We start from the raw sequence: 57,671 nt of genomic DNA on the forward strand, positions 1-57,671 counted from the left end.
CCCTGTCCCCGCCTCTTTTTCCTTCTCCAGATACTCGGAAAACTTAGAGGATTCTCTCGCCTTTTTACTCTCAGCAATGTTATCCAGAACTCGAAGGCGTTGATCTTGAATTCCATTAAAGCCACCTGATAACTGCCCTGTACCAGGCGGACGATTGAATGAATTAATCTTCGCGCCGCCTCCCGACGAAGTCAGAAGATTATGCGGCTTGATCATCGTGGAGGCATAACCCCCTCCTACCATTAGACCTCCCAACCCAATCATATTCGCCCAGTGATCACTGGACCAGGCATTGGTCGGAAAGGTGGCTTCCTGTATCGTCCCATGGATACCAAACGTGAGCCAGTTGGCAGCATCATTCGGGGAGTTGAATGCTTTATCCGCCCTGTCTACATACCCCTGAACAAGACCACTTGGAATACCAAATGTCCAATAATCCAGAAAACCACCTACACTATCATAACGCTTTTGATATCGATCATCCGCAGATTGCATAAAGGCTTGTCCCAATTCGACTAAACTATCAGCAGACTTCTGAAAAGCATGACGGGTGTCGGTTGCTGGTGCCCTGCATTCATCTGGCGGTGGTGGTACGCAACTCGCATCATAGGATTGTACAGCTTGCTGATCAGCAAGTCTGAATTTCTCCGCATGCCCTTCAAGCTCTTTGGCAATGGATAAAGATAGTGAGACAAAGTCATCCATCACCCGCTGCGCAACTATAAAATCAACATAAAACCTTTCCTTCGTACTACCATCCCACTGTCTTTCGATTTCGAATAAATGTTGTTTCAAGATGTTATTCATCTAAAAAACCTGATTCTGGGCTGTTGTAAATTGTTTCGAAACAGATATCAACTGTTCAGGAAAATATAACAAAAACAGATATTCCAGTTCCGAAATATAATCGTTCCCTTAGTGCATACAAAAAAAACACCCCGGCGCAAGCGCCGAGATGTCATGTTGTTCTAAATTTGCATACTACCCATTCATACTAAACTGTTCGTCCATTCGTCCTTCTGAATCGAATCAGGGACCAGATAATCAGCAACGCGAGCACGGCAAGACAGATGCTAATACTGAACCGATTACCTTCATCGAATACAAACATCACCGCAATCACACTAAGACATAGTACCACGACTCCGGTTATGTAAGGGAATCCCCAAACTTTGAAGGTCGGTTGCACCGGATATCTCTTCCGCAATTTCAACTGTGATGAAGCAATACAGATCCACACAAGGATTACAACAAACCCCGGAACTGCGAGCAATACGCGGAACAGTTGATCCTGCGCGAACAGGCCTAGCAAGGAACCTCCGAGCAAAACCACTGAGCACACCAGAAGTGTGTTAACAGGGCTACCGTTGCGATTCGTCTGTGACAATGCCTTTGGAGCTTCCCCGCCCACTGCCATGGAGTGCATCATCCGGGATGCACCGTAGATCCCAGAATTCGCAGCAGACAGAACCGCCGTCACCAAAATAAAGTTCATAATATGTGCCGCCCCCGGTAGTCCCGTGGAGGCGAGCACCTGTACAAATGGACTGCTCTCTGGCCCGATTTCATTCCAGGGAATGAGACCACAGATGATGAGAATCGGCAAGGTGAAGAACAGAATAATTCTGAGCATAAAATTGCCCACGATTTTGGGCATCACTTTTTCTGCATTTTCCGTCTCGGTCAGGGTCAGACCAATTAACTCTGATCCCCCATAAGAGAACATGACCACAAGCAGTGCCGAGAAAATTGATGACCATCCGTTCGGGAAGAACCCGCCTGCTTGTGTGTAATTTTGCAGATAAGGGGTGTTATCACTTGGAATAATGCCAAAGATCAATCCTGCGCCCAGGAAGATAAAAATAATGATCATGGCGATTTTGATTCCAGCTAACCAAAACTCAAATTCCCCGAACACACCTACACTTAACAGATTAACCAGTATGATGAACGCCGCACATGCCAGACTCAGCATCCACAGCGGTACTTCACTGAACCAATACTGCAAAAAGCTCCCGGCGGCAATCACCTCAATGACACACACCGATAACCATAGAAAGCAGTACATCCATCCCATAACAAAGGATACTCTGCTACCAAATGCCTCCTGCACGAAGTCTTTCATATTTTTGTTCTTATACACCGTAGCCATCTCCGCCATCGCGGCCATAACAACCAGCAGCAATAATCCGGCAAAAATGTACGTGACAATCACGCCCGGACCTGCGAGTCCAATCGTCTCTGCGCTGCCTTTGAAAATTCCCGTTCCAATGACACCACCCATAGCCATAAAACTGATGTGTCTTGGTTTAAGCTTCTTCTGTAGTGTTCCTTCTGTCTGAGCCAATTCAAGTCCTCCTGATGTAAAAAACGTCTGTAATGCTGTCTTGTTTCATAGACATAATGTCCAGTATACCCTATTGTCCATCAATCAGCCCAGAAGTTCCTTATGGCCAATTCATCCCAAACATATGGACATAACCTATGTTTTATACCCCACAATCGCATGAAGCAATCTATGTACAATCCAGCTGAGCAAACTGTACACTGCCCCATAGACGAACCAAGCGCCTATGTTACTCCCCCATGTTGAAAGATCACTCGCAATATACAACAAAGGCAGCATAAAAGAAATAATCAGCGCTACCCAGAGTCTAAACCATTTGGCAAAATAACTGCATACTCCAAGCACCACAGCAATGATGGGACATAACACCAAGACAGCGAACAGCGGATTCATATCATCGAACCACCAATATATCATGGACAACTCCCTCCTCTTCGTCACAAGACCACGTTGCTTTAATGCTGTATTATTGAGTTTATTCTACTCTTTTTCCAACTTTTAAAATGTACAATATGTTGCAAAATAAAAAAACCAGCATCCTGTAAAAAAACAGAATACTGGTTTCTCATGTCAATCCATTTAAATTGTTTTGGTCATAAACGTGCTGTTCGGGTCCAATGTATAATCCGCGAATGGTTCGCAGTATTCGAATCCGAAGTCTTCGTACAACTTCCGTGCCGGGATAAATGAATCCATTGAACCCGTCTCCAGACTGATTCGCTTATAACCACGTTCTACTGCAACGTCCATAATATGAGCCAACATTTTTCTCGCTACGCCTTTTCTCAGATGAGCCGAAGCGGTACGCATCGATTTCAACTCTGCATGCTCCGGATTCAGTTCTTTCATTGCCCCACAGCCCATCAGGTCTCCCGCTTCCCATGCGCACCAGAATGTAATTTCAGGCTTCTTCAGCCCATCCAGATTTAACGCATGAATACTCTCTGGAGGGGAATCCCCTACCATCCCTTGCAAGTGCTCTGCAATTAAAACCTTAACTTGGACTCCACTCAAATCATCCACTTTGATCTCCATAACGTACCACTCCCGCCGACATTTTTATTGGTTTTATCACTGAATGTATATCAATCATTTCATCTTACTACCGTGTTAGGTTTTATGACAAGAGGTTGCTTATATCCACTGAAATACGCTATTGTGATTCACCTGTAATTTCCAGTATGATGAGGCTATCAGATGCCAAAGGGGCGAGGTCTATTGCGAACTATACATAGAGTTAAACGGGGAACTAAGGTAAAGCAAGCTTAACCTATTTTAAAGGAGACCCCTATGACATTAACTACGAACAACCTGTTTTATAGCAAACGATTAAAGATGACGCCCCCACGTCCTGAAGACGTGCAGACCATGCTGCAATGGAACGAAGACCCGGAGTACCTTCGAAATGTGGATACTGATCTAGCCATTCCCTATTCGGAGAAACAGTTGGAGGATGAGGGCGAAACAAAGAACAAGGAAGTGTACTTCAGACTGCGCACGCATGAAGAGGATATGCTGATTGGTTTTGTCGTCGTTCATAGCATTGAATGGAACAATCGCTGCGGACAGCTTGCCATTGGTATCGGACTTGCCAAACATCGCAACAAGGGATATGGCAAGGAAGCATTGAATCTTATTTTACGATATGCGTTCCATGAGATGAATCTGGACAGGGTTGGCCTCGATGTCATCGCCTACAATGCCAAAGCAATCCGTTCCTATGAGAAGGTTGGTTTTCAGTTGGAAGGTCGGGCACGCTCAGCTGTATATCGTGATGGTAAGCGTTATGACCGCTTGATGATGGGAATCCTAAGACCAGAATGGGAAACACACAATCAGATCCATACGGAGGGTGAATAAGTATGACCAAGAATGCAGAAGTTACTGCGTTTATTGAACAAATTCAGATCCCCTGGCAAGTACAAGTCGCTGAACAATTGCGCCAGTTAGTGCATGATACCATCCCTGACGTACAAGAACGCGTGCAATACAAGAAACCTCATTTTTTGAAAAACGGAAAGTATGCTGCGGTCATCTCGCCATCCAAACAGGCCGTGTCTTTCACCATCTTCCATGCAACCGGACTTGATCTACCCGATGGGATCTTCGAAGGCCCGGAAGAACGCAAAACGATCAAGCTCAAGGAAAAAGATACACCCGATTATGAATGGTTGGCTGGTTTGTTAAAGCAGGCATCTGCGGACTTGTAGACGGATGTAGTGAAGAGGCCCATACGAAGCATTAGTAACTCAGGTGGTAATATGTGGGCCGTAATGTTCGGGTGGTATGTATAAGGTGAGTTTGGGTTTGGGGCAAGCGCTAACGAATCGGACACACCTTATGTCACAGTTTTACAAACATATGAAATTCTAACGAATCTCAGCAGTCTTATTACAGACCAAACCTCTGATTTGCTTCAAAAAAACCTGTCGATAGAAACAATAACGTGGCTACGATTCGTTAGAATTCTATACTGCTTCAAAATTGCCCAATAAGACGTGCCAGGTTCGTTAGACTGTGTGAGTACGGCAAGCCGCCTCTGCACGTAGAAAAAAACACCCCATTGTCTCTCTTGTGACAAAATAACATAACCGGCTAACTGTAGCAGATAGCTCCCATCCATCCTGCGCAGGGCAAAGGGGCATCCCATGAAGTTCCAAGAACTTCGGGATGCCCCTTTGTTATAGTCAGTCTACTACTGTCATTCCAACCTTAACAGCGGTCTAATATTATAATAAAATGACTGCTTATAATGTTTTATACTCGCTTCCACCATCAAGATTGCTGGTATGATACGGCGGTCATCTTACACGGCTCACATATGAACATGTAATACATACCCTCACCATATTCCTCTACCTCACCCCAATCCATTTGTGCGACAGCCTTCATTCTCGTGGAGCAGCGTGGACATGTTGGGTACTCCGCATCCTGAACCCATCCTGGATGGCCGCCGACCTGAGATAGCGAGGGTTCCATCGCCCACTCACTGGCATGGAATGCATGACGCGATGCATTCACAATTCGAAACTGCCGGCCAACATCCGGTGCAAGTTTACCATAGTCGTCCAGGTCAATCTCGTCCATTCCCGCAGGCAGGACATTATGTGAACTCCATAACGGTTCCCCTGCCGCGTCCATCTCCATGTAAACCACACCGTAACTGCTGCATATCACGCAAGTCTGTATCTGAAGTTGCTGGGCATGCCAAGACACGTTCTTCAGAGCGGGATGCTTAACATCCAGATTAATTAAGCTGGTTAACGCATTGCCACACCATGGACAGCAATTGTTGCTAGGGTTCAGCATCAAGAGTGAATCTCCGGTTAACTCCTTGTTAGGTCCTTCATTCTCTTTTACTTTATAGAGTGAATAACTTGGGGTGATGAATAATTCCCTGCGCTGCCCGTCTTTTGCAAGCTCCCAACCAGCTTCAGTGGTGTAATGCTCTGGCGCCACGTACAATTCGCTCGCCCAAGATGGCGGAGACTGTCTCCACTGCTGGAACTGTTGCACGACAACATCATCCCCGATATGGGCCAGCATGAGCAATATGTGGTTCCGATTTACATCATCGGTCTTCACCTGCTGCAAGAGACGATCACGAACCTCACCCGAGGCACTTTTATACAAAATGGCAGGATAATAGATCTCCTGTTCCAGCAGCTCAGGAATTTCGGCAGTCAACGATATATCATGGTAGCAGACCAGATATACCAGAATGTCTTTGCCCGTATCTTCATCACCTGTACAAATCCGTTGCATCGCGTAATCCTTCATCTGATCTTGTTGCTCTACAGACAAAGACAGATATACCTGTTCCTCGGATTGTTCATAGGGCGTATAACGAATTAGTGGATCGCGAACCTGAGGTTTGTGCATGATTTTCAAAATTTCGACCGGGTCTGTGATACCTGCATACAAGTTCACTTCACGTCGATTCGCTTCAATGTATCTCTGGCGCTCCTCGCGTTCTATCTTCTGTTTGCAAGGCATGCAATAACCACACGTTTTCGCCGCTGTTGCTGGTAAAACGGTATTTGCACACCCTTCCCGTATACACGGAATTCGTTCTGTCATATTCCAACCTCCTTCAACTATTGGCAATGGAAAACACGCCACAATGTGACGTGCTTGTCCCTTACTCATATTTCAATACTGCCTGTCTCATAAAGGAAATGCGAATCAGTGATGTCCCAACTGGTCCTTGGTGAATTCGTAAAAGGCAAGCGCATCTTCACTGCTGGAAAAGCCTGCCTGAGCCATCTTTTCACTGCCCCCACCTTTGCCTTGATATGCTCCAAGATTGCCTTTGAAGAAAGGTCCACAAGCCCATTCGGGCGGCTGTCCGTTCTGTGCCAGAACTACTTTGGCCTCCGAGATGCTCACAAAGAGTACAAGCCCCTCATGGTCTGCCGTCAGCTTGGTGGCCAGGCTCTGCATATCCTTGAGCGATTTGTCTTCAAATACCTGAGCAATCACCAGCCCTTGCCGAGCGGCCAGAAGTTCCTCCGCATAATAGGCATCGTTTGTTGTTTTCAATGCATTCAGCTCCGTTTGCAGCTGCTTTTGCTCCAGTTCCATTTTCTCAATGCGCTCCAATAACTCGTCCTTACTGGTCTTTAATTTAACCATGATGCTGTTGAGCACGTTTTGTGTAGCTGTGAATTCATTCAGCGCCCTTGTTCCACATTTGAAATAAATGCGGGTGCCACCCTTCACTTTTTCAGTTTTCAACAGTTTGATGATGCCAATCTCACCTGTCGCGGACACATGGGTTCCACCGCAGGCGTTATACTCCACACCCTCGATCTCGACGATGCGAATGTCCTCCGTTACCGTAGGCTGCTTCACCAGTGGCAATTGTGTGGCCTCTTCTGCTGTAACCCAGGACGTGTTGATGCGAGCGTTACGATAGATCTGAAGATTCACTTCTTGTTCAATGGCAGTCAATTGATTCGCTCCCAGTTCAGCCGCAGCCACATCAATCGTGTCATACTCCGTTCCAAGATGGAAACTGAGTGTCATCGCTTCAGTCAGCTTTAGAGTGATTGCCGATAACAAATGCTGACCCGTATGCTGTTGCATATGATCGAATCTGCGCTCCCAGTCAATCTCACAATGTACCTCAGTCTGTTCAGGGGCGCGTTCCAGCTTATGCCACACCTCTCCGTCTTCGATGTTCACATCCAGAACAGCGATGCCGCCAATTTGCCCCAGATCACAAGGTTGTCCGCCCCCATGCGGGTAAAAAGCAGTCTCCGCCAGCGTGATATATACGCCATCTTCCTTGTCCACTCTACCTGTAATCGTTGTATGCCACTCTCTTGTATAAGCAGAGTCATAATAGATTTTTTGCGTCATTGAATCATCCCGATCCCTTCTCGTTCAAATGGGTTTTCATAATCTCCAGATTACACTATCTGGAACCTTCAAGCCAATTTATGGCATAGAGTATCCCCTTTTCATATCCAAAAGACTACTCTGTGAGCGAAAATAGCTATTAATCGAGAAAGGAACGTTTGCAGGAAGATGCTTCTGGTAAAGGCTTATCGTTCTATGATGTTTTTAAGATAAACTTTCAAACTGTCTTGTTCGACTTTAATAAAAAAAAGCAGAGTGATTAATCACTCTACTTTCTGAAATTTGTTTTCAACCGACCTTTTATTAAACTTATAGCTAATAGATCGCTATCGGTCCATACGGACCATCGATAATTTCAATTTTCGTTTCGAAAATATCTGTTAAAATTTCGGGGTCCATCACTTCTTCTACGGTTCCAAAAGCGGCAATTTGTCCATCTTTCATCGCACATATTCGATCCGAATATTTGGCGGCAAAATTGATATCATGCATAACCGTCAGAATGGTTCTTCCAAATTCATTAGCAGCATATCTCAAATGCTCCATCATCCGAACAGAACGCGCAACATCCAGATTGTTCAGAGGCTCGTCCAAAAGTACATATTCCGTCTCCTGACACAAAACCATTGCGACATAAGCTCTTTGCCTCTGACCACCAGAAAGCTCATCTAAGTATCTATTTTCCAGATCAGTTAAGTCTAGAAAATCAATATATTTAGAGATAATAGCTTCATCCTCATCTGTTAATCTTCCCTTAGAATAAGGAAACCGTCCGAATCCGGCAAGTTGTCTGACGGTAAGCCTTGTGACAAAATGATTTTCTTGTCGTAAAACCGTTATAATCTTGGCCAGATCCCTTGATTTGGATGTGGAAACATCCATATTGGCAACCTTGATCTGACCTTCGTCCAAATCCAAAAGTCTTCCGATCATCAGAAGTGTCGTCGACTTCCCCGCACCATTGGGTCCAATTAAAGAAGTAAGACCGGCTTTGGGTATATGAATATTCAAAGGGCCTATCTCTACCTCGGCTGCATAGGTTTTTTTGACATTATTGATCTGTATCATAAAGAACCCTTCCTTAAAATCACAATTAAAAATGTTAGTCCGCCAACCAATTCTATAATGATGGAAACAACACCTTGGGCATTGAAAACATGATTCATAATAAAGTATGCACCGGTTAAGATCACAAACCCTATTGCCAGTGCCATTGGGAAAACATATCTGTGATCATAGGTTTGCGCGGCCTGATAACTCAAAATCGCAACTAAAAATCCATAGAATGTTAGTGGTCCAACCAAAGCCGTCGAAATGGCCATCAAAATGGAAACCAGGACCAGCGTATAAATCACACTACTTTGATGTTTAGTTCCCAAGGAAGTCGAGACATCCTTACCCAGCGACAATACATTTAACCTCTTGGCATTAGCAAGCAGCAGAATTGCTATAATGATGACGATAGGAATCGCAATTGGGAAATAGGCAGAATCCGCATTATTCACGGAAGCAAACATTCTTGCCTGTAAAATATCAAACTCGGACGGTGCAAGAAGTCTTCTCATAAACGAGGATACGGACCTCAGCCCGGTGCCAATGATAATGCCGACTAGAAGCAGAAGTTGTAAATTGCCGTATTTTCCGGAAAGCAGCCATCCATAAAGGATTAAACACATGATGACCATTGCAGCGACTTGATATAAGAAGGAATCCACACCGCTAAAATTCACAAATACCGTAGCACCAAGGAAAAATATAGTACTCGTATGAATGGTTGAATAAATAGCATCAAAACCTAAAAGGGACGGAGTTATAATTCTGTTATTCGTAATCGATTGAAAAGCAACCGTGGATAAACTTTGGCAAATTGCAGCGATCAGCATTGAAACCAGAGCAACTACCCTTCTTGTAACAACAGGTATGAAAGAAGGCGAAGACACCGGGACTGGATTGTTATAAATCAGTAGCCCAACTGATGCAAAAACGCCCAGAACAATTAATGTTATCAGCAAAATCCAATAGCGCTTTTCTTCTTTCTTGGTACGGAAGGCTCTAGCTGATCTTTTTTTAGGACGATGGCTAGAATCGATTTCGATATTTAGTGGATTTCTACTTGCTAAGTCGCTCATCTTACCCTCCTTGTTGACCGCCTTTGTCTTAACAAAATGACAATGAATACGACGGCTCCCACTGTTCCAAGGATCATCGAGACAGGTATTTCAAAAGGCATGATGATGACACGAGACAGGATATCACAAACAATGATACTGCCCATCCCTAATAAGCACACCCATGGCAAATTGCTCCTGAGATCGTCACCCCTAAACATGGAAACAATATTGGGGACAATTAACCCTAGAAAAGGCAAGTTCCCAATGACCGCTGCAACGATTCCAACGGCTAGTGAAATAAGCGCAGTACCCAAAAGAATGATCCTGTCATAATTTACGCCAAGACTGGTAGCGACATCTTCCCCTAGTCCGGCTAATGTCAGCCGATCAGCAAAAACAAAAATAAGAATAGTCACCAATACGATGAGCCATAAATATTCATACCTGCCAATTTGAACAGATGAAAAGGAGCCTGCAAACCAGCTTTCGATATTTTGAGTTATTTGGAACACAAGCCCAACAAAAGTTGAAAATGCAGAAATGACTGCTCCAAGCATCATCCCAATAATGGGGACAACCAAAGACGAACGGAGCTTAACTTTCTTTAGAAACATAAAAAAAATCATCGTTCCTATAAAAGAAAAAATGATTGCACCAGTCATTCTTAGCGTTAAGCTCGGAGCAGGAAAGACCAGATAAATAAACATGATCCCCAGACCTGACCATTCCATTGTTCCTGTTGTCGTAGGTTCCACCAAGCGATTCTGTGTAATAAGCTGCATGACCAGTCCTGCCATTGCCATGGCGGCACCGGTAAGCATTAATGCAATAGTTCTTGGGACACGAGTAATGAAGAACATCTCCATTCCATCCGCTTGTCCTCGTATGTCATAGACTCCAATAAGCAGTGATGTAATGCCTAAAATAATAGTGGCTATAATCGCAATGATAAAAGGTATGGTCCATAGCTTTTTCGGATTATGACGCTGGGGTTGAGAATTCTCAACCCCAGCTAATTTTGGTATTAAATTTTTCTGCACTGCAGCATACTCCTTTTTACTGTTTAGCTAAAGCTTTCGTAAGGTTGTTAATCAACTCCAAGAATGTTTCGATAGATTCATTGGTGTACGTATCGTTTGGAGCATAAACGATTTGTTTTTGAGTAATAGCAGTGGTGTTTTTCAGAGCAGGTGAGTTATCAATAACGTCCTGAGCCGGAACGGCACCTTCTTCAGCAGATACAGCTGCATCCCGATCCAGTACGAAAATCCAATCCGGATTGCTTTGGGCAATCGCTTCAACAGAAATATCATCACCTTGATGATCAGAAGAAGATTTGTCCACTTCTAGGGCCGGAACCCAGCCGAAAATGTCATACAACGGTCCCCACACACGTCCAGTAAGAGGAGCTGAGAAACCGATGTTTCCACCAGAAACGACAACACTCATAATTTTATCTTCACCGTTATAAGCGGCCTTAGCTTCTTCAATAGCTTTATCAAAATCAGCAATCAGTTGGGCAGCTTCTTCTTGCTTCTCGAAAACTTTTCCCAAATTGGTTGTTGCATCTTTAAGTCCATTAACAAAGTTTTCTCCAGGTGATGCTGTTTCTTCAAGCTCAATATTAAGGTCGATCACTGCTGCATTAGGTACTAATTTTTTGATGTCTTCATAGAAGCCAGCAAATCGTTGACCAACAATGACAAGGTCAGGCTGTATCGATGCCAAAAGTTCAAGATTTGGTTCGCGATGATTCCCAATATTTTGTACCGATTCATCAGCCACATATGGTGAATCCGCAGGCATTACATCCTTCGGCGCTGCTGCTAATTTGACACCCCAAGTGGACAGAGTCTCAAATGTTCTGTTATCCAGAGCAACAACCTTCGTTGGATTTACAGGCACAGTTACCGTTCCATGAGCATCCGTAATTTCAACTGTTGTGGCTGTAGCTGTAGTAGCAGCATCGGAAGTTGCAGCCTCTGTATTCGCAGTATCCGTCGTAGCAGGTTCATTACTTGAACAAGCTGCTAACACCAAAGTTAAAGCTGCAACCATGATAAACATTAATTTTGAAGAAATAGACTTTCTCATTTAATTTATATCCCCCTAGATTTAGAAAATTTGGATTCCCACGCAGCGTACTGTGTTGGATAAACTCAGTATCATATACCTCCTCCGACGTAAATTTAGAGAATAAACTTAACCCCTTTTCACTGTAGTGCTGAGTAACAAAACAACAAATGATAGTGATTATCAATATCAATAGGTTATATTATAACAAGTTAGAAGGCATTTTCAACAACCTAATTGTTTTAATTCATGGCGAAATTATGAACCAAATATTCCATTGTATGCATTTATATGCATACAAATCGACATTTCAATACAAAAAAAGAAGCATCACTGTGTGATACTTCTTTTGCGGTAAGAACTCTTTATACATTTATATTTCTCATCGAAATGTGTTAATTTTTCACCAACATTCTTATTTCATCGACTCAGATAATTCTGTGAAAATAACACCCAGCGCATACGCGCCAGCATCTGGGTAGCCCAGACTGCGATCACCGACGGTACCTGCACGGCCCATACGTGCCACGATATCTTCTGTTTTCTTCGCACCTTCAACGGCTGCTGCTGCACCTTTGGCAAATGCTGTTTTGAAGTCATCTCCAGACTCCGCACTTTGTGTCCAGGAATCAGCACATGGAACGAGTGCATCAATCAAAGTTTTGTCGCCTACAACGGCACCACGTCCGAAGGAACGTTCTCCTGTGGACTGAATTCCTTGTACGGCTGCATGGATCATCTCAGCAAATTCAGCAACGTTTAATTGCTGTTTATCCCCTACAGCTTTGCCAGCCGCACGGAATGCCGAACCCCAGATCGGGCCGGATGCGCCGCCACAATATTCCATGATGACCAAGGAACACGCATCGAGGAATGAACCGATATCTTTTTTATCTTCGTTAATGATATGATTCCATTCGCGTTTCAACTGGCGGAAGCCTTTTGCCACACTCATACCGAAATCGCCATCACCGGCATGGGAATCCAGTTCACAGAATGGCACTTCGTTCTTGATGATGATCTCACCCATCTTATCGATCAGATAGACGACATTGTCCAGTGAAAATTGATTGCCTTTGATGACCGCAGCTGATGCATCCGTCTCCACTTCGTAAGATACAGGAGCGTCTTCACCCACAACAGCTTCCAGCGCTTCGGAATACGCCACTTGTGCTGCTGGAGGGCCGGATACTTTAAATGCAGGTGTATCACTTTCCTTGAACAACAGCGTTTTTAGTTCCTCATCCAGTTTCAGGATCGTCACCGATGCACCCGCCATATCGATACTTGTCATGTAATTGCCCACAAACGTAGTAGCGACTTTCAGACCTGCATGTCCTGCAAGCTCACGCTGAACGGAATTGTTGAGCAAGTACAGTTCTTGCAGTGGCGTTGCACCAAAACCATTCACGAGCACCGCAATCTCAGCAGATGCATCCTTATCAAGCTTCATATCTGCGAGCAATGCTTCGATCATACGCCCTGCCAATTCATCAGCCGAAACAATTTTCTCCCGGCGAATCCCTGGCTCACCATGAATCCCTACACCGAATTCCATTTCATCTTCAGCAATTTCGAATGTAGGCGTACCTTTAGCTGGTACGGTACAGGATGTGAATCCAAAACCAATACTGCGCACGTTCTGAGCTGCTTTATCGGCAACGGATTTCACATCTGCCAGACTGCGACCTTCTTCGGCTGCTGCTCCGGCAATCTTGTGAACCAGTACAGTTCCGGCAACACCGCGACGTCCTACCGTGTACAAGCTGTCTTGTACAGCGATGTCATCCTCAACACGTACATATTGTACGTCGATGCCATCTTCTTCAGCCAGATGCGCTGCATTTTTGAAGTTCATCATATCACCACTGTAATTCTTGATGATCAGGAGTGTACCCTTGTTGCTGGCTGTTGCCTTGATCGCTTGATACACCTGGATTTGGGAAGGAGATGCGAATACATCTCCACACACCGCTGCATCCAGCATACCTTTACCCACATAACCAGCGTGAGCCGGTTCATGTCCGCTGCCGCCACCACTGATCAGGCTGACTTTATCGGCCTGAATCTCTCTGCGTTTAATGACTTTATATTTTTTCAGAAATTCAAGTTCCGGGTGTGCAAGCGCAATTCCGTTGCACATTTCCATAACAACATTTTCTGCTTGGTTAATAATTTTCTTCATTATTTTGCCTCCCGGCGAGCTGCTTTGTACTCACGACCCATGCGGTCAGCCGCTGCAATGGCAGCAGCCACTTCAGGAACGGTGATCGGGAACGGCATCGCGTGAATGGATTCTTCCGGAATACAAGCGATCTCTGCCACTTTCAACAGTTCTTCCTGACTAATCGTATCTACACCGATATCCGCCAAGCTGATCGGCAGTCCCACTTCGAGACAGAAGTCCATGACTTCATGCAGCTCTTCAGTTGGTGCATTTTCAAGGACAAGCTGTGCGATTGTACCGAAGGATACTTTTTCACCGTGGAAGAAATGATGTGTGCCTTCCAGAACAGTCAAACCGTTGTGAATCGCATGTGCTGCGGCCAGTCCGCCACTTTCGAATCCAAGACCAGATAACAGAATGTTGGTCTCAACGATATTTTCCAGCGCCTGAGTCACGACGTTGCTGTCACTGGCTACTTTTGCTTTTGCACCGTCAGTCAGCAGCATTTCATAACACAATTTTGCCAGTGCAAGTGCCGCATTGGTACCTACTGCAGAGGGTGTGTATCCTTCGCGGGAACCCATTGGCAGACTTGCGTTTACACGGGAATAAGATTTCGCTGTTGCTCTTGCTTCGAAGTATGTAGAGAGCGCATCTCCCATACCGGATACGAGGAAACGTGTTGGTGCATTAGCAATTACCGTTGTATCAACGAGTACCACACTTGGGCTTTGTTTGAAGTAAGCATAGTCATCGAAAGAACCGTCCGGTGTGTACAATACAGCGGAGTGACTTGTTGGTGCGTCTGTTGCCGCAATCGTTGGGCAGATGATCAGTGCTTCGCCTTCAGCTACACATTTAGCCGCATCAATGGCTTTACCACCGCCAAGACCGATGGTAGAGTCACATCCTTTTTCCTTTGCGATCGCTTGCAGACGAGCAACTTCCTCACGGGAACATTCCCCTTTAAAACCGCTTTCAACAAACGTAATATTAAATTTCTCGGCTGTTGCATCCAGCTTAGCTTTGACACGCTGTACATCATCGGGATGTGCAATCAGCAAAGCAGATTCTCCGAAGGATTTAACAAAGTACCCCAGGTTCAACAACTCGTCTTCGCCTTGTACATATTTGGTTGGGCTGATAAATGCTTTTCTCATAATATTATATGCCTCCTAAGGATATGAAATAGTGTAGTGATTACATCAAATTTTAATTTCTTACAATTGACCTTAATATAACGCATGAGCAGCAGGTTTACAGTGGACTTTGATAACAAATTATTATAATTTACAATCGTAATTTTTTGCTTTTTGGCACAATCATGGTATCTTATTGTCATGAGATGGTTGAATTTTGACCTCCCATTATACATTACCCGTCATCATTACATCTTAATATGTACAACTTGCTAACTTTTAACGGCCTAAATTATGAATCTGGTTAGCCTATGGAGGTTGCACCAATGATCAAAGAATATCTGCATATCAATAAAATTCTCGACCTTAATAAATGGAAGCGTCTACAAGATTCTCTCGCAACAGTAACCAAACTGGCGATCCTCACCGTTGATTATAAAGGTATTCCCGTAACCAGTCACAGCAGCTGTCAGGCTTTCTGCCAGAATGTCCGTAAAGACCCGGAGCTTCTCCCCTACTGTCAAAAATGTGATTCACGCGGTGGTCTGGAAGCGGTTCGATTGAATGAACCTTATGTGTATTTATGCCATTTCAATATTATAGATATCGCGATTCCAATCACGATTGATGGCAAATATATCGGCGCCGTCATGGCAGGACAAGTGAAACTCGCCGATCCGGAAAAGGGTAGCGACTTGGAACAAATTGTCACGTCCAAAAACGTACCCATGCATGCAGCCAAGCTGGAGGAATTAAAGGATGATTACGCCCAGCTGCCTGTGATGACCTATGAAGAGATTGTGAAAATCTCTAACATGTTATCCCTGCTCTGCAACTACATTGTGGAAGAAGCGCTAAACAAAAATCTGTTAGTTGAAATGTTCGAGAAAGCTTCAGGCAATCAGGAGACTCTAAACCTCTCCACCATTCTGCCGGGTTACTCCATTCGTAATATCGAGTCGATCAAAAAAGAGATGACCAATGCGATAGCGGATGCTTATCTCAAAAATAGCCCAAGTGACACGGAAAGCTCCAGTCCGGTGCTCCAGCCTGCTTTTGAATACATTCACAGTCACAAGAGTGAACAAGTTTCACTCAAACAAATGGCCGATCTATGCCACCTGAGTCCGAGTTATTTCAGCAGACTATTTGCCAAGGAAACGGGTGAGAACTTTACTACCTACCTGGCTAAACTCAAGATTAAGTGGGCCAAACAATTGCTGGAGGTCACCGACATGCCTGTCTCACAGATCAGTGATGAGCTGGGATTTAATGAATCGGGATATTTTATCAAAATATTCAAAAAGTTCGAGGAAATTACGCCTGCTCTCTATCGCAAATACCTCCAAGAGAAAATATAGGTTCACTGATACTTTTTTCGTATCAAAGATGAGGTTAAAAGATATTTCACCTATTAATCTGCCATTGTTACAATGGAGTCCAGATGACTTAGGGAGGCGACATGAATGGAATATCGCAAATTAGGAAACAGTGGATTAACCGTCAGTGAGATTTCACTCGGCAACTGGATTACGCATGGAGCGCAAGTCGAGGATGGAATAGCAGAAGCTTGTGTTCAAGCCGCATTGGATGCAGGTATTACCACATTTGATACCGCAGACGTGTACTCCAATACCAAGGCAGAAACCGTACTGGGACAGGCTCTTAAGGATGTAAGAAGAGAAAGTATTGAACTGTGCACCAAAGTCTGTCACCCAACCGGCACAGGTCATAATGACCGCGGACTTTCACGTAAACACATCATGGAAGGCTGCAATGGTTCATTACGGCGGCTACAGACGGATTATATCGATGTCTATTATGCTCACCGTTATGATTACAACACTCCGCTGGAAGAGACGTTTCTGGCATTCTCCGATCTGGTGCGTCAGGGCAAAGTTCATTACATTGGCGTAAGTGAATGGAACGCAGATCAGATTGCACGAGCAGCCGCTTTGGCGAAGGAACTTCATGTCCCCTTCATTGCAAGTCAGCCCCAATATTCGATGTTGTGGCGTGTGATTGAGCAAGAAGTCGTACCTGCAAGCGATCAAGCAGGACTGGGACAGATTACATGGTCTCCTCTGGCTCAGGGTATACTATCAGGCAAATATGCCCCTAACGCAGCATTGCCCACCGGATCACGTGCAGCTGCTGAGGCAGGAGCACCCTTTTTCAATAAACTGGCTGGTCAGTGGTTACGTGAAGATGTTCTTACCGCTGTGCAACAGCTTGTTCCACTCGCTAAAGAGATTGGTCTAACGCTCCCCCAACTCGCTGTGGCGTGGGTTCTACAACATTCGTATGTGAGTTCCGTTATTATCGGTGCATCCCGGCCAGAGCAGGTATTGGAAAATGTAAAAGCTTCTGGTGTGAAACTGGACTCTGAGATCATGACTCGTATTGATGAAATATTGAATCTATGGATTGAGCGTGATCCAGCCAAGACGGGTTAAACACATTCATCAACAATGCCCATAAAACGGGATACCACTTCCTGATTCATATCCGTCCGCCATGCCGTGTACAACGGTACGGAGGGCGGATTTTCTTGTAATGGAAGAAAGACTACACCCTTTCGCTGGAACACATCCACCGATGAAGGAACAATAGAAATGCCCATGCCTGCCGCAACGAGATTCACAATCGTATACATCTGGATCGCTTCCTGCGTAATTCGAGGGTCTACGCCATGCTCCCCGCAATAATCCAGAACGAGACGATGGAACGGAGAACCCAGATGCCTTGGGAATAAAATAAAATCTTCGTCCGCCAGTTCTCGAATTGAAACTTGAGTCTGAGAAGCCATCGGGTGATGATCTGGCAATACAGCAATCAACGTTTCCATCTGGCAGGGGCGGAACGAGACATGACGAGTATCTTCCTGATATCTCAAAAATCCAATATGGATCTGTCCGTCTTCCAGTGCCTGCAATTGTTGGGATGAGGTCATCTCACGCAGCGTCAATTCAATCTGAGGATACGCAGCGCGAAATTTCCTAAGGACATCCACCATAATGCTCCCCGAAGCCGAATCCACAAAGGCCACGGTTATATGCCCGATGATGCCCTGATCTGCCTTTTGTGTAAGCTGAATAGATCGATCAAGTTGGGCCAAGATGAGTCTGGCCTGTTCCAGAAATACGGCACCTGCCGGGGTAAGACGAACCATTTTCCTCGTGCGCTCCAACAGCTTCACGCCAAGCTCATCCTCTAAATTCTGAATCTGCTGGCTCAGCGGTGGTTGCGTCATATTTAATTTTTCCGCTGCACGGTGAAAATGAAGCTCCTCCGCCACAGTGATAAAGTATCTTAACTTTCGAATATCCATACGTCTGTTGCGCTTCCTTCCGTCTACCCTATTAATTCATCTGTTCCTGAATCCAGATTGCCGACTCGGCCAGCATCGTCATCAATTCATTAAAGTCCACAGCAATTTCCCGCAGAGGAGTTTCCCCTGCATCGTGGATCAACATCATTATCTTGCCTGAACTTTGATCCAGTATAGCCGTACTTCCTTCACCAAATCCACCAATCGGGAAAGGCTGGAGGTCAGCTGGCAGCTCGTATTCTTTCTCATATTCACGGTATACTTCCAAAAAATCGGGATAAGCCCAGCTCAGTTCTTTCACGGAATACAAAGCAGGGTCGCCGAAATTACATGCACCGAATTCAAGCAAAAGTGCGCGATACGCTGCGGGCAGTTTCACATTATACTTTTGCTCAAAATCCTCAATGCTCTGTTGTTTCTCAGGAGTACATCCATTTCCCATTGTTGTATCGTAGGCCTTCACCAAAAGATCACGAATCGGTTTCAATTCTATTGACGTCACTTGAACTCCCCCTTTTAGTTACCTTTCTCCACTGATCAGCCGTTGTGAATTCAATAGTTCTCCTTGAAGCGCAACACCTTACCCAAACAAGAGTCGAGCATTAAAATCAACTTTTTATCTCACCTGTTTACGCAACTCTTCATCCAGCCATTCCAGTGCTGCACGCAGCTTGTCCTGAGGAACTTTCTCATAACGATCACCCGTAGACAATTCAAAGGCACAGCTGTTCCCACTTGTTTTGTTCAGATATGAAGTCAATCCTATGCCATACTGCTGAGCCATTTGCACAAGAATTGGTTCAACTTCGGCAGCAGCGAGCGCAAAGTGCACATGGAACATATTGGATACAGGTACCTCGGGCAACGTTTGTATCCCGTGACACGCATTCAGTAGGGAGGCGAGTTCTTGAGCCTGCTCGTAATACAACTCCATTTTGCCAATCCGTTCATTGAAATAATACTGAGAACTCAGAATATACGGATACAGGCCGATCAGATCTCCGCCGTGCCGACGTTTCCATACTTTCGATTCTTGCATCACATCCGGATCACCCGCCAATATAGCCCCCGCAATACCTCCAATGCCTTTATAAAAGGATACATACACCGTATCAAACAAACTGCAAATCTCCGCAGGCGTTTTCTGATAATAGGGAGTAATCTCAAACAGGCGTGCCCCGTCCAGATGCAGCTTAATCCCGCGTTCACGGCAATAGGCCGAGATCGCTTCCAGTTCTTCATACGCCGGTAATTGCCCACCAATCTCGCGTTGCGGAAGTTCCAACAGCAGACAGGCAATGTCCTGATCAAGCGCTTGTACATCTTCCAAACGAATCAAACGATCCTTGTCCGCAAGTAAAATTGATTCAATCTGATGCAACTCTTTCAGTCCGTCTTCCTCATGGATTTCAAGATGACACAGAGGGTGGTAAGCTACTCGTTTTACATCTTTGCGGTCACACCAGATCCGTAATGCAATCTGCTGCGCCATCGTTCCACTTGGAAAAAATACCGCCGATTCCTTGCCAAGAACGTCAGCCATCTGTTGCTGAAATTCTTCAATGAGTGGGCCGTTCCCGTAGTGGTCACTGAACAACTCCCCATCGATCTGGTCCAGTACGTTCTGAAGTACCTTCACTTGGCGACTGCCATGACCACCTACAATAAAGTCTGCCTGATTAAATGCATCACCCAACGTTAACGCAGTTTCTTTCAAGATCACTCACTCCTTTATAGTGCATGTTCATAAACGGACTTTTGAACAACCTCTTATAGGTCTGGTTCTGTAATAATCTCAACCAAAGCGCTGAGTGCACTAGATATATGTTCACCACGGGAATACACAAATCCTACTTCCAACCGACAATAGGGATCAGGCAAAGACATCACCGCGATCTCACCTCTTAATTCTGCTTTGGTAACCGAAGAACGTGGCAGCAATGATACGCCGAGCCCGGCAGATACACCATTCAGAATCGTGTCCAGTGTTCCATATTCCATGATGTTAAGCGTGTGGATACCCTGATCGTTCAAAAAGGATTCCGCCTGAGTGCGATGAGTGCATCCGATCTCAAAAAACAACATCGGCCTGGACAATAACGTGTACATCTCATGTACTCCAGGTTCAGCGATCAACACCAATTCCTCGTCATACATCTTCATATAATTCAGCTCAGGATGATCAATTGGGCCATATATTAAGGCTCCATGCAATTCATGTTGGATGACCTTCTGGTTCAGTTCATGGGTCCCACCCGTGACAAGCGAATGTTTTACTTCCGGGTAACATGAAGTATATTCAGCCAAGAGCGGCGTCAGAAAAGTAGAAGCTGCTGTCTCTATGGCACCTAGACGAAGCATGCCAGCTGGTGGGTTACCCACTTGCGTGGCCTGCTCTGCTTATATAATAATTCTAATATTCTATCCGCATACCCAAGCAGGTTCTCGCCTGCTGGTGTAAGCGACATCCCCCGATTGGAACGATGAAATAGCGGTACTTGCAGTTGGGTCTCCAACTGTTTAATCCGTGCTGTTACATTGGACTGCACATAATTAAGTGAGAGCGCAGCTTTACTGATACTACCTTCGCGGGCAACCGCCTGAAATATTTTCAAATCACCTGCATCCATACTCTGATCACCTGCTCGTCGTTATATCGGCATTCTGCATCATCCGATTCATGCAAAGTGCTTATCTATTATTTTTAATGATACTGACAATCATTTTTGTTCATTTTACGTGAATCTGCTCCGTCTGTACAATGAGGCTCAGTAGTGAAATCTAGCTACACAGACAGGAGGAATATTGAACATGAAAGCTATTGTCCATTCGGCCCAGAGCGGCCTTGCAGGTCTTCAATATACAGAGTCAATCTCTCGGGCACCAGAAGCCGGGGAAGTGCAGATTCAATTAAAATCCGCTGGTATCAATCATCGGGATCTATTCATCATGGCAGGACGCGGCCCTCAGGACATCCCACTCGTTCCCGGTTCCGATGGAGCAGGTATTATCGTAGCGATTGGCGAAAGCGTAAGAGGGTTCGCGATAGGAGATGAAGTCATTATCCATCCTACGCTCGGTTGGGAACATGCATCTGAAGTGCCCACCGTACCCGATATTGTTGGTGGCCCTATGGATGGAACACTGGCTCAATATATAACGTTGCCTGCTGAAAATGCCCTGCCTAAGCCAGCCCACCTATCCTGGGAGGAAGCAGGTGTGCTGTCCCTTTCAGCCCTGACGGCCTATCGCGCCTTATTCACTCGCGGTGTATTGAATAAAGGTGAACATGTGCTCATTCCCGGTATTGGCGGTGGTGTAGCAACCTATGCCCTGCTCATGGCGGTTGCGGCAGGTGCCAAGGTGACCGTCACCTCCAGAAGTGAAGCCAAAAGAAATGAGGCACTGCGCTTGGGTGCTACCCATGCATTGGATAGTCATGCCGATTGGAGTACGCAGAACGATCTGGAACCTGTGGACATCATCTTGGATAGCATCGGACAAGCCATGTTCCCCAAATATTTTGATATAATCAGACCAGGTGGACGTATCGTGATGTATGGTGCAAGCTCGGGGGATGTTCTGACCCTACCCATTCGCTCTATCTTCTTCCCGCAGATCAGTCTGATCGGCACCTCTATGGGCAGCCGTGAGGGGTTTATCCAGATGCTGCAATGGGTGGAGCAACATGACATACATCCTGTAATTGATGGCGTATATCCGTTACAGGACGCAGCAAAAGCGTTCGAACGTATGGAAAAAGGCGAGCAGTTTGGTAATCTGGCTATCCTTATGGAGTGATATCTATTTTGAGATGGGCCTTCATGAATTGTTGAAAATTGATTAACGATAATGGGGTGAATCCATCTGACCCGTCTCGCTAAACGTATACTAATTGTTCTTATTACTATTATCATTGTGGCCCAAATTCCTATGTTAAAAGAAACCTTAGCCCGAGGAGTTACTACGTTATATGTGAAGATAAAGTATCCCGAACATTCCTTTCAATTCCAAGACTTCATCTACGAGTCTCATTTCGGAAACTATATCATTTCTTATACTGATCAAGACGAACAACGCATTAGTCTGATGCTTGAGCCCAATTTTTTTCCGGCGCTCATTACGTATGATCCATTGAATCAACCCATGAAATGACTAGTTTGTTCACACTATGAATCATTCAGGAGGTATCGATATGGACAATCGATTACATTTGGTAGAATTGGTTCGCAAACTGATGGACTCTGAAGGAACGGAAGCCGAGTTGGATGACATGTTGACGGAGCTACAGCAGCAGGTACCACATGCGGAGATCAGTAATCTGATTTTCTGGGATGATCGAGACCTGACGCCTGAACAGATTGTGGAAGAAGCCTTGGCTTCCCGTCCAATCATTCTTCCACCCCAATCTTAATATTCTTCAGGAGATGAACGATAGGATATGTCTGACATGTCTGATATGAATCATAATAACAACAATGTACACCCTGATTTTAACGAAAACAGCGGAGAAGAAAACATATTAGTCAGAGGAGCGGCCTTTGCTATGCTTGTTGGACATCAACAAGTTAATGGTGCAGCATCGGCGCTAGAATCACTTCAATCCAATCCCGATTTTGGCTCTTCTGCAATGCGGGTACTGCATTCGAAACAAGGAAGTAATAATCAATAAACCAAGTTTACCCTCCCCAATTTCCATAATTTCGTTATAATGGTAAGCAAGACACCATGCAATTGGAGGATAATTATGGAAACGGAAGCTTTACGCAACGTGGAACAACTAGCTCTGAAGAAACACAAGATTTACAAACAAAGTTTAATCAGGTACCTCGCACGCTCCATGCTGGCCAGTATGTTTATCGGATTCGGCGTCATCGTGGCGTTTAAGACAGGTAACTTCTTTTATATGGAGCAGTCCCCGTTCACCTATCCGATGGCGGCAATTACATTTGGCGCGGCCATCATTCTGATCGCCTATGGCGGGGGTGACCTGTTCACGGGCAATACGTTTTATTACACGTATGCAGCGCTGCGCAAGAAACTGCGTTGGTTCGAAGTGATTAAGCTGTGGATTGCGAGTTATAGCGGTAACCTGATGGGTGCAGCCGTGTTTGCCTTGTTAATCTACCTGACCGGATTGTTCGACTCGTCTCAGGTGAATGGTTTTCTGTTAAGCGTGGTGGAGCATAAGATGGAAGTTCCGACCATGCAGCTCTTTTTCCGCGGAATCCTGTGTAACTGGCTTGTATGTATGGCGTTTTTTGTCCCGATGTTCATGAAGGAGAATGGAGCCAAAATGTTTGCCATGATGCTCTTTGTGTTCTGCTTCTTCATCTCGGGATATGAGCACAGCATCGCCAATATGTGTACGTTCGCGATTGCACTTGTGCTGAATCACCCGGGGACGATCTCATTTGAAGGTGTGCTTCACAACCTGGTTCCCGTGACCTTGGGTAATCTGGTGGGTGGTGTGCTGCTGATGGGCTTTATGTATTATGCGGTGAACAAACCGTTTCTGGATGAAGAGACGCATTAATCTCTGGCAAAAAAAGCCCTCCTTCCGGCCCGGTCCTTCGACCGTGGCTAATCGGTAAGATGAATCCAAAACACCCCGGCATCCTTCCCATCTCAGGGAAAAGGTTGCCGGGGTGTTTCTCTATGGGCAGGCTCACGGATAAGCCGCTTGCCCTCCACACGCATAGCCATGTGATACACAACCACATGGCTCCATGCGGTGGGTCGGCAAGCAGGCCGCAATCAGGTAGCCCTGTGTTGCCCGCTTGCCAACCCCATCCGTGGCTTAGAAGTACTCCCGCCACGGAGTATATTCAATATCGTTGTCGCCGCGCGTGACCACGATCATATTCTCAATTTTACCCGTGTCCTTATTGGTACGGTAGATCATCGTACGTGTCTCGCCTTCTTCCGGCACAGAGAACAGGAACTTGTCCGCAACGAACGAAGAACCAAGTCCAGTGGCATGTTCTGTAAAGGCAGAGCCCGTCTTGCTTGTGAGCAGCAGGCCAATCCCGTAGGCTGTAGCCGTTTGTGCTGCTTTGCCAAAGAGATGCTCGCCTTGACTGGTCGTGTGCGTTTGCTCCGAATACCTATACTTTTCCGTATCCTTGCTATAGTCCACCACATTGCCCTGTTTATCCAGACTGATGGTAGTCGTTTCGCCCTTGTCGCTTTTCACCTGATACGTACCTACGATGGAATCCTCGGTTATTTTTACCGTCTTGCCAGTATTGGGGTCAGTCTGATAGATTACATCTTCATACTGAAGCCGAATGATGTTCATGCTGGCCTGAATCTGCTGCGCCAGTTCTTCGTCACCCATCTCTTTGGCTTTCTTCAGCATTTCCTCATAGTTCTGGTATTTCTCAGCATCCTTCTCATCCCATTCATCCATGTTCTTTGGTGGACCTGGCGTTTTGTCCAGATCATCGCCTTTATTTTTGCCCATGGTTGATAGCGCCCGCGCTGCGGTCAGCGCCGTCATGATTGCCTGGCTCACCGCCTCTTCATCTGTCGTGCGGAAACGCTCGGCAATCTTCTTAAGCTCCGACTGAATGGACAGAACCAGTTCCAGAACAGATTTCATCGTGCCTTGAGCCGTTGAATAATCGTTATAAAAACGCTCACGCTCCATGCCATCCCAGTTGCTGCGCATGACACTCATCTTGCCGTCCAATGTAGACATGAAGCCCGATAATTGCTGATGTGCCTGAGCGAACTGCCCACTGACCGTCTCCAGTTGTTCCGGTGTCACCTTGATCTGTGTCATCCTGCACACTCCTCTTCGTGGTCATTTATATCCCGTGGTTAACCAATGTGTTGCCCGCACAGCTCTCTCCCAGATTCCAACCAACTTGTCATGATCCTGTTCCCGATATGCAGCGACTAACATGTCCGACGTATGCTCCTTTTCTATTAAAAGTAAAAGGTTATGTAAAAGCCCGATCCTGGGATCGGACTTGTTTAATACATCAAATTTGAAATAACTCTACGTTTATTTTACCATGTCCATCATTCAATCTGTACCCATAATTTCCAATCTTGAGTCAACGTTCTACCTCCGTTTTTGGCTTCCAACGGATGGTTGCTGCCGATTGGGAAGGCAGTATATATCGGAACGAATCTCCGCTCATGACTACCTCAAAGGAAACTTCTGCCTCACCCGTGTTAGCCGCAACCAGCACCATCGTTCCATCCGGATTGCGGAAGGTTACGTTCTCGATCTTGCCCTGTTCTTGCGTGGAAGCAACTCTCACAGCTCCCGGACGTACATAACGGCTGATGTGGCCTAACGCATAATACTCGACATTTCTAGTGATTTCATTATTCTCCGAGTCAATCGTCACAACCCCACGACAGTTCTCACAGCCACCATTCGTAGGTCCACCTTGCGGATCGAGTGCGATGTTCCAAAGCAGCACATTTTTTGCCCAGTTACGAGGTGCACCAATGATGAGATTGGACATCTGCCAGCTCAGATTCTCGCCAAAATCTGGACTCCACTCCCCACCACTACATTCGGTAAAATAGATATTTTTGTCCGGGAAACGCTCATACACTTCCGACATGGCAGATGGATCACCTGCATAACAGTGAAAAGCAGATCCATCGATATATGCAGCAGCCTGCTCATCACCAAGCACCTTGCTGGTATATTCAACCGCCTGATCCCAGTTATGATCATACGCGATGATTTGCGTATCCAGTCCGGCATCCTGTAGCGCCGGGCCTAGATAATCCCGAATGAACATGGCTTGTTCTTCGGCTCCCATACTCATGCTCGGATATTTATCCGAGGTGAACTCGGGTTCATTTTGCAACGTGATCCCGTAGATGGGAATGCCCTTCGTCTGATAAGCTTTGATGTATTTCACAAAATATCTTGCGTACGCTTCGTACACTCGGGGATCGTTGTAATCCAGATACCAGCCGTTCGTGGTCTTCTCCCCATACTTCATCCAGGCCGGGGCCGTCCACGGTGTGCCCAGTACTTTAAGATCTGGTTTCAAACCAGCTACACGCTCCAGCATATTCACAACTTCCTGATCCTTTTCGATCGAAAAGTGTTCCATGTCATAGTCCGTGCCGGACTCGATATCGTCATAGGTATAACTCGAAGCTACACCTGATTCATCTACCGAATAATCGGAGGCACCAATCGTGTGACGCACCATATCCATGTTCAAGCCTTCCGTCGTAAATAACTCCTTTAGCAGTTGTTCTTGCTGTTCCTCTGGGAGCTCGTTGATTAGATGCGCAGATGAACCCGTCATCGCTGCGCCAAATCCATCCATGGTCTGATACGTCTTGTCCGGATCAATCTGTATGGTAAACTCCGCCGAGGGAGTGTCTGCTGACTGCATTGTAACTTGTGAAGAGCTTGTGTCTGCATCATGTTGATCTGTAATTGGAATGGGCTTCTGTGGTGTAAGCAGATTTTGCTGATCTCCCGTGGTTAACCAGACTTCGGCCGCTGTCTGCTTCTCCGCAATCGGTGGAGGAATGGATTGTTCATTTCGGTTGAGGATAAGCCAGATTCCTGCACCGACACAACAAACAGCAGCGATCAACAGGATCATCCCTCGTTTGGGATGATCTCTCCAGCGTATGTTCATCACGCTTCACTCTCCTTCCATTGTGGAAAAAGCCGCGGCCACTGGGCCACGACTCAATTTCCTATATATATGAAGTAGAACAAACTGCATTTAACGCAAATAACTTCACTGGGAGAACAACTTTTCGATCTCCCTGATTGCACTTTTATTTACCAGACTTGCTTCCGATATTCACACTGCCTGTCAGACGAATATCATCCGATGCACTGCCAACATACACTTGAACTTTACCCTTAGGCATTACCCATTCATGCGATGTTTCATCCCAATAGGACAATGCGCTGCGATCCAGTTGAATGTTGACCCGTTGCTGCTTGCCTGCCTTCAGATCAACCTTCGCCCAGCCAGCAAGTTGTTTCTCCGGCGTTTCAACTTTGGTTGGCAGATTGCCGACATAAACCTGTACAACTTCTGCCCCGGAAACTTTACCGGTATTGCGCAGGTTGAGGGATACTTCTACAGTTGCTTTGTCGCCTTTGCCAGTGTTCTTCACATGCAGATTACGATAATTAAAATCGGTATACGACAGTCCGTGTCCAAAGGCAAACGCCGGTGTCATGCCTTCTTTGTCATATCCTTTGTATCCTACAAAAATACCCTCGGAGTAGTTACCCACCCCATTCACACCCGGGAATTGTTCCGAAGTGGATACCGGGGTCTGGGAATCATCTGATGGGAACGTCACCGGCAACTTACCAGATGGATTCACATCACCGAACAGCACACGTGCCACTGCATTACCTTGTTCCTGACCTGCGTACCAAGCTTGAACGATGGATGGCACTTCTTTTTGCCAGGAGTCCATCTCGACAGCACGACCACTCATTTGCACCACGATCGTTTTCGGATTGGCTGCCGCCACCTTGCGGATCAACTGCTCCTGGTTATTTGGCAGTTCCAGATCGGAACGGTCGACATAACCTTCACTGTCATACGTACGTGTTACCACTACGGCAACATCTGATTTTTTCGCCAAATCAACTGCTTTTTGCATCTTGATATCAACAGCGTCTTCTGGAGCTTCCCAGCCAAAACGAACCTGTGCACCCATATCATGATTAGTCTGTACCGGGAAATCCGTACGATACTCAATTCGAATATTGTGGGACTCGCCTTCTTTGAATGTGATTTCTTTCTTTGTTGTACTCAATGTTTCACCTTGATTGTCTACGAGTAACTTATCATCCACATACAGTTTCGCAGAACCTAGACTGGTCAGGGACAGTTTATATTCACCCGTTTGAGGTGCTGTGATCGCCCCTGTCCAACGAGCAGACATTTTGGCATTGAATTTCGTTGGTGTCACTGGAAGCTTGGAAGATTGTGCGTTAAAACCTTCATAGTTGTAGAATCCAAGATTCATGTTGACCTGATTATCTGTACGGACCAAAGAAGGATTACCCTCCATATCTTTATTCGTCCAGTATTCAGCACGCAGACCGTATTCCGCGCGATCTGTACCATAGTCTCTTTCACTTTCCTGAGCATCCGCTGGTGATAAAAGAGTAGAAGGTACGGCGGATGGTCCATTAAATGCATCTCCTGCGGAGATAGGATCCGTTCCGGCAGCATATTTTACATCCACACCGTTACCGGCACGGTTACGAATGCCTTGAAGCGGACTTACAGTATACGTCGGATTAACCAGACTGCTACCTCCACCAGCAGCAGATGCGTTATCTGCATCCGGACCGATGACAGCGATGGATTTCACGTTTTTCTTGGACAGCGGCAGCGCATTATCGTTGTTTTGCAAAAGAACCATGCTCTCTTCTGCAATTTCACGTGCCTGTTTGCCGTCTTTCTTGGCATTGATTTGTGTATTTGTTACAGGACTATCAAACAGCCCTTTATCGAACATTTGAAGCAAAATGCGTCTAACCTTCTCATCAATGGTTTGCTCGCTGACTTCGCCATTGTTCACGGCTTCCAGCAATTTGTCTCCCCATTTGCCGTAAGGCTCTCCCGGTGTCTCCAGATCCAGACCCGCATTGGCGGACTTGGCTGTGCTGAAGTTTGCACCGTAGTCACTCATGACAAACCCTTCGAAGCCAAACTGATCCCGAAGGACATTGGTCAGCATCTCCTTGTTCTCACAAGCATATGTACCGTTCACCTGGTTAAATGAACACATTGCTGAACCAAGATTCGCTTTTTCGACCATCGCCTGGAACGGACGTGCATAGACTTCCTGAATGGCACGTTCGCTGGCTGTTGCATTGGTCGTGAAACGTTCCGTCTCCTGGTTGTTCAGGATATAGTGTTTCGCTGTAGCGATAACTGGATTACTTTGAATCCCGTTCACATACGCTGCACCCATGCCGGAAGCCAGTAGCGGATCTTCCCCGAGAGATTCGAAGTTCCGGGAACCCCATGGTGTACGTGCAATATCCAGCCCAGGGCCGAGCACTACATTATGTGTTGTATCATGTGCTTCCTGACCGATCAGATCGCCATATTTCTTGGCCAGATTGGTATCCCAAGAAGCGGCAAGCGCGATGGGTGCAGGCAATGCCGTGGACTTTTTGTCCTGCACATCCGGGTTAGCCACACGTACTCCTGCGGGTCCATCTGCCATCTGTAATGCCGGAATGCCGAGGCGCTCCAATCCATCATTATAGAAACCATAATAGTTATTTACTTTACCGGTTACGAATCCAACTTTCTCCTCCAGCGTCATCTCCTTGAGCAGCAGCTCGGTGCGTTCTTCCGCTGATAGAGATGTGTTCATCCAAGGCCGATCAGCCCCGGATTCCGCCTCCGCGGCGAAGGCGTGCAGCGGCATAGCCGCAACCGCCACGATGATTAATAACATAAACCATCGTTTGAGGAAAATCAGATTGAGTCTTCTGTTCATGTTGTAAGTTCTCCTTCTCTCTTGATCATTTTTCTTGTGCACATATTGAATACATGTATACAAGGGAATGCAAACTGGCTTGATCCCAGTCTTTCAAGCATTCAGGTCTTCCTGCACATGGCTTCTGAAACTGCAGCCTGCAAGCAAGTCAGCAGATTTCGCTTCCTAACGATAGCCGACATGATCATGAATTACATCCCCTTAAATTTGGTAAATGACCGATTGGAACAAGCCTAGTTCTTTGGAATCACCATATTAATAATTCAGATAACAAAACAAGAAAACGAATTATTTACATTTCCGTAACTACTTTAGAACAAATTCTTTACTTTTAAAAACAGTCGGTTCGACCCACTCCCGATCACCAATTAATGCAATTAATTATCAGATTAAGGAATATACCACACGCTCTGGGTCCTAAGTCTATTTGTAAACGGAACCAATCCGGTCCATTGAAATATCCAAAAATATAAAAGCAGCTGAGGTCCCTTTTAACAGGTTCTTCAGCTGCCTTTATGGTTTATATAGGGCGGTTCACTTCTAGTTCGTTCACTTCTAATTCTGTAACTGTGCAAGAATCTGCGGGTCCTTGATCTTTTTATCTTCGGCGAGCAACATCACCTTGGACAGAATCTCAGCTGTTCTCGGATCTTCATCCAGGAATGGCAGGAAGATTCGACCCCGATGCTGACTGTGCACCGGAACAATATGAAGTGCACCTGTGGCTTGTTTAAACACATTACCACTCCCCAGATGAACAGCATACTCACCCAATTCACCATCAATTCGTGCGTAATTCCCGTCAAGACGTACATTGTCGATCTTCAGCAGACGTAACGACTCGTTCACAATGACGTGACGCATCTCGATTGTTGTCAGGCTGGCTTCCGGATCTACGCCTCCCACATGTGCAACGCTGACCACCAGATCAATATCACGCATAACTTCCGAGAAGAACGTCAGCGGCACATCTTGCAGCGCTACAGGTTTGTAGCTCTTGCGATCGTAGAATTGCACCGTCTCCAAGGTAGGTGCTTCGGTATCTGCTGGTGAGAACCAATCTGCCATGGCATAGAGATTCGCGATCAGATTGTGCTCGTAACTTACCTTCTGCAGACCTTCCTCATAACTGACAGTCCATTGGCGCCCTTTCAGCAGAGCTACTGCTTTTTTCGGTTGAATCTGATACCCGGCGTATCGGCGAGACACCGTACCATTAGCCAATTCGTCCTCGTTAGGAAGATACAGCTCACGGAATACCTGCTTGAACGGCTGACGCTCCTGACGTGTGAACAGATCCCGCTGGAATTCACTCCAGCTTCCGCTCTGATACAGATGAAGCGGATGAGCAATCAACAGTTGATCCTGTTCCGCTAGTGCCTGGATCGTACCATCCGGTCCTGGAGCAACCAAACCACTGGACGATACATCGAATCTCCCCGTCTTGTCATCTGACTTGAATACAAGTGTTCTTACCAGCGGATATATAACCGGATTTTGCATCAGTCTGGCAATTTCCTGACGTGTAAAGGATGTTCCAGCAGTCATCGAACGTTCCAGCTCCTGTCGTGCCCGGCGATACTGATCCACCAGATCCGATTTGAGCTCTTTCAGTTCAGCGATATATCCATCTTTTTTGAACCGGGCAGGTACAGATTTGAGTGCCTTGCCTTTGCTAACGATAACCATCTCGGGTTGGCCTTCCTCATCAATGACCAATTGTGCTGTCGTGTCAGCATCCAATGCATGAGGTTCAAAGAAAGATTTCATCTCATCCAACCTACGTGCTTCCATGTCCCACATCAGCCGCGTAACATCGGCATAACCTGCATTACGAGCAAGATTGCCCAGTGCAATCTGTGATGCCACACCTTCACTGGCACGGCGTTGTGCACCGAATTGTTTGCTCTGCATCAGGAACTTCTGAATGAAGTCGTATCGCTCACGCAGATCCTGTTCGCGATTTACAGCGAATGGAATCAAACTGTAAGTTAACAAATGATCCTTGTTTCGCTTGTCTGACACGGAATCACGCATATCGTCCAGTCGAAGCTTGCCCAGTGCAGCATCTGCGAACAATTGGGATCTGCGGTGGTTAGATCCCCCGGAAATGTACTTGGCACAATCGTATAACAGATTGAATCGTTCCTCTCCGACAGCAGCATAGGCTTCTTCAAACCAAGCGATATCAAACGCACCTTCATTAAAGTCCTGTGGTGAGATTGGAGAATAGTGGGCCACGATGGTTTCTTTCTCCGCAGTAAAGCGTTCATTAATATGAGCATGGAAGTACCAAGCTGCACTGCGTAGACCTTCCCATCCCAGATGTTTCGCTACAATCTCCATCCACTGCGGGGCGTACATGGCTGCTTCCAGCAATTTTTTCTCATTCACCGGATACTTCTGGAGCAATTCCCCAAGACGCTTCTCATCTTCTCCATCCCGTGGATGACAATTCTGAATTAGATAGCTAAACGTCTCTTTACGTGTTGTGTTGTCTCCATAGCTATAGATATATCCACGGACAAATGTATCCTGATCCATCGCCGAGACTAGATGTACCCAGTGTTCCATGCCTTCAATCCGTTCCAGTTTCATGGCAAGTGTACTTACTTCTGTAGAGAGTTCTCCCCGGGTCAGCTCGATCTCCAGAATCCGATTAACGACCGTATCCCGTAAGTGAATCAGCTTCGGATCATTTGCGATCCCCTCTGTACGAGTGGATGTTAAGTCCCGAATAAACAACAGACGATTCCCACCGACCAGCACCTGTCGATATATCTCTTGATCATCAATCAGGTTCAACTGGTACGCACGCAGGAAATCTTCAAGTGACAGTAAAGACAGCGGTTGACTACTCTCTACAAGACTGGTGAACTGGTAAGCTGTCTGGAAGAAACGTTTGAAGCTGTTGTCGTCATGGATTTTGCCACGAACTACATAATTCCAAGGTCCAGTCAGAATATGAAGCATGCCTGACTCTTTCTCGAGTCGATCAGCAGGCATACTCGCGATGATGGAGGCCCAGGTTTTCTCAGCTATTTCAAACGTGTCAATCGGATCGCTATCCAGAAATGCCGCCGATATCAGTGCCACTACCTGATCCTTATACGTTAACGAATCCAGCATCTGCTGCAGCTTTTCGATGTCATCCAGAGGATAGATCTGTTCAGCAAACGACTTGCGCCAGCCTTCCAATAACGGAATCTTCTGCAATTCGTCATAGTCATACTGTTCACGGAAATAACTGTAATGGTCGCTCAAATTGCCATTGAACTCCCGGAGCTGTATCGCCATGTATAGCTGCATCAGTTCCACACTGCTGAACCCGGCATGTTGAATATAGTTCTCCCATACGTCATGAAGCGGAAACTGTTCCATCTGCTTCATTTCATTCCGCTCTCCATATGGAACCTTGGAGCGAAGACTCGCTCCGACTAACAATGTGTCTTTATAGCCAGCGTAGTATTCCACTTGATACTCATGATCCCTGTGTTCATGCACTAATTCACTAAGTCCCTCCAGAAATGGTCTGGTTTTATCCAGAGAGATTGTAAAGATATCCTTCGGATTATGGCCCTTGAGATCACGCTTCTCATCCAGCAATGGCTCACGTCGCTTCGGATCAAATAAACCAAATCCATTAGAGGCTGTGTAACGACTGCCCTGATCGGTCAGCTTATCCAGCAGTTTCTGTTCCTTGGCAGTGGGTGTCTCAATCAGCTGCGCCAATGGCTGCAATTGCTCCTGCTGATCTATCCGCTCTGGATCTGCCGCAATCTCGGTCAATAATTCTAGCGCACCCAAGCGCTGCAGTTCACTCTTGGCCTGCAAAAGTCGCTTCAGCGAGACCGCCAATTGGTCCACGGGTTGCAGTAACAATACATGAATGACCTTCTGACGAAGTGAGCCTGTTTTGAGCTTCATCAACGCCTCCATCTGTTTCATCTCATCAACCGTCAACGTGAGCAGCTTCGCTTTGGCGAGTGCACTCTCCCGATTACTGATGCTTTTATCAGACAAACTCTCAAACACAAACTGTCTTTGCACCTCATTATCGGGATGCTGAACAAACTGGGACAACAGTTCTCCGCGCAGTTCCGGGCTTAAACGGTCCTTGATTGCGATGACCTCCCCGATCCATTCCGGGTCCATATCATAAGCGGCCAAATATAACATTTTCTTGACTACATCATCCGTATCAATCCGGTAGTGAACATACTCAAGTACACCCGATGGTCCACCTGACCCGCCTTTTGGAATGGCAGCCAGCATCTGTTTGAACCGATCAAAGTCCTGACGCCGCAAGGCCTTTTCTCCAAGAGCAGGCAATGGCCACACGTAGACGCTACGCTGATTCTCTCCATTCTCAAAACTCCAGTTGTACATATACATCGCATCATAGTTGGTCACAATCCAGTGCATCAACTCGGTATCCTGCGCCTCCAGATAACGACGTGCAATGTCCAAACGAAGCTCCCTGTTCTGGCTGTTAGCCAGTACATATTGAGCAACAATCTTCTGATATAACTGACCTTGATCCATAATCTCGATTATCTTGCTCTTCAATTCATTCTCTTCAATGACCGCTGTCGCCCAAAGACTGATAAAGAGTTTGTTGGCGTTAGCTTCCTGCTGCCAGGCCTCGCGTACTTCTGGTTGCACAAGCGCCTGATAGGCCTGTTCAATCAACTGTGCCGCAACACGCTGGTTGGCTGCTTCTATACCGATCCCCGTCCATACGGCAAGCGCTCTTACCACGGAACTGAAACGAATCAGGTTGTTGTCGATAATGATTTTTAATATGTAAATATAGGCTTCCAGTGTCCCTTCATCCATCCGCTCCACAATGCTTTGGCGAAGCCCTTCCTGCAACCTTGCTGCAACGAGTAGCTCACCCACCATCTGATAGGCATCCGCCTGATCGCTCATGAATATGCCTTTGATCATTTCATGGGTTAACAGCGCCGTCTGATTGTCACCATAGATAATATCATGTAGCGCCTGCTTCATATCTCCGCCCTGATGATCCAGTTCATAAGCGATACAATCTGCCAGAACCCAACGGATCTCATGCAGATAATCCAGCTTGTACTCACGAAGTGACACATATTCCTCCAGGGAGAAATTTTTCATTTCCATACGGAACAATCCCATCAGTTTACGGATGACTTGTTCTACATGCTGCTCCGGATCGGATGTGCGGAAAGGGCGGCGTTCATAGTTGTTACTGTATGGGAAACGAGTCGCACGCTCTGCAATATAACGGAATCGTGCAACCAATGACTCGCTTGCCAGATGCTGGAGCACATCCAATAGTGGCTGGAATAATGGTTTCTGCGTTTCTGCAGCCAACCTTCCAAGCAACTTATCAGTATTCAAAAACATCTTTTCGTCTCCACGTAAATACGTAGACCCGGCGATCTCCACAACATAGCCTGCCAGCTCAAGCTGTACCCCTGTTAACGACTTGGCTCTTTCCTGCAATCCATCCATATACACCTGTACTTGCTCTTCCTGATTCATCCTGTTCTCCTCCTTCATCGCTCTCTACCACAGACGTCCGGCAAGCATTGTAAAACGAATAAACACCACGTTATCTCCGTCTTTTACAACAAGTGACTCATCCAGCTCCTGCAATTCTTCATCGTTGAGAAATACTTTATATAACCCATCCTCATAGGCGGTTATAGCTGTCTCCATCGCAACATTCAGATCAGGAACACCCTCATTGTATACTGCGCCAAACCCGACTTTCCCCGCCGCTCCTTGCGCCTCAATATCATCCGGCATCAGGTAGGCGAGCAGTTCTGACTGTTTCTTCTTGTCCTGAAGTGCTTTTACTTGTAGAGCCACCATGTTCTCAATGAGCTGCCTTAACGTATGAGTTGTTTCCGGAAGTTCGGCAGCTTGCTTAGCAAGTACCGGCTTGCGCTTGCCCAGACTTTTTACCGTTATCCATACGTTCACTGCATTCCCTCCCTTGTCCTGCTCTTTTTGAAGAAGCTTCCATAAGCCCCGATATCTATACCACGATGCGGAATATCCTAAACTCGAAATGACGATCTGTCTCTAAATAAAATATAAAATACGTACATATGTACCCCTAATGAACATCATAACTAAAATTCAATCCATATTCATGAGCCAATCCGCATGTTTACGTGGAACCACGGAACTAGGGCCTACTTGCGTACATATACGCAAAAAAAGCCGCACAGTCTCATATAAATATGGACTGCGCAGCCGCTTGCTACCATTTAGAGTAGCTTATGACGCCTGAGAACCTTTAATAAATTGAAACCCGTATGAATCATCTAACCAAGCGCAAAGGTCGAATGGTTACCGCTGCTGTCTTGAACCCAGGCATCCGGCAGAACGGATCTAGCTCTGGTCTGGTCGCCCGGTTCACATTCTGAATGCCGCCCCAATGCATCGGCACGAACAAGGTATCCTCCCGAATGGAATCCTTGATGCGCGAACGAACCGTGAAGCTTCCGTACGTCGATTGAATCTCTACCCACTCTCCATCGTGAATACGATAACGGGCAGCGGTAGCCGGGTGAAGTTCAACAAAGTTCTCCAATTCACGAGCTGCCAGTGCCGGACTTCGATGTGTCTGCACCCCTGTAAGATAATGAGGCAGCACACGCCCATTGGTGAGAATTAAGGGGAACTCCGAAGATATATCATTCCAGCCCGGGCTGGATTCAAATGTGAATGCCGCTTTGCCGTCCGGGTGAGCGAATCGTTCACCGAACAGCAGTCCTTCTCCCTGATCCTCCAGGGCAGAACACGGCCAGTATACCCCTTTCCCGTTACGCAAACGCTCATAGGTAATGCCATAGTAATCAGCGACTCCGCCACGACTTGCCACCCGAAGCTCATTAAAGATATCCTCAGCAGTGTCATATTCAAAATAAAAAGCTTTACCCAATTGCGCGGCAATCTGGCATAATATATCCCAATCATCAAGCGTTTCTCCCGGCGCAGGCCGCCCCTGTTCACGGAGCAGAACACGCCCCTCCAGATTGGTCAGTGTACCTTCATTCTCCATATAAGATGTAACCGGGAGAACCAGATCAGCCATGCGTGCTGTCTCCGACAGGAACATATCTGCCACGATCAGAAAGTCCAGCTTGCGCAGACCTTCTTCCACCAAACGCACATTGGGATTGGATACGACCGGGTTGGAGCCCATTACAAGCAACGCCCGAATCTCCTGATCATGGACCTTCTCTATCATCTCGTAGGCGGATACCCCTTTGCCTGGCAAACTTGCAGGGTCCACACCCCAGACGGATGCCACATAGGCACGATCGGCTTCATTTTCAATCGATCGATAGCCCGGTAGCTGGTCAGCCTTCTGCCCATGCTCCCGTCCGCCCTGCCCATTGCCTTGGCCTGTGATGGCACCATATCCGCAGCCTTCTCGGCCAATTTTGCCAGTTGCCAGCACCAGGTTCAAAAAGTGTCTCACTGCCATATGTCCATCCGTCTGCTGCTCCACACCACGTGCTGTCATGATCATGCCTGTCTCTGCCTCACCGTATGCCATCGCCGCCTGACGAATCAGCGCCAGATCAACCCCGCACGCTTGTGCCGCCTGTTCGAGTTGCAGATCAGCCAACCCTTGTATCAATTGCTCGTAACCATGCGTTCGTTCGTCTATAAAATGAGGGTTCACCAATCCGGCATCCATAATCACCTTCATCATGGTATCCGCCAGCAGAGCATCCATGCCAGGTTTCACCTGCAAATGGAGGTCGGCAATGGCAGCGGTTGCCGTCTTGCGTGGATCAATAACGATAATGAAGGCTCCGTTCTCCTTCGCCTGATTGAAGTATGGCAGGAGGGTAGGTTGGCATTCCGCAATATTGGTACCTGCAAGTACAATGCAGCCCGCCTTGGGAATATCGGACAGACGGAACGTCAATCCACGATCCATCCCGAACACTTTACTGCCAGCTGAAGCCGCAGCTGACATGCAGAACCGTCCATTATAGTCGATATACTTTGTCCCCAATGCAACCCGGGCAAATTTTCCGAGCAGGTAGGCTGTCTCATTGGTCAAAGATCCGCCTCCGTAGACTCCGACCGTATCTGCTCCATAAGAGTCCTTCAAGTCCTGAAACCGCTCTGCGATGGTCTGAATGGCCTCCTTCCAGGAACAGGGTTCCAGCTCGCCATTACGACGAATGAGCGGATGCATTAATCGTTGACCACTGAGCGCATGTTGATGAGCATTCATGCCCTTCACACACAACCTGCCCTGAGAGGCTTCATTCGGGACACCCTGAACCGTATACTCACCACGACGCTGGCCTGGAACAGGTGCAGCCAGTTCTTCAACAGTCATCTTGCACTGCACACTGCAATACGGACACTGGGTTTCCTTTACATACAGCTTGGAGGCTGTTGGTTCTGAACTCACGGATAATCCCATCTTTCCATCCCCGCCTTTCATCTATATATCAGCTTGAAGTGTAGCTGCAAGTTCCTTCTGTAACTGGTCATCCAGCAGCGTTTCCCGAATCGACATGAATCCCAATCGTTCCGTCCATGCCCATAACGGCTCATCATACCAAGCGGTTTGGCGATACCATTGAAGACAGGCTGATGCGAGTGTGGCCGCTTGCACCTCAGTTTCAGCCACCCCAATCAAGCCGCCTTGTTTGACCGGATGCTCTGCATGACCGCCTGCGTAGATCTCCCATCCAGCTGGTGAAGCCAGCAAGCCAATATCCTGCACCAGTGCGCTCACCAACGAACCGGGCCCTGGTGCAACTCCCATATTCACCGGCGACGGCATCGCAGCGCCGATCCAACTCTCACGAAGTTGTGCAGCCACCCCACTGACATCCCTCGCATAGGATGACATCGGGATCTGATCATCCCAGCGCACCTGAACCTCTGAGTGACCTTCCATCTCTCGAACAACCATCGTTCTACCGGATACCTGTAAGTAATAATGAATTACAGGGCGACATACCGAGCAACCATGTTCCGAACCCCAACCCAGCTTTTGCAAGATCAAAGATATGTCTGGTAGCCCTGTCTCCAGAACATCGATGTCAGCCATTATTTCCTTCAATTCTGCATGCACAAGCTCCGTACAACTGCACACAGGCATTGGAGCAGGTTTATCTGGTGTGGCTACCACGCCAGTACCCCCGTTATTTTTCAGATTATGCGTATGTTTCAATAGAGCAGCCACCATCGGGCGACAGCCACCGCATGAACCCGACGCCTTGGTCTGCTCCTTCACCTGATCTGCCGTCTCGAGACCCTGTTCCTGAATAGCGTTCATAATGGCAGCCTTGGTCACATTGTTGCAGGCACATACGGTCTCCTGAGCCGGTAATGCCGCAGCAGCCATCTCAGCCGGGTCTGGGGAGCCTTCACGCGGAGCCAATTCCGCCACATCTGCGCCCCGTTGCACAAGTCCAAGCAATGCCGTTCCTTCGGTTGTATCTCCAAATAAAATAGCTCCACGCACTTTGCCAGCCTGCATCAGTACCTTTTTGTATGTGCCTTGAATGCCATCCAGATGTTGAATGGCAGTCTGCATGCCTTCCCCACTAATCTCGCCAGCCGAGAAAACATCAACCCCTGATACTTTCAGCTGTGAGTATGGAATTGATCCTCTGTATTCAGGCGTTTCCTGTCCACAGAGCGTACGTGCGAGTACTTTTCCTTGCTCGTATAAGGGGGCCACCAGACCATAACTGATTCCCCTATGTTCAGCACATTCCCCAACTGCGTATATATCGGGTACACTGGTGCGCATGTAGTCATCTACCATAATTGCCCGATTCGTGGCGATTCCACTTCGTCTGGCCAGATCCACATTTGGCCGAATCCCTACAGCGACAATGACAACCTGAGCTTCAAGCTTGGAACCATCTGTGAATAGCAGCCCCTGCGCCTGCGATCGTCCGGTAATTTTCTGCGTATTTTTGGCCAAAAGAAAGGACATACCCTGCCCTTCAAGTTCCTTTTGAAGCATCGCGGCAGCCTTCTGATCCAACTGCCGGTTCATAATGTAAGGTGCGTTATGGACCACCACAGCTTCCATGCCCAGATGCAGCAACCCGCGTGCAGCCTCCAGCCCAAGCAATCCACCACCAATGACAGCAGCCTTGCGATATGTTTTAGAATAATCAGACATGCGCGTACAATCGTCAATCGTTCGGAAGGACATGACCCGCTCTTTATCAATTCCCGGAATCGATGGGATAAAAGGTGAAGACCCTGTCGCCAGAATCAGGACATCATAGGTTTCTTTTAGTCCGGATTCCGTCTCTATATATTTTCCACGGGTATCAATGCGGTGTACCGTTTCACCTGTACATAGCCGTATATGATGCTCGGCGTACCAAGTCCAATCATTGATAATGATATCCTGTAACGAATGCTCACCCTGCAATACTTTTGATAACATGATCCGATTGTAGTTGGGACGGGGTTCATTGCCGTAGATTACAATCTCATACGTATCAGGCTCCAGTTCGATAATCTCTTCGACACACTTCACTCCAGCCATGCCATTCCCGATAATCACCAGTTTGCTTCTACTCATGGGCTGCCCCCCTATCTCTCTCACCTGAAAATAAACAGAAAAATCCCTTCTCCATGATTCGGAAAAGGGCACCGTTGCCTCCGGAATCCACACGCCTTTGTGTGGATTCATATTAGATTCAGATTAAGGCAATCTCAACTATATGTCAACTAAATTAACATAAAAATGAGAATAACGATTAAAAAATGAATTATTTAAAATTACATGTAATTTTTGTTGACATATATATTTTCTCTTGATTATAATTTGAATCAAAATCACAGTGCTGTGATCAACTCAGATGCGGGAACACAATGACGTGTACCGCCTGTCGGCAACGGGGCCGCAAATCGTTCATATCTGGACGAATTGCGGCCTTTTTCTGCCTCAATAAGCACATAGAAAAATCACGAAGATCTCAATTGGATGAGGAGCGATGATGGATGATGGAGAGCAAAAGTTTTTGGAAAAGCGGGCATAAGCCCACCCTCTTCGGGGCGTTTATGTATTTTGACATCAGTTTTATGATATGGGGGATGCTGGGTCCACTCGCAGTGGTCATTGCATTGGACTATCCGATGACTCCGCTGGAAAAGGCCAATCTGGTCGCGTTGCCTATCCTTGGCGGCTCCATCCTGCGACTTGTGCTAGGCTTCATGTCTGATTATATCGGTCCGAAACTAACCGCACAGATCGGGATGCTCGTCACCCTTGTTCCCTTATTACTCGGCTGGTTATGGGTTGACTCCTTAAGCCAACTGTACGTGGTGGCACTCTTGCTTGGTGTCGCAGGCGCCTCCTTTGCTGCTGCGCTACCTCTGGCAGGCCAATGGTATGGCAAAGAGCATCAGGGTCTGGCCATGGGTATTGCCGGGGCGGGTAACAGCGGAACCGTACTCGCGACGTTGTTTGCCAATCGCTTGGCTACGCATTTTGGCAGCTGGGAAGTTGTGTTCGGACTTGCTATTATACCGATCGTTATTGTATTCATCCTCTTTTCTATCTTTGCCAAGAATAGCCCTAACCGACCTGAACCCAAGAAATTGTCCCAATATGGAAGTCTGCTTAAACAAAAAGATGCTTGGGTATTCTGTGCCTTCTATTGTGTAACCTTTGGTGGCTTCGTTGGATTATGTAACTATCTCACCATCTTCTTCAACACCCAGTATGGGCTCTCTCCTGTTCGTGCCGCAGACATAACCACCTTCTGTGTAATCGCAGGCAGTTTCTTCCGGCCTGTTGGGGGTTATCTGGCGGACAAAATTGGCGGAACCCGCATGCTAACATTCCTGTACACAGGGGCTTGTGTCATGTTAATCGGAGTATCCTTCATGCCACCGCTTCCTTTTGTAGTAGTCATGTTATTCCTCGGTATGATGTGTCTGGGAGCCGGAAATGGCTCCGTGTTCCAACTGGTTCCCCAACGCTTCGGTAACGAAATTGGTCTGATGACAGGTATTGTAGGTGCCGCTGGCGGATTGGGCGGGTATGCACTGCCGCTGATTCTCGGTCAACTGTATAGTAGCTATCAATCCTATACGCCAGGTTTTGTCATTCTTAGCCTGATTGCAGCAGCTTCCCTGTTCCTGGTTCTCTTCATGCAATCCCGCTGGCGTGTAAGCTGGCTGAGCCGAGGTAACAAAGGCATGGCAGAATCGACGTCCCTCTCTTCCTGAGGCGTACAACCCACTCGGCCGTTAACCAATGGTACGGTGTATGTGGATGATCCCGAAGTCGAAGTAAGCAAAGAACAGCGCAGCCCGATGCGGCTACGCTGTTCTTTCTGCTTAAAGCTGCTTTTTTGCTTAAGATGAATACTTTTGAAGAACAATAACCGCATTATGACCGCCAAAACCAAAGGAATTAGACATCCCAATCCGCAGTTCTGCTTTTCTTGCCTCGTTTGGTACATAATCCAGATCACATTCGAGGTCCCTCTGCTCCTGATTGATGGTTGGAGGAATGATACCATACCGCAGACTTTGAATAAGTGAGATCGCCTCCGCACCACCTGCTGCACCAAGCATATGTCCCGTCATGGACTTATTCGCTGTGACCGGAATATCATAGGCAGCTGTTCCGAAAAGTTGTTTAATAGCTCTTGTCTCAGACAGATCACCTGCCTCCGTACTGGTGGCATGAGCGTTAATCACATCAATGTCCTCAGGCCCAATCTGAGCTTCTTTCAGTGATGCTTTCATAGCCAGATATGCACCCCGTCCTTCCGGGTGGGTAGCTACCATATGATACGCATCTGAACTGGCACCATATCCAATCACTTCAGCAAGAATATTCGCCCCTCTTCCCAGTGCATGAGACAGTGATTCCACAACCAGAATTCCAGCGCCCTCCGCCATGACAAAACCGTCTCTCCCTGCATCAAATGGACGACTTGCTGTTTGGAAGGCTTCATTTCTTGTTGATAGCGCTGTCGCATTACCAAAGCTTGCCAGTGACACCTCGGTTACAGCCGCTTCTGTTCCGCCAGCAATAATGACATCGGCTCCGCCATGACGAATTAACCGGAAAGCCTCTCCAATGGCGGTATTGCCAATGGAACAAGCCGTTACTGGCGACAATGTCGGCCCCCAGCAGCCAAACCTCATACTGACCGTAGCCGCAGCCATATTGGATATCATCATCGGTACCAGTGTTGGGCTGACGCGCGCAGGTCCCCGATCTGACAGGACCTTGCCTTGTTCCATCAATGTCTGGATGCCGCCTATGCCTGAACCAATATATACACCTACCCGTTCACGGTCCAATTCATCCATCACAAGACCTGATTGTGATACAGCCTGATCCGCAGCAGCAACAGCGAATTGAACGAATCGGTCCATACGTCTTGCTTCCTTGCGTCCAAAACGCTCTTCACCATCAAAATCACGGACCACGCCAGCGATTCTGGTTTTGTACGAAGCTGTATCAAAATGTTCTATAGGTGATACACCTGATCTACCCTCAATTAATCCATTCCAGAATGTATCTACATCATTTCCCAAAGGAGAGATAACTCCCATACCTGTAATCACGACTCGTTCCATGTCCATCCTCCTTCAGTGCTGTTGTCTACCTTACTCTTACACTCTGCTACTAATAGTGCACTTTTGAATATCCTATTACAAGTTGTCAATTATAATAGTATAATGACTACCATGATAACGAGGATTGAAGGTGATGGATTGAACTATGATGTCAGGTTACAGGCATTGTCCACTTTTCTGAAAACACAGCGTTCCAAAATTTCTCCCGAATCGGTCGGTTTACCCACCGGAAGTCGGCGCAGAACGCCTGGGCTGAGGAGAGAAGAGGTTTCCCAACTGGCAGGAGTGAGTACAACATGGTATACCTGGCTTGAACAAGGTCGGGATATTCAGGTATCCCATTCCGTGTTGGATAACATTGCTTCAGCACTGAGGCTTACTGCAGATGAACGAAAATATCTGTTTTCGCTCGCCATGGAGCATCACTCGGAGCTGCCTATGCTGGAAGAAGAATCGGTTCAACTTCACCCTTCCTTGCAGAAAATTTTGCAAGAACTTCATCACTGTCCTACCGTGATCTCGGACCGGCGTTGTTACATTGTCGGCTGGAATGATGCAGCCCGCCATGTTTTTATGGATTTTGAACAGATTGCCCCCGAACAGCGGAATATGATCAGTCTGTTATTTGATCGAAAGGAGTTTCGCAGGCTCGCGGTGAACTGGGAGGATTTTGTTAGCGGATTTCTGGCGATTTTTCGTGCTTACTATGGCCAGTATGTTGATGATGAATGGTATAATTTATTTCTGGATGACATGATGAACAGACATCCCGATTTTCATACCCTTTGGAAACAAAGCAGCGTCAGCAGTGCCCCGGACGTATTAATCGAATTCAGGCATTCCAAAGCAGGCAAAATGTTGTTTGATCTGACTTCGTTGCAGGTTCAGGGCAGTTCCGATCTGCGTTGCAGTGTCTACACCCCTGCGCCAGAAAGCGCTACCGAGCGCAAATTGATGCGCCTGATCGAGCGTGAAGCTGATCCACATCTTGGCAAGCATTAAATCGGAGTCTCTCACCTTCTCGGAGTCATGTTAGAGCCTTGACATCCTCATGTTGCATGTTTTAAATACCAGGTATATTAAGTAATCCATGGATCTTAGTCCTTCTACAAGAAGGGGGTTCAGAAAGGAATATCATGACGAAAGTGCTTATCATAGAGGACGACAACATGTTAGGCGATACATTATCCTTGTATTTGCAAGGTGAAGGGTATGATGTTATCCGTGTCGATAACGCAAGAGATGGTCTTCTACAGCTTCAAGCGCGGCCTGATATCCTGCTTCTTGACTTGATGCTCCCTGATTCGGGTAATAAGAATCCTAGTTCTCTCATGCGCCAACATACGGCAATCCCCATCATTGTCATCTCTTCCTTAACCGAGGTTTCTGAGCGGATTCGATCATTAACAGACGGGGCTGATGACTATGTATGTAAGCCTTTCAGCATGCAGGAGCTGAAGGCACGTATTGAGGCCGTATTGCGCCGCTACTCTATATTGAACAGCTCTGTTGTCACTGAACAGGAATCCGGAATATCTCTCGATCTGGCCCGAAGAACTGTTCTGTTGAATAACCAGCGCGTGGAGATGACGTTTTCCGAATTTGAGATCATGAAGCTGTTTATCCTCAATCCTGGCAAAGTCTACAGTCGGTATGCCCTAATTGAAGCCATTCGTGGTATTGATGCCTACATTAATGATCGCACCATCGATGTGCACATTACCAAACTTCGCAAAAAAATTGAGGACAATCCAAAAAACCCCCAATACATTCAAACCATCTGGGGGGTCGGATATAAGTTCACACCTTAAAACAACACAGCTTCATTCCGATCACCATGGCAGGGACTCGGTAATTTTATCAATTTCCTGTTGTACCTTCTCCAATGCCAAACGCAGTTCCTCTTCTTTGAACAACGGACGGAACAAGAGTGATTCCAATTGGAGAACTGCACACATCAGGTCCACTGCATGCAGATTCGCAGCTACGCCTCGAAGAGAATGAACACTACGAATTGCATCAGCAATCTGCTGTTGCTGAAGCTGAATCGCCAGTTTTTTCTGAAACAAGCCATACTCCATTCTGAACTTCGTGAGCGCATATTGCAGAATATGCGGCTTGCCGTCCATCTGTCTGATCGCCTTATCTGCATCAATTCCATTGATCTCCCTTATGCCTTTTAGATCAATCCATATTTCCAAAATGTCTGCGAGCTGTTGTTCATGTATGGGCTTAGTCAGTATGGCATTCATGCCTGCTTCAAGATATAATTCATGGTCCCTTTTTAAACTATTCGCTGTAAGCGCGATAATAGGTGTACGATCATATTTCCTCATCTTGCGAATATGTCGAGCTGCATCAATTCCGTTCATATCTGGCATATAGAGATCCATCAGAATCAGTTCCCATGTTTGTTCGTCCAATTTCTTCAAAACCTCTGTGCCACTGTCTGCCAGCGTCACCTTGAATCCGGTATGTTCCAGCATGGCCCGAATGACCAGTTGATTGATTTCATGATCTTCAGCGATCAGAATGTGCCCTTTGGATTTAAGCAAATAAGATTCATCGCCTTCTATCATCCGCTTTTTCTCCAATGGCCCTTCACCCTGAAGTGCAAGTAATACTTCGAACAATCCCAGACGTGTAATCGGTTTGATCATCATGAGATCCGGGCGAAAGGATCTCTCCTCACTCCACAGGGCATTTTCACTAAAAGCATGGGTATAACCCACCATTTGAAATTTGGTTCGATTCAATCGCTTCATGAAACTGTCCCATGACGATCCGTTGACGGTCTCCTCTGCATCCATATCCATCATCATCAACATGGAACTTACCTCATCTACATGATGGACATACCAATCACTTTCCATCATATGGTTCAACGAAGGATACAGCTTCGGCTTCATTCCGAATGAGTAGAGTAACTGCTTCAGACTTTCGCCCATTCGTTCATCTTCTTCAACGATAACCACATCATCGGCACAATAGAGAAGAGGGTATGTTTGCAGGAAGGAACTTTCTTCTTCCGAATCTGCAAGTTCAAATATCAAGTCGAATGAAAACAGACTGTACTCTCCCAGCACACTATCCACCCGCAAGCTTCCTCCCAAAGAGGTGACCAGAAGATAACAGATGACCAGCCCAAGACCAGAGCCACCATATGTTCGATACGTCGAGGGTTCCGCTTGTGTAAACGGGACAAAAAGCCGTTCCAATTGTTCAGGTGACATCCCGATTCCCGTGTCCTCTACCTCAAAACGGACCTGAACTCGCTCCCCCTCCAATGAAAGCACCTCTGCCTGCAACGTTACATATCCATGCTCCGTAAATTTAATCGCGTTACTGAGCAGATTCAATAACACCTGTTCAAGTCGGAACGGATCACCAATCACCGTTAATGGCAGATCGGGATCGGTTGTAAAGATCACTTCGATATCTTTGTGCCCGATGGCCACACCGATCTGATCTGCCACACGTTTGATCACATCCTCTGGTGAAAAAGAGACCTTCTCCAAAATCAGCTTGCCTGCCTCAATTTTCGAAAAATCAAGAATATCATTTACGAGGGCAAGCAAGGTTTGGGAGGACGCATTGATTTTACTCAAATAATCCTTTTGTTGTGGAGATAGATCTGTCCGTTGAAGCAACAACGAGAAGTTGATAATACCACTCAGTGGGGTACGAATCTCGTGGCTCATGAATGCGAGAAACTCACTCTTCGCCTGGCTTGCTTTGTCAGCCTTAACACGTCTATAGTGATCCGAAATGTCATGAATGACTGCCTTGATTTTCTCACTTGAGTTTAATACTTTAACAGGGGATAGGTGAACCCGAACATGCTGCTCATGACCTTCACCAACAATGAAACTCAGTTCCGTATCCTGTGTTATATTGTGATGTAAGGCTTTTTGGAAAACGAACAACCAGTTCTCCAGCTGCTCAATGAACAACAATTCTTCAAGCTGGCGCCCAATCACTTCCTGCCTGCCGAGACCGAGAACATCCAGAAATTTCTGATTCACCGACACAATACATCTGTTGTTATCCAAACCGACAAACCAGTCTGCCGACACTCGCTCAAGTGTTCGATATCGCTCTTCACTTTCTTGAATCCTTCGTTTAACCGCTCTGTGCTCCGTAATATCAAGTCCATATCCCACGACATATTTCACCACACCCTCTTCTCGCAGAGGGCGAACGTTCACCAGCGAATAGTAACCTCCATGCTCAATCTCGTAAAAAAAAGATTCCCCTTCCCATGCCCGGTTAAACTGCTTTCGCAGAAATTCTACCTTTTCCTGAGGTAAAATATCCAATGTGCCCAGTTTGTAATCTTGCTTCAGACTACTCATATCCAAGCCCAGTCGGGAGAGCATCTCTCCCTCAAGCACAAGATACTCGAATTTTCCGTTCTGTTTTCGGATTTTAAAAGTAAAACCCGGCTGCATACGAAGCATCTCCAGCATTTCCTGATCCCTCTGAATGACCAATCTCCTATATCGATGATTTTGGTTCAGATAATACAGGAATAATATAACGGACAGCAGGCAGATACATTGAAAAAAGAGAATCTGCCCCATCATTAGCAGAGAAGGGGAATTTGTCTTTAGTGCAGAAAACTCATACACAGTAATCAGCAGCAACGCTCCGGACAACCACTTCTGTATAAATCCCCTGATATACTTAAAGATCAGGCATATGGCTACAACAAATAACAACTCTGTCAACGCATACTGCCAGTTCTCCAACAAGGGATTACGCCCCATATTAATCCGAAACATCCACATGAATGTAAAAGTAACGAAAGCAGAGCCACTCCCACCAAAATAAGCAGCAAGCAGATACACAATGGCCCGGAAATTCAACAATGTACCATCCTCAAGCACAATAGAGAAATAATAGAGCGCCGTGCCCAACATGCTCAGCGTAATACCAATAATGATCCGAGTCGTGATGGATGTTGAACGGGTAGCATTTGTATGGTTCAAATAGTGATGAATTAGGAAAACAAAGATCAAAATTAGCGTGAAATTTAATACAAGATCGCGTAGCAAATGGTCACCGTCCACATTACGACTTCAGGATTTCATGCATTCAATGAATGTTGTCAGATTCATGGTCGCAGTTCCTCAGTACACAAATCATAGTATGCCGTGCTCCCTTATTCAATTGACGATATTGACCATTTTTTTGAAAATAATTACTGCTTTCAGCTAACATCCCCTTATCACCAAACAACGTTTTTTTTCATGAAAATTCATCATTAAATATGCTGATATAAAAAAGAGAATCATCCAAATGAACCGATGTAATCGTAACTTGGGCTTCCCACACTTCCTGATCAACCTTCATCAGTTTGGCAACGCCGGACCAGGTCTGATTGCCTCTCCAGTGGGTATCCATTAGCAATCGGGCAGGCTGACCTATGGTGCTCTCCCGTGAGAATCCTGTTTTGGTTACATAAACGGAATTCACATCCAGAATCACACCCTCCTCATCTGTAATCATGACCGCATCCGTTAGCAGTAAGAAGGCTTTGAGTTCCAGTTGCATGGTTGTCCACTCCCTCTAATGAAACATGATGTGATGCTGTCCCTGTGTGATATCTCTCTTCTACAATCCCGTTTAATACTTAAACTGTCTAATCAGGCGCTGCAGCTCTTCAGCCAGGGTGGACAAGCCACGAGCCGATGAAGAAATCTGCTCCATCGCTGCCAGTTGCTCCTCTGAGGAAGCGGCCACTTCTTCGGAAGTTGCGGCGTTGCCTGACGCAATGCCTGCCAACTCATTGGATACAGCAGATACTTCCTGCACACCTGCTGTGATCTCTTGCGACGTGGCAGCAATCTCTTCAATCTGAGGTGTCGTTTCCCGCATGCTATCCAGAATACGTTCAAACTTTCGAATCGCTTCTGTAGAGATGTCCATGCCCTCTCCAACCTCTGAAGTCACCTTCTCCATCATGCGAACGGAAGCAGCCATATCTTCCTGAACCGCCGTAGTCAGCACGGTGATTTCATTGACGGACTGCCCGGATTGCTCTGCCAACTTGCGAACCTCTGCTGCAACAACGGCGAATCCATTGCCATGTGTACCTGCACGAGCAGCTTCAATGGATGCGTTCAGCGCGAGCAGGTTTGTCTGTTTGGCTATATTTCCGATTAACTCCGTGATCGCTGATATTTGGTGTGATCGTTCATATAACGCCTGGATCAATTGGTTTGTCTGTTCTACCGTCTCTTGAATCGATTGCATCTGACTCACCGTCTGCTTGACGGTGTTGCCACCTTCTTCTGCTTGTACGGTTGTATGTTTCGCCAAATCAGCGACATGTATGGAACGTTCGGCGATTCTTGTAATACCAATCGTAATTTCATTCATGGCCTGATGGTTATGTTCAATACCTTCGGTCTGTTTCTCCGCACCACTCGCAATTTCCTGAATGGCTCGCGCTACCTGCTCACTGGCTGCACTGGTTGATTCCGCACTCTGAGTCATTTCATCCGATGAGATGACTACCTGACTGGCGCTGTTCTCCACATTTTGAATCAACACACGCAGATTGCTCTGCATTTTGCCAAAAGCCTCACTCAGTTCACCTATTTCATCATTACTTGTGCTTGTAATGGTTTGGGTTAGATCCCCTTCACTCACCTGAATCGCCTGAACCTTCAACTGACGAATCGGTTTAACAATTGATCGCATCACCAGCCAGATGATCAAAATCCCGATGACAAGAAAAGAAACGATCACCATAATCGTTCGATTCAGAATAGGCGCAGCGGCATCCTCTACTTCAGAAGAAAACATGGTACCCGCGACCTTCCATCCCGTTGATTCATTCGTGGCGTAATACATGACCTTATCAACCTGATCAAAGGTATAGTTGAAGTTACCGGATTCATTCGTATACACTTGTGTCCAAAAATCTTCTGTTGCATCTGTTCCAGGTTCCATCGTTGGATGATAGATATACTTTTCGCTGGCATCCAGCAGAATCAGATGTCCCTTTTCTCCTACTTTAATTGCGCTAACCAATTGACTAATGTCTGCCAGATTGAGATCCAATTGGACCACACCAGATTGGTCTTCCAGTGCCTTCGCAATCGTAATGGTAATCTCTTTTGTCTCTGCAGAAACATAAGGGTCTGTAACAATGACCTGCTGTGGAGTACCCATCGCTTCTGTGTACCATGGTCTTGTTCGCGGATCGTAATCTTCAGGCATCTCCGCATCGGAGGACATCAGATACACACCTGCCTCTGTGCCTACACCTATGGTTATGATATCTGTGTTCTGCGCAGCGTACCCCTTCAATTCGTTCACAACCCGAACCTCGGCATCTTCTTGTCGTAATTGCTCTGCAAGTGTATTCGAATAATATTCAATGTGATTCCGCTTGGTATTGACTGAAAGATCTATCGTTGCACTGGCAAGGTTCACATTTTCCATCGCACTATGTAAAATTTGCTTCTCCACTTCATCTTTTGCACTGTTATACGATAAAACTCCAATACTTAACGAAGGAATGGCCAGGAAAGCAATAAAGGACACCACCAGCTTGGTCTTAAAGTTCTTATGCATCTTGTTGAACCAGGTCGATTTGCTATTTTTTCGGGACAAATTTCTCTACCTCTTCCAGATAAATTTTAGTTTTACTTGATCTACTTATAAGTTGAACTAGTGATTATTTACACTTGCCACTCCGATGACAGAATAACCTGCCACTTGCTGAATGATTCATACAACTTATATAGCTCTTGTATAGCTCTCATAGATTGTAAACCATCTTTTCAAAAAACTAGGTCTCACTTCTTGTGAAAAACACTCTTTACACTACAAAACTCGAACAAATCTCTTCATTTATAATCCAAAAGAACTATTTTCAAACAAATTATACGAAAAAACTATTAAATAAAGTGTTCCGGGGATATGACCAAATTGTTAACTTTCTAAATACTTGTTAATAAGCACGCGGACGACAAAAAAAAGATCCAAGCGTTATCGCTCAGATCTAAAGGTTATTTACATTGGACCAACGTATTCTCTATTTAAATGCCGGGATCACAATATCTGCATATTTCTCTTCGAAGAAGGCTTTGACCTCTGGACCCGCCATGCGTTTAGCCAGCTTCTGGATCGCTTCGGAGTCCTTATTATCCTCACGAGCAACCATGGTGATTGCAAAATGGGAATCATCCTTCTCGGTTAACAATGCATCCTTTTTCGGTGTAAGACCGAGCGGACTGGCATATGCCGGAGTCATGGCTACCAGATCAGCATCATCCATCATACGAGCCAGCATCAACAAGTCCACTTCCTCAAACTTGAAGTTCTTTGTATTCTCGGTGATGTCTGCCTGTGTGGCGTTAAAACCTACGCCCTCTTTCAGCTTAATCAACCCGTTCTGCTCCAGCATCACAAGAGAGCGACCAATGTTGGAAGGATCGTTTGCAATTGCAACCGTTGCACCTTCTGGCAATTCCTCAATCGTTTTGTACTTTTTGGAGTAGCCGCCATAGATGGCATTATAGATAGGCTGTACAGCCACCAGATTGGCATTGTTCGCTTCATTATACTGGGTCATGTAAGGCACGTGTTGGAAGAAGTTTGCATCCACTTCCTTATTCGCGAGTGCCGTATTTGGTTGAACGTTATCTGACAACACAACAACTTCCAGGTTGACGCCATCTTCCTTCAAAAGCGGTTTAACAATATCCAGTACATCTGTCATCGGCGGAATCAACGTAGCTACTTTCAGCGTAACTTCTTGTCCAGCTTGTGTATCTTCTTTTGTTCCTTCAGCCGCAGGTGTTTCTTCTTTTTTGCCACAAGCAGCTACGACCAGCATTACTGCAAGCAACATAAGCATCATTTTTGCTTTCATTTCATGTCTACCCCTCATCGTATAATCTGTATTGGTTATTCGTAATAATGCACGGTCCAACCGTTCAGGATCTGCGATCCAGCCAGTGGGACAGTCTGCTACCTGTGAATTGTATCATCTGTACCAGGATAATCATAATGATGATCGTAAATACCATAATCTCTGTTTCGAAGCGCTGATAACCGTAGCGAATGGCGAAATCGCCAACCCCGCCGCCACCTACAATGCCCATCACCGTCGAGTAGGAGATGAAGCTAATCGTAGCTGTTGTGAGTCCCAGTACAAGGCCAGATCGTGCCTCCACGTACAAGAATTTCACCACAAGTTGCATCGTCGATGCCCCCATGGAAGCAGCAGCTTCAACCACTCCCCTCGGTACATCCAGCAAGGCTTGTTCCACCAGTCTGGCGTAGTAGGCAATCGCAATAACCGAGAGTGGCACGGTTGCCGCCAGCGTACCTATGGACGTTCCCACAACAATCCGTGTGAATGGAATCATGAATACAACTAGCAGTAAGAACGGAAACGAACGAACGATGTTGACGACACTACCGAGTACAAAGGACAGCGTTTGATTCTGATACCGTTGTCCTCTCCGGAATAAGTACAGCAGTGTACCCAAAGGTAACCCGATCAGAACAGCTGCCGCAATGGAGATGCCCACCATGACAAAAGTCTCTCCAATCGCCTGCCATATCTCATGCTGATACTTCAGCACAGACTCAGGTAACCTCATGACTTGTCCTCCTGTTCTGCCTGACGGAACAAAGACGAACCTGCCAACCCGTATTCGTCACCCGCAAGCAAGGAGGTCAGTAGATCAGGCTGTGGAGCAGGGATACTGCTCACTTCCGCTTTAGACAACGTACGAACGAGTCGCCCATCCTTCATGACGGATATCCTGTGACATAGTCTGCGAGCCACTTCCATCTCATGCGTCACTACAACAATGGTCACGCCCAGCGTTTCATTGATATGACGCAGCACATCCAGGATACCGTTTGTTGTCTGTGGATCAAGCGAAGAGGTCGGTTCATCACAGAGCAGCACATCCGGACGACTGGCAAGTGCTCGTGCAATCGCCACACGCTGCTTCTGTCCTCCGCTAAGCTGAGCAGGATATTGATCTGTCTTGTCTTCCAGTCCAACAAACCGCAGTACCTCAAGTCCACGTTCAACTCGCTGCGTACGAGATATACCCGCAAGCTCCAATGGCATGCAGACATTGCCACTCACCGTTCGGTTACTGACAAGATTGAAGTGTTGAAAGATCATGCCAATGGATCTTCGTGCCTGACGCAGACTCTGTTCATTCATCTGGGTCAAGTGCTGCCCATTCACAACAACCTCACCATCATCCGGCTTTTCCAATCCGTTGAGCATCCGCAGAAGCGTGGATTTGCCTGCACCACTTGATCCGATGATGCCATGTATTTCTCCTTGTCCCACTTCGAGGGACACCGAGCTTAATGCTTCGAATCCCTGATCTGCACGGGAACCGCGCTCGATATAACGTTTGCTTACACCATATAATGAGATCATGGAGAGTCCTCCCGTGAATGATCATGCATGGTTCTTCAAGAACACATGAAGAAAGCCCGCACAGCCGATAACCGGAGCGCGAGCAAGCCTGTTCATTTATAATAAATCAACATCCCTTACGAGACAAGCTTTTAAGGTGAGATTGCCTCCTGAAGGCGGCTGGCTTCATATAGACGAAAACGTCCGTTGGACGAACCCACATACACTTCATTGCCGATCCGGTTGATCGTTCCATTCTTCGCATCCCGGTCCCGGTGCTCCGGGTTTCCCATCACAACGTCATGTACACGACCTAACAGTGCTCCACTCTTTTTGTTCATTACGAGCAAATTCTCGTCCATGGGCAGCAGCAACTGATCATCAATGACCAGATAACTTCCCTGATTCGTTGGATGCCTTAGTGTTGCAATCGTATCTTTGGCATTCCAACGCGTCTCCCCTGTTTTATAATCCACAGCCGCCGGGTAGCCATTCTTAATCACATACAACTGATCCTCTTCCACCAGTCCTCGTTCAATCTTGCCCTTGAGCGTCCAGCGTGTTTTGCCTGTCTTGGCATCATACAGGGTAGTTGTAAAATCTTCATATTCGCCGTAATGATCGCCGTTTTTGTTCTCACGGATCAACAACATGCCATCATTCAGCTCCTCAAATCTCTGTCCTACCCGAGCAGGGAATTGCGCAAGCTTTTTCCCCGTGTTCAGATCAAGCAGAAGCCACTGATTATCTAGTGATAGCCATCTTTCAGCATTCGTGGTTGCAAAGGGATCAAGACGTTCAATTCCACCAGTATATGGATCATTCCAAAATTGTTCTATGGTGGATCGTTTGCCCTTTAAGCTCCATACGGTTCGCCCTGATTGCGGATCGACTGCAACCAGCTTATTCTTTTCCCAATACAACACATAGGGGTCATCTGCACTCTTGTTCAATAATTCATAACCTGTAGCCAGTTTTCGCGTCCACAATGTTTTTCCGTTTGCACTGTCCAGAACCGTTAACCAACTGTTGCTTGAGCTCTCAACAACCGGGTTATCCACAACCACAACGTTCTTAGCAGCGGTGATACCATTTAGTCTAAAATTTTGCTTAGGGGTGTACGTCCACGTGACCTTTCCGTTCTTCAAGTTCAGATGACGAATACGATCCACGTATTTTTTCTTATCAGGGTCATAATCGGTGTAGATTGTAACGTATTTACGCTCTGCATCCACCTCTGCCTGCTGTCTTCCAAAGCCCCCATTAATCCCCCATAGTTGCTGGCCGGAATGTCGGTCAAGGGCATATATGGAACCTTCGTAGTAATCCCCGCTAAATCCGCCGTCATCCCCTTTCATCAGGAGCACATCATCCGTGGCTGCTTGTAAAAAAGTGTAGTTAATATCCCCCTGGTTGGTCCATACCGGTTTCCAAGGGATTGTCGTTGGCAGTGTTGTGCCATAGATTTTTGTTGTGAACCCATATTCATCCGCCCGACTGATGTTCCAATCGGAAACAACAGCATTTCGATTATCCTGTGCTAAATTCCAGCGTGTTCTGACCAGTCTGCCATTCTTGTTGAATGTGACCAGAAATTGCGCATCTTCCCGCTCATATCTCCAGGTCTGTCCAATACTCATTGAATAACCCGTGAAATTTAGATTGCTTGAACTCTCTTTCCAATCCGGCTCGCCTAACCACCCAGCCACTTGTTTGGAGGTGGTTGCCTTATTCAGCTTAATATCTGTCAGATGGCGTATAACCGAAGTTGGCAGCGATGCATCCTGTTGGAACCAACCATCCGCCACATTCATCCGCTGTTCTATGGCCTGTGCCTTGATCCAGAAGAGTCCTGGCCGATACGTGAAGGATTCTTTATCCCAGACTCGTGGGGCAATGGAGACCCCATACCAGCCTTTCCACTTTGCAACAATAACAGCTTTATCTGTTAGCGATTTCTCACTAGACCAAGTTGTAGAACTATCCGGAGCCAGATACAGCTTACTGCCTGATCGGAGCGTGAAGCTTTGGGGAGCTGTTTCCGTCTTGCTTCTGCTCTCCTTCAGTGCATACCAACTTGGCAACCAAAAGTCTCCATGATCGGTTGACTTAAGCTGCACCCACTCGCCTCGAACCGAGGCCAACGTATACTTTTCGTTTTTTGTTGTATAGTATTCAATCCCCATCTGGTCAGCAGCCACACTGCCGTCCCTTCTGTTTTTGAACAGAGGGATGTCATTCATGAGTGTAACGGTATCTCCTTGTTTGTAGGCCAACTGTGTTGATGAGGCTTGGGAACTTGCACCCAAGGCTTGTGGCGTTGTAGCCAAAGCTTGTCCTCCAAGCACAACCATTTTGGAATCCAGCAGCATCCAGCCCGTCAACAGCACAGCTGATAATCCAGTCATGGTAATCCATTTGTACCCCGTTCTCTGCCAGTCAGGACCCGTCTTCACTCTCGTTCATCCCCATCCATTAGAATTTATTTCCAATAGAGACGCAGTAAAAAGGAAAAAGTTACCGTTTACCTCAATATATTTCTATCTATCTGCCCGTATTACCTTACATCCACCATCGTAGCATGATAAGGAAAGGTAACCCCGATGTAATAAGCAGCTGTTAAGGTGAGCATATAATAAAATACAAACCACAGATCAGCTCGCGAATAGCCAATCTGAATGTAATACGTGCGGCTCGCGCCATCCGTGAACCCTTTCGCTTCCATCGCTACCGCCATTCGCTGTGCACGGCGAATACTCTGTGCCAGCAGCGGAATAGCGTAACGCTTGAGTGTACCATACACATTCCAGCGAGAGCCACGTTGCTGTGTTCCACGAATACGAATCGCATAACGGAGCGTCTGGAATTCATCCAGCAAAATGGGGATCATGCGCATCGCGGCCAGAAAGCTATAGGCATATTTTGCGGGAAGCTTCCACTGCTGCATCAGTGAATAAAACAGCCGTACCGGCTTCGTTGTCAGTCCGAACAGCAAGCCAGCCGCTGCCATGCTCAACGAGCGAAAACCCAAGTGTAGACCGCGATAGAAACTCTCTTCGGTTATGTGGATCAGTCCCCACTTATACCATGTGGTCTCGCCCTTACCAAACATCATCATACCTGTAGACGTGGAGATAAACACCAGAATGAATGGTGATGCGTACAGCATCAATCTATACCATGGATGACCTGTCCAGCACAGTAATAGCATCATCGCCACCGCAACGTTGGCCATTACATTCAGATTGTGAATGAGGATAACGATGACAAACATCATCGTCAGAATGATCATCTTTAATCCCGGATTGACGTTATGGAGCCAGGTTTCACGGTGAGGAAACGACAGTTGCATCAGTTAACCTCCCCTCACCTACCGTCCAGATTCGGGTGCAATATCTTTTTACAATTTCACAATCATGGGTAACCATAACAATGGCTGTTCCCTCTCTCCGCAACTGCTCCAGCTGTGCTAACATGGCAAACGTATTGCGGGCATCCTGTCCAAAAGTAGGTTCATCCAACAGCAGTATTCGCTGCTCTCTCACCAGTGCAGAGGCAACGCTCAAGCGTCGTTTCTGCCCCATCGATAATTGGTAGGGATGGCGCTCGGAGAGGTCGATTAGTCCAAATTGA

General features: G+C 46.6%; 45 protein-coding genes (2 of these 45 cut by a window edge). 11 read left to right on the forward strand and 34 right to left on the reverse strand.

Translation table 11 applies throughout. The annotated features are described in order from the left end of the window. From ACDJ59_RS21360 to ACDJ59_RS21375, 4 genes are all read right to left on the reverse strand, one after another. Positions 1-807, reverse strand: the 5' portion of a protein-coding gene (locus ACDJ59_RS21360; RefSeq protein WP_413405589.1) for a WXG100 family type VII secretion target. Its footprint begins 501 nt before the window's first position; only the first 807 of its 1,308 coding nucleotides appear in the window; the start codon lies at positions 805-807; its stop codon lies beyond the left edge, outside the window. Positions 808-994: 187 nt separating this feature from the next. Then, a complete protein-coding gene (locus tag ACDJ59_RS21365; protein WP_076329773.1) occupies positions 995-2,347 on the reverse strand; it encodes an amino acid permease in 1,353 nt (450 codons plus the stop codon). A 135-nt stretch (positions 2,348-2,482) separates the two neighbouring features. Beyond that, positions 2,483-2,764 (reverse strand): hypothetical protein, encoded by a 282-nt coding sequence (locus ACDJ59_RS21370; RefSeq protein ID WP_413405591.1) that lies wholly within the window; start codon positions 2,762-2,764, stop codon positions 2,483-2,485. A gap of 162 nt (positions 2,765-2,926) precedes the next feature. Further along, positions 2,927-3,382: a GNAT family N-acetyltransferase gene (locus ACDJ59_RS21375; protein ID WP_413405593.1), complete on the reverse strand. Its 456-nt coding sequence runs from the start codon at positions 3,380-3,382 to the stop codon at positions 2,927-2,929. A 255-nt stretch (positions 3,383-3,637) separates the two neighbouring features. Between ACDJ59_RS21375 and ACDJ59_RS21380 the strand changes: the two genes are divergently transcribed. Both ACDJ59_RS21380 and ACDJ59_RS21385 read left to right on the forward strand, forming a co-directional pair. Then, positions 3,638-4,207 (forward strand): GNAT family N-acetyltransferase, encoded by a 570-nt coding sequence (locus tag ACDJ59_RS21380; RefSeq protein ID WP_413405595.1) that lies wholly within the window; start codon positions 3,638-3,640, stop codon positions 4,205-4,207. A 2-nt stretch (positions 4,208-4,209) separates the two neighbouring features. Further along, positions 4,210-4,557 (forward strand): DUF1801 domain-containing protein, encoded by a 348-nt coding sequence (locus tag ACDJ59_RS21385; protein WP_413405597.1) that lies wholly within the window; start codon positions 4,210-4,212, stop codon positions 4,555-4,557. Between the two features lie 565 nt (positions 4,558-5,122). Here ACDJ59_RS21385 and ACDJ59_RS21390 read toward each other — a convergent pair. From ACDJ59_RS21390 to ACDJ59_RS21425, 8 genes are all read right to left on the reverse strand, one after another. Next, on the reverse strand, positions 5,123-6,427 hold the full coding sequence (locus tag ACDJ59_RS21390; RefSeq protein WP_413405599.1) for a DUF1963 domain-containing protein: 1,305 nt from the start codon (positions 6,425-6,427) through the stop codon (positions 5,123-5,125). Between the two features lie 105 nt (positions 6,428-6,532). Further along, positions 6,533-7,711, reverse strand: coding sequence for an alanyl-tRNA editing protein (locus ACDJ59_RS21395; RefSeq protein WP_413405601.1), 1,179 nt, complete (start codon positions 7,709-7,711; stop codon positions 6,533-6,535). A gap of 315 nt (positions 7,712-8,026) precedes the next feature. Next, on the reverse strand, positions 8,027-8,779 hold the full coding sequence (locus ACDJ59_RS21400; protein WP_413405603.1) for an ABC transporter ATP-binding protein: 753 nt from the start codon (positions 8,777-8,779) through the stop codon (positions 8,027-8,029). Beyond that, positions 8,776-9,840, reverse strand: a complete 1,065-nt coding sequence (locus ACDJ59_RS21405) for an iron chelate uptake ABC transporter family permease subunit (protein WP_413405605.1) — start codon at positions 9,838-9,840, stop codon at positions 8,776-8,778. The genes ACDJ59_RS21400 and ACDJ59_RS21405 overlap by 4 nt, the downstream gene beginning before the upstream one ends. Further along, the gene (locus tag ACDJ59_RS21410) at positions 9,837-10,847 is read right to left on the reverse strand and encodes an ABC transporter permease (RefSeq protein WP_413409879.1); all 1,011 of its coding nucleotides are present in this window, start codon (positions 10,845-10,847) and stop codon (positions 9,837-9,839) included. The genes ACDJ59_RS21405 and ACDJ59_RS21410 overlap by 4 nt, the downstream gene beginning before the upstream one ends. A gap of 31 nt (positions 10,848-10,878) precedes the next feature. Further along, positions 10,879-11,916, reverse strand: coding sequence for a siderophore ABC transporter substrate-binding protein (locus ACDJ59_RS21415; RefSeq protein ID WP_413405607.1), 1,038 nt, complete (start codon positions 11,914-11,916; stop codon positions 10,879-10,881). A 394-nt stretch (positions 11,917-12,310) separates the two neighbouring features. Continuing rightward, positions 12,311-14,080, reverse strand: coding sequence for a dihydroxyacetone kinase subunit DhaK (gene dhaK / locus ACDJ59_RS21420; protein ID WP_413405609.1), 1,770 nt, complete (start codon positions 14,078-14,080; stop codon positions 12,311-12,313). Then, the gene (locus ACDJ59_RS21425; RefSeq protein ID WP_076333049.1) at positions 14,080-15,222 is read right to left on the reverse strand and encodes a glycerol dehydrogenase; all 1,143 of its coding nucleotides are present in this window, start codon (positions 15,220-15,222) and stop codon (positions 14,080-14,082) included. The genes dhaK and ACDJ59_RS21425 overlap by 1 nt, the downstream gene beginning before the upstream one ends. A gap of 305 nt (positions 15,223-15,527) precedes the next feature. On the opposite strand from ACDJ59_RS21425, the gene ACDJ59_RS21430 reads away from it, so the two are divergent. Together ACDJ59_RS21430 and ACDJ59_RS21435 are read left to right on the forward strand one after the other, a co-directional pair. After that, positions 15,528-16,562, forward strand: a complete 1,035-nt coding sequence (locus tag ACDJ59_RS21430) for a PocR ligand-binding domain-containing protein (protein WP_100527698.1) — start codon at positions 15,528-15,530, stop codon at positions 16,560-16,562. A gap of 105 nt (positions 16,563-16,667) precedes the next feature. Beyond that, positions 16,668-17,657 carry an aldo/keto reductase family protein gene (locus ACDJ59_RS21435; RefSeq protein ID WP_413405612.1) on the forward strand — a complete coding sequence of 330 codons (990 nt, stop codon included), beginning with the start codon at positions 16,668-16,670 and terminating at the stop codon, positions 17,655-17,657. Here ACDJ59_RS21435 and ACDJ59_RS21440 read toward each other — a convergent pair. From ACDJ59_RS21440 to ACDJ59_RS21460, 5 genes are all read right to left on the reverse strand, one after another. Continuing rightward, on the reverse strand, positions 17,654-18,532 hold the full coding sequence (locus ACDJ59_RS21440) for a LysR substrate-binding domain-containing protein (RefSeq protein ID WP_413405614.1): 879 nt from the start codon (positions 18,530-18,532) through the stop codon (positions 17,654-17,656). The two genes, ACDJ59_RS21435 and ACDJ59_RS21440, sit on opposite strands and share 4 nt — an antisense overlap. Positions 18,533-18,563: 31 nt before the next feature. After that, on the reverse strand, positions 18,564-19,034 hold the full coding sequence (locus ACDJ59_RS21445; RefSeq protein WP_413405616.1) for an SMI1/KNR4 family protein: 471 nt from the start codon (positions 19,032-19,034) through the stop codon (positions 18,564-18,566). A gap of 114 nt (positions 19,035-19,148) precedes the next feature. Next, positions 19,149-20,249, reverse strand: a complete 1,101-nt coding sequence (locus ACDJ59_RS21450) for a threonine aldolase family protein (RefSeq protein ID WP_413405618.1) — start codon at positions 20,247-20,249, stop codon at positions 19,149-19,151. A gap of 53 nt (positions 20,250-20,302) precedes the next feature. Beyond that, complete coding sequence (locus ACDJ59_RS21455; protein WP_413405620.1) at positions 20,303-20,914, reverse strand: LysR substrate-binding domain-containing protein; 612 nt, start codon at positions 20,912-20,914, stop codon at positions 20,303-20,305. Then, positions 20,881-21,147 (reverse strand): LysR family transcriptional regulator, encoded by a 267-nt coding sequence (locus ACDJ59_RS21460; protein ID WP_413405622.1) that lies wholly within the window; start codon positions 21,145-21,147, stop codon positions 20,881-20,883. Before ACDJ59_RS21460 ends, ACDJ59_RS21455 begins: the two co-directional genes overlap by 34 nt. A gap of 196 nt (positions 21,148-21,343) precedes the next feature. Between ACDJ59_RS21460 and ACDJ59_RS21465 the strand changes: the two genes are divergently transcribed. The 4 genes from ACDJ59_RS21465 (at position 21,344) to ACDJ59_RS21480 (ending at position 24,068) form a co-directional block, all read left to right on the forward strand. After that, on the forward strand, positions 21,344-22,333 hold the full coding sequence (locus tag ACDJ59_RS21465) for a quinone oxidoreductase family protein (RefSeq protein ID WP_413405624.1): 990 nt from the start codon (positions 21,344-21,346) through the stop codon (positions 22,331-22,333). 394 nt (positions 22,334-22,727) lie between these two features. Next, positions 22,728-22,946, forward strand: coding sequence for a bacteriocin immunity protein (locus ACDJ59_RS21470; RefSeq protein ID WP_081745826.1), 219 nt, complete (start codon positions 22,728-22,730; stop codon positions 22,944-22,946). A gap of 36 nt (positions 22,947-22,982) precedes the next feature. Further along, positions 22,983-23,204, forward strand: a complete 222-nt coding sequence (locus ACDJ59_RS21475; protein ID WP_413405626.1) for a hypothetical protein — start codon at positions 22,983-22,985, stop codon at positions 23,202-23,204. 75 nt (positions 23,205-23,279) lie between these two features. Continuing rightward, positions 23,280-24,068, forward strand: coding sequence for a formate/nitrite transporter family protein (locus ACDJ59_RS21480; protein ID WP_017690511.1), 789 nt, complete (start codon positions 23,280-23,282; stop codon positions 24,066-24,068). Positions 24,069-24,332: 264 nt separating this feature from the next. On the opposite strand, the gene ACDJ59_RS21485 is transcribed toward ACDJ59_RS21480, so the two are convergent. The 7 genes from ACDJ59_RS21485 to nirB form a co-directional block, all read right to left on the reverse strand. Beyond that, positions 24,333-25,319 carry a WXG100 family type VII secretion target gene (locus ACDJ59_RS21485; RefSeq protein WP_036606168.1) on the reverse strand — a complete coding sequence of 329 codons (987 nt, stop codon included), beginning with the start codon at positions 25,317-25,319 and terminating at the stop codon, positions 24,333-24,335. A gap of 277 nt (positions 25,320-25,596) precedes the next feature. Next, positions 25,597-27,165 carry a glycoside hydrolase family 30 protein gene (locus ACDJ59_RS21490; RefSeq protein ID WP_413409880.1) on the reverse strand — a complete coding sequence of 523 codons (1,569 nt, stop codon included), beginning with the start codon at positions 27,163-27,165 and terminating at the stop codon, positions 25,597-25,599. Between the two features lie 145 nt (positions 27,166-27,310). Further along, positions 27,311-30,022, reverse strand: coding sequence for a glycoside hydrolase family 3 C-terminal domain-containing protein (locus tag ACDJ59_RS21495; protein WP_413405629.1), 2,712 nt, complete (start codon positions 30,020-30,022; stop codon positions 27,311-27,313). 555 nt (positions 30,023-30,577) lie between these two features. Beyond that, on the reverse strand, positions 30,578-35,548 hold the full coding sequence (locus tag ACDJ59_RS21500) for a DUF4132 domain-containing protein (protein WP_413405631.1): 4,971 nt from the start codon (positions 35,546-35,548) through the stop codon (positions 30,578-30,580). A gap of 24 nt (positions 35,549-35,572) precedes the next feature. Then, positions 35,573-35,992: a hypothetical protein gene (locus ACDJ59_RS21505; protein WP_413405633.1), complete on the reverse strand. Its 420-nt coding sequence runs from the start codon at positions 35,990-35,992 to the stop codon at positions 35,573-35,575. 343 nt (positions 35,993-36,335) lie between these two features. Next, positions 36,336-38,468: an assimilatory nitrate reductase catalytic subunit NasC gene (gene nasC / locus ACDJ59_RS21510; RefSeq protein WP_413405635.1), complete on the reverse strand. Its 2,133-nt coding sequence runs from the start codon at positions 38,466-38,468 to the stop codon at positions 36,336-36,338. Positions 38,469-38,489: 21 nt separating this feature from the next. Further along, positions 38,490-40,604, reverse strand: coding sequence for a nitrite reductase large subunit NirB (nirB, locus tag ACDJ59_RS21515; RefSeq protein ID WP_413405637.1), 2,115 nt, complete (start codon positions 40,602-40,604; stop codon positions 38,490-38,492). A gap of 425 nt (positions 40,605-41,029) precedes the next feature. Between nirB and ACDJ59_RS21520 the strand changes: the two genes are divergently transcribed. Continuing rightward, entirely contained in the window at positions 41,030-42,259 is a 1,230-nt protein-coding gene (locus ACDJ59_RS21520) for a nitrate/nitrite transporter (RefSeq protein WP_413409882.1), read from the forward strand. Positions 42,260-42,388: 129 nt separating this feature from the next. On the opposite strand, the gene fabF is transcribed toward ACDJ59_RS21520, so the two are convergent. Beyond that, positions 42,389-43,627, reverse strand: a complete 1,239-nt coding sequence (gene fabF, locus ACDJ59_RS21525) for a beta-ketoacyl-ACP synthase II (RefSeq protein WP_413405639.1) — start codon at positions 43,625-43,627, stop codon at positions 42,389-42,391. Between the two features lie 138 nt (positions 43,628-43,765). Between fabF and ACDJ59_RS21530 the strand changes: the two genes are divergently transcribed. Beyond that, entirely contained in the window at positions 43,766-44,629 is an 864-nt protein-coding gene (locus ACDJ59_RS21530; protein ID WP_413409883.1) for a helix-turn-helix transcriptional regulator, read from the forward strand. Between the two features lie 134 nt (positions 44,630-44,763). Then, complete coding sequence (locus tag ACDJ59_RS21535; RefSeq protein WP_076253483.1) at positions 44,764-45,438, forward strand: response regulator transcription factor; 675 nt, start codon at positions 44,764-44,766, stop codon at positions 45,436-45,438. Positions 45,439-45,459: 21 nt separating this feature from the next. Here the strand turns inward: ACDJ59_RS21535 and ACDJ59_RS21540 are convergent, their stop codons facing one another. The 9 genes from ACDJ59_RS21540 to ACDJ59_RS21580 form a co-directional block, all read right to left on the reverse strand. Then, positions 45,460-48,618 carry a response regulator gene (locus ACDJ59_RS21540; protein ID WP_413405641.1) on the reverse strand — a complete coding sequence of 1,053 codons (3,159 nt, stop codon included), beginning with the start codon at positions 48,616-48,618 and terminating at the stop codon, positions 45,460-45,462. A gap of 259 nt (positions 48,619-48,877) precedes the next feature. Next, entirely contained in the window at positions 48,878-49,183 is a 306-nt protein-coding gene (locus tag ACDJ59_RS21545; protein WP_036606158.1) for a PAS domain-containing protein, read from the reverse strand. A gap of 72 nt (positions 49,184-49,255) precedes the next feature. Beyond that, complete coding sequence (locus ACDJ59_RS21550; protein ID WP_413405644.1) at positions 49,256-51,253, reverse strand: methyl-accepting chemotaxis protein; 1,998 nt, start codon at positions 51,251-51,253, stop codon at positions 49,256-49,258. Positions 51,254-51,677: 424 nt separating this feature from the next. After that, positions 51,678-52,535: a MetQ/NlpA family ABC transporter substrate-binding protein gene (locus ACDJ59_RS21555; protein WP_413405646.1), complete on the reverse strand. Its 858-nt coding sequence runs from the start codon at positions 52,533-52,535 to the stop codon at positions 51,678-51,680. A gap of 46 nt (positions 52,536-52,581) precedes the next feature. Next, positions 52,582-53,253: a methionine ABC transporter permease gene (locus tag ACDJ59_RS21560; protein ID WP_047841707.1), complete on the reverse strand. Its 672-nt coding sequence runs from the start codon at positions 53,251-53,253 to the stop codon at positions 52,582-52,584. After that, on the reverse strand, positions 53,250-54,059 hold the full coding sequence (locus ACDJ59_RS21565) for a methionine ABC transporter ATP-binding protein (RefSeq protein ID WP_413405648.1): 810 nt from the start codon (positions 54,057-54,059) through the stop codon (positions 53,250-53,252). The genes ACDJ59_RS21560 and ACDJ59_RS21565 overlap by 4 nt, the downstream gene beginning before the upstream one ends. A gap of 131 nt (positions 54,060-54,190) precedes the next feature. Beyond that, positions 54,191-56,494 carry a PQQ-binding-like beta-propeller repeat protein gene (locus tag ACDJ59_RS21570; protein WP_413405650.1) on the reverse strand — a complete coding sequence of 768 codons (2,304 nt, stop codon included), beginning with the start codon at positions 56,492-56,494 and terminating at the stop codon, positions 54,191-54,193. 101 nt (positions 56,495-56,595) lie between these two features. Then, the gene (locus ACDJ59_RS21575) at positions 56,596-57,390 is read right to left on the reverse strand and encodes an energy-coupling factor transporter transmembrane component T family protein (protein WP_413405652.1); all 795 of its coding nucleotides are present in this window, start codon (positions 57,388-57,390) and stop codon (positions 56,596-56,598) included. Beyond that, positions 57,365-57,671, reverse strand: the 3' end of a protein-coding gene (locus ACDJ59_RS21580) for an ABC transporter ATP-binding protein (protein WP_413405654.1). 1,265 nt of this gene lie beyond the right edge of the window; the window shows 307 of its 1,572 coding nt (coding positions 1,266-1,572); its start codon lies off the right edge, out of view; it ends in the stop codon at positions 57,365-57,367. The genes ACDJ59_RS21575 and ACDJ59_RS21580 overlap by 26 nt, the downstream gene beginning before the upstream one ends.

This window comes from Paenibacillus amylolyticus (assembly GCF_047302515.1).
Classification (GTDB): domain Bacteria; phylum Bacillota; class Bacilli; order Paenibacillales; family Paenibacillaceae; genus Paenibacillus; species Paenibacillus amylolyticus_G.

Excerpts from the sequence above, each read along its gene's own strand:
- ACDJ59_RS21370 (WP_413405591.1), bottom strand. The coding sequence starts at position 2,764 with ATGATATATTGGTGGTTCGATGATATGAATCCGCTGTTCGCTGTCTTG.
- ACDJ59_RS21375 (WP_413405593.1), bottom strand. The coding sequence starts at position 3,382 with ATGGAGATCAAAGTGGATGATTTGAGTGGAGTCCAAGTTAAGGTTTTA.
- ACDJ59_RS21380 (WP_413405595.1), top strand. The coding sequence starts at position 3,638 with ATGACATTAACTACGAACAACCTGTTTTATAGCAAACGATTAAAGATG.
- ACDJ59_RS21385 (WP_413405597.1), top strand. The coding sequence starts at position 4,210 with ATGACCAAGAATGCAGAAGTTACTGCGTTTATTGAACAAATTCAGATC.
- ACDJ59_RS21390 (WP_413405599.1), bottom strand. The coding sequence starts at position 6,427 with ATGACAGAACGAATTCCGTGTATACGGGAAGGGTGTGCAAATACCGTT.
- ACDJ59_RS21395 (WP_413405601.1), bottom strand. The coding sequence starts at position 7,711 with ATGACGCAAAAAATCTATTATGACTCTGCTTATACAAGAGAGTGGCAT.
- ACDJ59_RS21400 (WP_413405603.1), bottom strand. The coding sequence starts at position 8,779 with ATGATACAGATCAATAATGTCAAAAAAACCTATGCAGCCGAGGTAGAG.
- ACDJ59_RS21405 (WP_413405605.1), bottom strand. The coding sequence starts at position 9,840 with ATGAGCGACTTAGCAAGTAGAAATCCACTAAATATCGAAATCGATTCT.
- ACDJ59_RS21415 (WP_413405607.1), bottom strand. The coding sequence starts at position 11,916 with ATGAGAAAGTCTATTTCTTCAAAATTAATGTTTATCATGGTTGCAGCT.
- dhaK (WP_413405609.1), bottom strand. The coding sequence starts at position 14,080 with ATGAAGAAAATTATTAACCAAGCAGAAAATGTTGTTATGGAAATGTGC.
- ACDJ59_RS21425 (WP_076333049.1), bottom strand. The coding sequence starts at position 15,222 with ATGAGAAAAGCATTTATCAGCCCAACCAAATATGTACAAGGCGAAGAC.
- ACDJ59_RS21430 (WP_100527698.1), top strand. The coding sequence starts at position 15,528 with ATGATCAAAGAATATCTGCATATCAATAAAATTCTCGACCTTAATAAA.
- ACDJ59_RS21435 (WP_413405612.1), top strand. The coding sequence starts at position 16,668 with ATGGAATATCGCAAATTAGGAAACAGTGGATTAACCGTCAGTGAGATT.
- ACDJ59_RS21440 (WP_413405614.1), bottom strand. The coding sequence starts at position 18,532 with ATGGATATTCGAAAGTTAAGATACTTTATCACTGTGGCGGAGGAGCTT.
- ACDJ59_RS21465 (WP_413405624.1), top strand. The coding sequence starts at position 21,344 with ATGAAAGCTATTGTCCATTCGGCCCAGAGCGGCCTTGCAGGTCTTCAA.
- ACDJ59_RS21470 (WP_081745826.1), top strand. The coding sequence starts at position 22,728 with ATGGACAATCGATTACATTTGGTAGAATTGGTTCGCAAACTGATGGAC.
- ACDJ59_RS21475 (WP_413405626.1), top strand. The coding sequence starts at position 22,983 with ATGTCTGATATGAATCATAATAACAACAATGTACACCCTGATTTTAAC.
- ACDJ59_RS21480 (WP_017690511.1), top strand. The coding sequence starts at position 23,280 with ATGGAAACGGAAGCTTTACGCAACGTGGAACAACTAGCTCTGAAGAAA.
- ACDJ59_RS21485 (WP_036606168.1), bottom strand. The coding sequence starts at position 25,319 with ATGACACAGATCAAGGTGACACCGGAACAACTGGAGACGGTCAGTGGG.
- ACDJ59_RS21490 (WP_413409880.1), bottom strand. The coding sequence starts at position 27,165 with ATGAACATACGCTGGAGAGATCATCCCAAACGAGGGATGATCCTGTTG.
- ACDJ59_RS21495 (WP_413405629.1), bottom strand. The coding sequence starts at position 30,022 with ATGAACAGAAGACTCAATCTGATTTTCCTCAAACGATGGTTTATGTTA.
- ACDJ59_RS21500 (WP_413405631.1), bottom strand. The coding sequence starts at position 35,548 with ATGAATCAGGAAGAGCAAGTACAGGTGTATATGGATGGATTGCAGGAA.
- nasC (WP_413405635.1), bottom strand. The coding sequence starts at position 38,468 with ATGGGATTATCCGTGAGTTCAGAACCAACAGCCTCCAAGCTGTATGTA.
- nirB (WP_413405637.1), bottom strand. The coding sequence starts at position 40,604 with ATGAGTAGAAGCAAACTGGTGATTATCGGGAATGGCATGGCTGGAGTG.
- ACDJ59_RS21520 (WP_413409882.1), top strand. The coding sequence starts at position 41,030 with ATGGAGAGCAAAAGTTTTTGGAAAAGCGGGCATAAGCCCACCCTCTTC.
- fabF (WP_413405639.1), bottom strand. The coding sequence starts at position 43,627 with ATGGAACGAGTCGTGATTACAGGTATGGGAGTTATCTCTCCTTTGGGA.
- ACDJ59_RS21535 (WP_076253483.1), top strand. The coding sequence starts at position 44,764 with ATGACGAAAGTGCTTATCATAGAGGACGACAACATGTTAGGCGATACA.
- ACDJ59_RS21545 (WP_036606158.1), bottom strand. The coding sequence starts at position 49,183 with ATGCAACTGGAACTCAAAGCCTTCTTACTGCTAACGGATGCGGTCATG.
- ACDJ59_RS21555 (WP_413405646.1), bottom strand. The coding sequence starts at position 52,535 with ATGAGGGGTAGACATGAAATGAAAGCAAAAATGATGCTTATGTTGCTT.
- ACDJ59_RS21560 (WP_047841707.1), bottom strand. The coding sequence starts at position 53,253 with ATGAGGTTACCTGAGTCTGTGCTGAAGTATCAGCATGAGATATGGCAG.
- ACDJ59_RS21565 (WP_413405648.1), bottom strand. The coding sequence starts at position 54,059 with ATGATCTCATTATATGGTGTAAGCAAACGTTATATCGAGCGCGGTTCC.
- ACDJ59_RS21575 (WP_413405652.1), bottom strand. The coding sequence starts at position 57,390 with ATGCAACTGTCGTTTCCTCACCGTGAAACCTGGCTCCATAACGTCAAT.